The sequence below is a fragment of the Klebsiella sp. 2-CIP_Kleb. genome (assembly GCF_050378715.1).
Classification (GTDB): Bacteria; Pseudomonadota; Gammaproteobacteria; order Enterobacterales; family Enterobacteriaceae; genus Klebsiella; species Klebsiella quasipneumoniae.
This window is the reverse complement of record NZ_JBNRLG010000002.1, coordinates 56,128-112,355: the sequence shown is the minus strand read 5'-3', so window position 1 is coordinate 112,355 and position 56,228 is coordinate 56,128. Positions and strand designations below refer to the sequence as shown.

At 58.4% G+C, this 56,228-nt stretch carries 53 protein-coding genes and 1 tRNA gene (1 of these 54 running past the window's edge); 35 read left to right on the top strand and 19 right to left on the bottom strand.

All coding sequences use genetic code 11. The features are described 5' to 3' along the window. Positions 1-44: 44 nt before the first annotated feature. The 4 genes from ampH to ACQUTP_RS08470 all read left to right on the top strand — a co-directional run bounded on the left by ampH (position 45) and on the right by ACQUTP_RS08470 (position 4,928). Complete coding sequence (gene ampH, locus ACQUTP_RS08485; protein ID WP_004204886.1) at positions 45-1,205, top strand: D-alanyl-D-alanine-carboxypeptidase/endopeptidase AmpH; 1,161 nt, start codon at positions 45-47, stop codon at positions 1,203-1,205. A gap of 106 nt (positions 1,206-1,311) precedes the next feature. Then, complete coding sequence (hemB, locus tag ACQUTP_RS08480) at positions 1,312-2,286, top strand: porphobilinogen synthase (RefSeq protein WP_004204887.1); 975 nt, start codon at positions 1,312-1,314, stop codon at positions 2,284-2,286. Between the two features lie 256 nt (positions 2,287-2,542). Further along, on the top strand, positions 2,543-3,034 hold the full coding sequence (locus tag ACQUTP_RS08475) for an REP-associated tyrosine transposase (RefSeq protein WP_004204888.1): 492 nt from the start codon (positions 2,543-2,545) through the stop codon (positions 3,032-3,034). A gap of 178 nt (positions 3,035-3,212) precedes the next feature. Beyond that, positions 3,213-4,928 carry a lysophospholipid acyltransferase family protein gene (locus ACQUTP_RS08470; RefSeq protein ID WP_032455618.1) on the top strand — a complete coding sequence of 572 codons (1,716 nt, stop codon included), beginning with the start codon at positions 3,213-3,215 and terminating at the stop codon, positions 4,926-4,928. A gap of 70 nt (positions 4,929-4,998) precedes the next feature. On the opposite strand, the gene tauD is transcribed toward ACQUTP_RS08470, so the two are convergent. The 7 genes from tauD to ACQUTP_RS08435 form a co-directional block, all read right to left on the bottom strand. Beyond that, positions 4,999-5,850: a taurine dioxygenase gene (gene tauD / locus ACQUTP_RS08465; RefSeq protein WP_017898949.1), complete on the bottom strand. Its 852-nt coding sequence runs from the start codon at positions 5,848-5,850 to the stop codon at positions 4,999-5,001. Continuing rightward, positions 5,847-6,674 (bottom strand): taurine ABC transporter permease TauC, encoded by an 828-nt coding sequence (gene tauC / locus ACQUTP_RS08460; RefSeq protein WP_004204893.1) that lies wholly within the window; start codon positions 6,672-6,674, stop codon positions 5,847-5,849. Before tauC ends, tauD begins: the two co-directional genes overlap by 4 nt. Then, positions 6,671-7,438, bottom strand: a complete 768-nt coding sequence (gene tauB / locus ACQUTP_RS08455) for a taurine ABC transporter ATP-binding subunit (RefSeq protein WP_004178719.1) — start codon at positions 7,436-7,438, stop codon at positions 6,671-6,673. The genes tauC and tauB overlap by 4 nt, the downstream gene beginning before the upstream one ends. Positions 7,439-7,449: 11 nt before the next feature. Further along, a complete protein-coding gene (tauA, locus tag ACQUTP_RS08450) occupies positions 7,450-8,412 on the bottom strand; it encodes a taurine ABC transporter substrate-binding protein (RefSeq protein ID WP_004204897.1) in 963 nt (320 codons plus the stop codon). Between the two features lie 240 nt (positions 8,413-8,652). Next, positions 8,653-9,585, bottom strand: coding sequence for a homocysteine S-methyltransferase (gene mmuM, locus ACQUTP_RS08445; protein WP_017898951.1), 933 nt, complete (start codon positions 9,583-9,585; stop codon positions 8,653-8,655). Further along, positions 9,572-10,981, bottom strand: a complete 1,410-nt coding sequence (gene mmuP, locus ACQUTP_RS08440) for an S-methylmethionine permease (RefSeq protein WP_004204899.1) — start codon at positions 10,979-10,981, stop codon at positions 9,572-9,574. Before mmuP ends, mmuM begins: the two co-directional genes overlap by 14 nt. 82 nt (positions 10,982-11,063) lie before the next feature. After that, complete coding sequence (locus ACQUTP_RS08435) at positions 11,064-11,192, bottom strand: hypothetical protein (RefSeq protein WP_161992934.1); 129 nt, start codon at positions 11,190-11,192, stop codon at positions 11,064-11,066. 62 nt (positions 11,193-11,254) lie between these two features. Between ACQUTP_RS08435 and eat the strand changes: the two genes are divergently transcribed. From eat to eutC, 3 genes are read left to right on the top strand one after another with little or no spacing between them, the layout of a single operon-like run. After that, entirely contained in the window at positions 11,255-12,634 is a 1,380-nt protein-coding gene (eat, locus tag ACQUTP_RS08430) for an ethanolamine permease (protein ID WP_004204901.1), read from the top strand. Between the two features lie 9 nt (positions 12,635-12,643). Further along, the gene (locus ACQUTP_RS08425; protein WP_004204902.1) at positions 12,644-14,032 is read left to right on the top strand and encodes an ethanolamine ammonia-lyase subunit EutB; all 1,389 of its coding nucleotides are present in this window, start codon (positions 12,644-12,646) and stop codon (positions 14,030-14,032) included. Next, positions 14,029-14,805, top strand: coding sequence for an ethanolamine ammonia-lyase subunit EutC (eutC, locus tag ACQUTP_RS08420; protein WP_004204903.1), 777 nt, complete (start codon positions 14,029-14,031; stop codon positions 14,803-14,805). The genes ACQUTP_RS08425 and eutC overlap by 4 nt, the downstream gene beginning before the upstream one ends. 426 nt (positions 14,806-15,231) lie before the next feature. Here eutC and ACQUTP_RS08415 read toward each other — a convergent pair whose 3' ends face one another. After that, on the bottom strand, positions 15,232-15,375 hold the full coding sequence (locus ACQUTP_RS08415; protein WP_032426080.1) for a hypothetical protein: 144 nt from the start codon (positions 15,373-15,375) through the stop codon (positions 15,232-15,234). Here ACQUTP_RS08415 and ACQUTP_RS08410 point away from each other — a divergent pair. Genes ACQUTP_RS08410 through ACQUTP_RS08390 form a run of 5 tightly spaced genes read left to right on the top strand, consistent with a single transcriptional unit; the run spans position 15,368 to position 19,899 of the window. Next, entirely contained in the window at positions 15,368-16,474 is a 1,107-nt protein-coding gene (locus ACQUTP_RS08410) for an ABC transporter substrate-binding protein (RefSeq protein WP_004147267.1), read from the top strand. The genes ACQUTP_RS08415 and ACQUTP_RS08410 overlap by 8 nt on opposite strands. Positions 16,475-16,493: 19 nt before the next feature. Further along, positions 16,494-17,393, top strand: a complete 900-nt coding sequence (locus tag ACQUTP_RS08405; protein WP_004204905.1) for a branched-chain amino acid ABC transporter permease — start codon at positions 16,494-16,496, stop codon at positions 17,391-17,393. Beyond that, positions 17,393-18,442, top strand: a complete 1,050-nt coding sequence (locus tag ACQUTP_RS08400) for a branched-chain amino acid ABC transporter permease (RefSeq protein ID WP_002890127.1) — start codon at positions 17,393-17,395, stop codon at positions 18,440-18,442. The genes ACQUTP_RS08405 and ACQUTP_RS08400 overlap by 1 nt, the downstream gene beginning before the upstream one ends. After that, positions 18,429-19,211: an ABC transporter ATP-binding protein gene (locus ACQUTP_RS08395; protein WP_017900983.1), complete on the top strand. Its 783-nt coding sequence runs from the start codon at positions 18,429-18,431 to the stop codon at positions 19,209-19,211. The genes ACQUTP_RS08400 and ACQUTP_RS08395 overlap by 14 nt, the downstream gene beginning before the upstream one ends. Continuing rightward, a complete protein-coding gene (locus ACQUTP_RS08390; RefSeq protein WP_100050891.1) occupies positions 19,204-19,899 on the top strand; it encodes an ABC transporter ATP-binding protein in 696 nt (231 codons plus the stop codon). The genes ACQUTP_RS08395 and ACQUTP_RS08390 overlap by 8 nt, the downstream gene beginning before the upstream one ends. Positions 19,900-20,015: 116 nt before the next feature. On the opposite strand, the gene ACQUTP_RS08385 is transcribed toward ACQUTP_RS08390, so the two are convergent. After that, positions 20,016-20,186: a hypothetical protein gene (locus ACQUTP_RS08385; protein WP_002890108.1), complete on the bottom strand. Its 171-nt coding sequence runs from the start codon at positions 20,184-20,186 to the stop codon at positions 20,016-20,018. A 334-nt stretch (positions 20,187-20,520) separates the two neighbouring features. On the opposite strand from ACQUTP_RS08385, the gene ACQUTP_RS08380 reads away from it, so the two are divergent. From ACQUTP_RS08380 to ACQUTP_RS08365, 4 genes are read left to right on the top strand one after another with little or no spacing between them, the layout of a single operon-like run. Further along, positions 20,521-21,330: an ABC transporter substrate-binding protein gene (locus ACQUTP_RS08380; protein WP_002890106.1), complete on the top strand. Its 810-nt coding sequence runs from the start codon at positions 20,521-20,523 to the stop codon at positions 21,328-21,330. 1 nt (position 21,331) lies between these two features. Beyond that, the gene (locus ACQUTP_RS08375; protein ID WP_004204909.1) at positions 21,332-22,150 is read left to right on the top strand and encodes an amino acid ABC transporter ATP-binding protein; all 819 of its coding nucleotides are present in this window, start codon (positions 21,332-21,334) and stop codon (positions 22,148-22,150) included. Beyond that, positions 22,147-22,899, top strand: coding sequence for an amino acid ABC transporter permease (locus tag ACQUTP_RS08370; protein ID WP_065903480.1), 753 nt, complete (start codon positions 22,147-22,149; stop codon positions 22,897-22,899). Before ACQUTP_RS08375 ends, ACQUTP_RS08370 begins: the two co-directional genes overlap by 4 nt. Then, positions 22,889-23,578: an amino acid ABC transporter permease gene (locus tag ACQUTP_RS08365; protein ID WP_017900979.1), complete on the top strand. Its 690-nt coding sequence runs from the start codon at positions 22,889-22,891 to the stop codon at positions 23,576-23,578. The genes ACQUTP_RS08370 and ACQUTP_RS08365 overlap by 11 nt, the downstream gene beginning before the upstream one ends. Before the next feature lie 3 nt (positions 23,579-23,581). Here the strand turns inward: ACQUTP_RS08365 and ACQUTP_RS08360 are convergent, their stop codons facing one another. The 6 genes from ACQUTP_RS08360 to ecpR all read right to left on the bottom strand — a co-directional run bounded on the left by ACQUTP_RS08360 (position 23,582) and on the right by ecpR (position 30,374). Beyond that, positions 23,582-24,292, bottom strand: a complete 711-nt coding sequence (locus ACQUTP_RS08360) for a fimbria/pilus periplasmic chaperone (RefSeq protein WP_017900978.1) — start codon at positions 24,290-24,292, stop codon at positions 23,582-23,584. Beyond that, on the bottom strand, positions 24,261-25,904 hold the full coding sequence (ecpD, locus tag ACQUTP_RS08355; protein ID WP_004204915.1) for a fimbrial adhesin EcpD: 1,644 nt from the start codon (positions 25,902-25,904) through the stop codon (positions 24,261-24,263). The genes ACQUTP_RS08360 and ecpD overlap by 32 nt, the downstream gene beginning before the upstream one ends. Next, a complete protein-coding gene (locus ACQUTP_RS08350; RefSeq protein ID WP_080935954.1) occupies positions 25,894-28,419 on the bottom strand; it encodes a fimbrial biogenesis outer membrane usher protein in 2,526 nt (841 codons plus the stop codon). The genes ecpD and ACQUTP_RS08350 overlap by 11 nt, the downstream gene beginning before the upstream one ends. Positions 28,420-28,444: 25 nt before the next feature. Further along, positions 28,445-29,113 carry a hypothetical protein gene (locus ACQUTP_RS08345; protein WP_017900976.1) on the bottom strand — a complete coding sequence of 223 codons (669 nt, stop codon included), beginning with the start codon at positions 29,111-29,113 and terminating at the stop codon, positions 28,445-28,447. Positions 29,114-29,170: 57 nt separating this feature from the next. Next, positions 29,171-29,758, bottom strand: coding sequence for a common pilus major fimbrillin subunit EcpA (gene ecpA / locus ACQUTP_RS08340; protein WP_004204919.1), 588 nt, complete (start codon positions 29,756-29,758; stop codon positions 29,171-29,173). Between the two features lie 73 nt (positions 29,759-29,831). Then, positions 29,832-30,374 carry an ECP biosynthesis operon DNA-binding transcriptional regulator EcpR gene (ecpR, locus tag ACQUTP_RS08335; protein ID WP_004144585.1) on the bottom strand — a complete coding sequence of 181 codons (543 nt, stop codon included), beginning with the start codon at positions 30,372-30,374 and terminating at the stop codon, positions 29,832-29,834. Positions 30,375-31,211: 837 nt separating this feature from the next. Here ecpR and phnC point away from each other — a divergent pair. The 4 genes from phnC (at position 31,212) to phnE (ACQUTP_RS08315) (ending at position 34,835) form a co-directional block, all read left to right on the top strand. After that, positions 31,212-32,054 (top strand): phosphonate ABC transporter ATP-binding protein, encoded by an 843-nt coding sequence (gene phnC / locus ACQUTP_RS08330; protein WP_004204921.1) that lies wholly within the window; start codon positions 31,212-31,214, stop codon positions 32,052-32,054. 22 nt (positions 32,055-32,076) lie between these two features. Beyond that, positions 32,077-33,015, top strand: a complete 939-nt coding sequence (gene phnD / locus ACQUTP_RS08325) for a phosphonate ABC transporter substrate-binding protein (protein ID WP_032426081.1) — start codon at positions 32,077-32,079, stop codon at positions 33,013-33,015. 66 nt (positions 33,016-33,081) lie between these two features. After that, entirely contained in the window at positions 33,082-33,954 is an 873-nt protein-coding gene (gene phnE, locus ACQUTP_RS08320) for a phosphonate ABC transporter, permease protein PhnE (RefSeq protein WP_428902411.1), read from the top strand. Continuing rightward, positions 33,951-34,835 carry a phosphonate ABC transporter, permease protein PhnE gene (phnE, locus tag ACQUTP_RS08315; protein ID WP_017900973.1) on the top strand — a complete coding sequence of 295 codons (885 nt, stop codon included), beginning with the start codon at positions 33,951-33,953 and terminating at the stop codon, positions 34,833-34,835. Before phnE (ACQUTP_RS08320) ends, phnE (ACQUTP_RS08315) begins: the two co-directional genes overlap by 4 nt. 482 nt (positions 34,836-35,317) lie before the next feature. Here phnE (ACQUTP_RS08315) and ACQUTP_RS08310 read toward each other — a convergent pair whose 3' ends face one another. Then, a complete protein-coding gene (locus ACQUTP_RS08310) occupies positions 35,318-35,983 on the bottom strand; it encodes an HAD family hydrolase (RefSeq protein ID WP_163619205.1) in 666 nt (221 codons plus the stop codon). 95 nt (positions 35,984-36,078) lie between these two features. Continuing rightward, positions 36,079-36,948, bottom strand: coding sequence for a DMT family transporter (locus tag ACQUTP_RS08305; RefSeq protein WP_060656922.1), 870 nt, complete (start codon positions 36,946-36,948; stop codon positions 36,079-36,081). Between the two features lie 411 nt (positions 36,949-37,359). Between ACQUTP_RS08305 and ACQUTP_RS08300 the strand changes: the two genes are divergently transcribed. After that, positions 37,360-37,926, top strand: a complete 567-nt coding sequence (locus ACQUTP_RS08300) for a C40 family peptidase (RefSeq protein WP_096833657.1) — start codon at positions 37,360-37,362, stop codon at positions 37,924-37,926. A 44-nt stretch (positions 37,927-37,970) separates the two neighbouring features. Here ACQUTP_RS08300 and phoE read toward each other — a convergent pair whose 3' ends face one another. After that, the gene (phoE, locus tag ACQUTP_RS08295; RefSeq protein WP_004204700.1) at positions 37,971-39,023 is read right to left on the bottom strand and encodes a phosphoporin PhoE; all 1,053 of its coding nucleotides are present in this window, start codon (positions 39,021-39,023) and stop codon (positions 37,971-37,973) included. A gap of 289 nt (positions 39,024-39,312) precedes the next feature. On the opposite strand from phoE, the gene proB reads away from it, so the two are divergent. From proB to ACQUTP_RS08280, 3 genes are all read left to right on the top strand, one after another. Beyond that, positions 39,313-40,416, top strand: a complete 1,104-nt coding sequence (proB, locus tag ACQUTP_RS08290; protein ID WP_008805306.1) for a glutamate 5-kinase — start codon at positions 39,313-39,315, stop codon at positions 40,414-40,416. A gap of 10 nt (positions 40,417-40,426) precedes the next feature. Next, positions 40,427-41,680 (top strand): glutamate-5-semialdehyde dehydrogenase, encoded by a 1,254-nt coding sequence (proA, locus tag ACQUTP_RS08285; protein ID WP_032732574.1) that lies wholly within the window; start codon positions 40,427-40,429, stop codon positions 41,678-41,680. Positions 41,681-41,793: 113 nt separating this feature from the next. After that, positions 41,794-41,869: transfer RNA gene (locus tag ACQUTP_RS08280), tRNA-Thr, on the top strand. A gap of 242 nt (positions 41,870-42,111) precedes the next feature. On the opposite strand, the gene ACQUTP_RS08275 is transcribed toward ACQUTP_RS08280, so the two are convergent. Next, complete coding sequence (locus ACQUTP_RS08275; protein WP_306738404.1) at positions 42,112-44,877, bottom strand: LuxR C-terminal-related transcriptional regulator; 2,766 nt, start codon at positions 44,875-44,877, stop codon at positions 42,112-42,114. Positions 44,878-45,131: 254 nt separating this feature from the next. On the opposite strand from ACQUTP_RS08275, the gene ACQUTP_RS08270 reads away from it, so the two are divergent. The 11 genes from ACQUTP_RS08270 to ACQUTP_RS08220 form a co-directional block, all read left to right on the top strand. After that, positions 45,132-46,091, top strand: a complete 960-nt coding sequence (locus ACQUTP_RS08270; RefSeq protein ID WP_004178694.1) for a thiamine pyrophosphate-dependent dehydrogenase E1 component subunit alpha — start codon at positions 45,132-45,134, stop codon at positions 46,089-46,091. A gap of 11 nt (positions 46,092-46,102) precedes the next feature. Continuing rightward, positions 46,103-47,122: an alpha-ketoacid dehydrogenase subunit beta gene (locus ACQUTP_RS08265; protein WP_042937976.1), complete on the top strand. Its 1,020-nt coding sequence runs from the start codon at positions 46,103-46,105 to the stop codon at positions 47,120-47,122. A 3-nt stretch (positions 47,123-47,125) separates the two neighbouring features. Then, on the top strand, positions 47,126-48,661 hold the full coding sequence (locus ACQUTP_RS08260) for a 2-oxo acid dehydrogenase subunit E2 (RefSeq protein WP_085846455.1): 1,536 nt from the start codon (positions 47,126-47,128) through the stop codon (positions 48,659-48,661). Next, positions 48,651-50,048: a dihydrolipoyl dehydrogenase gene (lpdA, locus tag ACQUTP_RS08255; RefSeq protein ID WP_065697401.1), complete on the top strand. Its 1,398-nt coding sequence runs from the start codon at positions 48,651-48,653 to the stop codon at positions 50,046-50,048. The genes ACQUTP_RS08260 and lpdA overlap by 11 nt, the downstream gene beginning before the upstream one ends. A gap of 177 nt (positions 50,049-50,225) precedes the next feature. Then, the gene (locus ACQUTP_RS08250; protein ID WP_004204679.1) at positions 50,226-50,477 is read left to right on the top strand and encodes a zinc ribbon domain-containing protein; all 252 of its coding nucleotides are present in this window, start codon (positions 50,226-50,228) and stop codon (positions 50,475-50,477) included. 511 nt (positions 50,478-50,988) lie between these two features. Then, positions 50,989-51,780, top strand: a complete 792-nt coding sequence (locus tag ACQUTP_RS08245) for a class I fructose-bisphosphate aldolase (RefSeq protein WP_285755562.1) — start codon at positions 50,989-50,991, stop codon at positions 51,778-51,780. A gap of 14 nt (positions 51,781-51,794) precedes the next feature. Next, positions 51,795-52,346, top strand: a complete 552-nt coding sequence (locus ACQUTP_RS08240; protein ID WP_002889866.1) for a glycerol-3-phosphate responsive antiterminator — start codon at positions 51,795-51,797, stop codon at positions 52,344-52,346. Between the two features lie 20 nt (positions 52,347-52,366). After that, positions 52,367-53,905 (top strand): FGGY-family carbohydrate kinase, encoded by a 1,539-nt coding sequence (locus tag ACQUTP_RS08235; RefSeq protein WP_004204675.1) that lies wholly within the window; start codon positions 52,367-52,369, stop codon positions 53,903-53,905. Positions 53,906-53,916: 11 nt separating this feature from the next. Beyond that, positions 53,917-54,678: an SDR family NAD(P)-dependent oxidoreductase gene (locus tag ACQUTP_RS08230; RefSeq protein WP_428902412.1), complete on the top strand. Its 762-nt coding sequence runs from the start codon at positions 53,917-53,919 to the stop codon at positions 54,676-54,678. A gap of 16 nt (positions 54,679-54,694) precedes the next feature. Further along, a complete protein-coding gene (locus tag ACQUTP_RS08225; protein ID WP_049115515.1) occupies positions 54,695-55,690 on the top strand; it encodes a 2-hydroxyacid dehydrogenase in 996 nt (331 codons plus the stop codon). Positions 55,691-55,778: 88 nt separating this feature from the next. Further along, positions 55,779-56,228, top strand: partial view of a PTS galactitol transporter subunit IIC gene (locus ACQUTP_RS08220; RefSeq protein WP_004204671.1) — the 5' end (the start) only. 813 nt of this gene lie beyond the right edge of the window; the window shows 450 of its 1,263 coding nt (coding positions 1-450); it begins with the start codon at positions 55,779-55,781; the stop codon falls past the right edge of the window.

The following is a 56,228-nucleotide window of genomic DNA, read 5'->3' as shown; positions in this document are numbered from 1 at the left end:
ATAAATACCCTCTTCTTTTTTATTTATTTAATGGATGATCTCCGTTGAAACGTAGTTTGCTCATTTTTGCTGCGCTGTGCGCGGCGTCGTGGACCTCGGCGCAGGCCGCACAGCCTACCGTTGACCCGGTTTTCGCCTCGGATGTGGTCGATCGTTACGCCAATCATATCTACTACGGCAGCGGCGCCACCGGCATGGCGCTGGTGGTGATCGATGGCAATCAGCGTGTGTTTCGCAGCTTTGGCGAAACCCGCCCGGGGAATAATCAACACCCGCAGCTCGACTCGGTGATCCGTATCGCCTCCCTCAGCAAACTGATGACCAGCGAGATGCTGGTGAAGCTGCTCGACCAGGGGGTGGTGAAACTCAACGATCCGCTGAGCAAATACGCTCCGCCGGGCGCCCGAGTGCCTGACTGGCAGGGAAAACCAATCACTCTGGTGAATCTCGCGACCCATACCAGCGCCCTGCCGCGCGAGCAGCCTGGCGGCGCCGCTCATCGTCCGGTGTTTGTCTGGCCAACCCGCCAGCAGCGCTGGAACTGGCTCTCAACCGCCACCCTGAAGACCGCGCCGGGCTCACAGGCAGCCTACTCCAATCTGGCCTTCGATTTACTGGCGGACGCGCTCTCCACCGCCGCCGGCAAACCTTATCCGCAGCTGTTTGAAGAGCAGATCACCCGGCCGCTGGGGATGAAGGACACTACTTTTACCCCATCGCCGGATCAGTGCCAGCGGCTGATGATCCCGGAGAAAGGCGCCAGCCCGTGTAACAACACTCTGGCGGCGATCGGCAGCGGCGGCGTCTACTCGACGCCGGGGGATATGATGCGCTGGATGCAGCAGTTCCTGTCATCCGATTTCTATACCCGCAGCCAGCAGGCCGACCGGATGCAGACGCTGATTTATCAGCGTAACCAGCTGACTCGGGTGATCGGTATGGACGTGCCTGGCCGCGCCGACGCGCTGGGGCTTGGCTGGGTGTATATGAAGCCGAAGAATGGCCATCCGGGGATTATTCAGAAAACCGGCGGCGGCGGCGGGTTTATCACCTATATGGCGATGAATCCGCAGGCTAACGTCGGCGCTTTTGTGGTGGTGACCCGCTCGCCGTTAACCCGTTTCAACAATATGAGCGATGGCATCAACGATCTGGTCAGCGAGCTGAGCGGCATGCAGCCCAACATGCAGACGGCCAGTCAGTAAGCCCGGGGGAGGTTTCGCCGATGCGACATAACGATCGTTTTGGCGAAACATCCCGCTGCCATTTCAGTTACACTACCCTCTTTCATTTCACAAAATCAGGCAAACCATGACAGATTTAATCACTCGCCCCCGCCGCCTGCGTCAATCCGCTGCGCTGCGCGCCCTGTTTGAAGAGACAACACTGAGTTTGAACGACCTGGTGTTGCCGATCTTTGTTGAAGAAGAAATTGATGATTACAAAGCGATCGAGGCGATGCCCGGGGTGATGCGCATTCCGGAAAAATATCTGGCGCGCGAGATCGAACGCATCGCCAATGCCGGCATTCGCTCGGTGATGACCTTTGGTATTTCTCATCACACCGATGCCACCGGCAGCGATACCTGGAATGAAAATGGTCTGGTGGCGCGTATGTCGCGGATCTGTAAGTCCACGGTGCCGGAGATGATCGTCATGTCCGATACCTGCTTCTGCGAATACACCTCCCACGGCCACTGTGGCGTGCTGTGCGACCACGGGGTGGATAACGACGCGACCCTGGAAAACCTCGGCAAACAGGCCGTTGTCGCTGCCGCCGCCGGCGCGGATTTCATCGCCCCTTCCGCCGCGATGGATGGTCAGGTGCAGGCGATTCGCCGCTCGCTGGACGCCGCCGGCTTCACCAATACGGCGATCATGTCCTATTCGACCAAGTTCGCCTCTTCCTTCTACGGCCCGTTCCGCGAAGCGGCCGGTACCGCGCTGAAGGGCGATCGTAAAACCTATCAGATGAGCCCGATGAACCGCCGGGAAGCCATTCGCGAGTCGCTGCTCGATGAAGCCCAGGGCGCCGACTGCCTGATGGTGAAACCGGCGGGCGCCTACCTGGATATTCTGCGCGATATCCGCGAGCGCAGCGATCTGCCGCTCGGCGCGTATCAGGTCAGCGGGGAGTACGCGATGATCAAATTCGCCGCCCAGGCGGGCGCTATCGATGAAGAGAAAGTGGTTCTGGAAAGCCTCGGCGCTATCAAACGCGCGGGCGCCGATCTGATCTTCAGCTATTTCGCCCTCGACCTGGCCGAGAAAAACATCCTCCGTTAAGCCTCCCTCTCCCCGGTGGCGCTGACGCTTACCGGGGCTACCAAACCTCATCTCCGGTGCGCTGTATTTATCGCGACCACCACACCGTAGCCCGGATAAGGCGCTTGCGCCGCTATCCGGGGACAGGCGCTAAACAATATCTGTAGCTAAAATTTTGCACGCCGCTTTCCATCTTCTGCGCGTTCTTCTTGGCGTACCGGATTTCGCCTTCTAACGTGTTAAACCACATCATAAATACCGAATTCCAGGAGATCCTGTGGTGGCTTATCGACGTTATTACATTAAAGGGGGAACCTGGTTCTTCACCGTTAACCTTAAAGACCGTAGAAGCATGCACCTAACTGAAAACATAGAATTATTGCGCTACTCTGTCGCCGTAGTTAAACAACATCGCCCCTTTATTATTGATGCCTGGGTGGTGTTGCCTGAACATCTGCATTGCATCTGGACACTACCTCATAATGATGACGATTTTTCTTCACGCTGGAGAGATATCAAAGGCTGTTTTACCAGAACGTTAAAACGACACCCCCTCTGGCAACCTCGCTTTTGGGAGCATGCCATACGCGATGAAGATGATTACCGCCGACACGTTGATTACATCCATATCAATCCACTTAAGCATGGCTGGGTCACCCGAGTGATCGATTGGCCATTTTCAACCTTTCATCGCGATGTCCAGCGCGGGCTATATCCCCCAAATTGGGCTGGCGATAGCTTTGATCTTAGCTGCGGTGAACGCCGATAGCCTCTCCCCGGTGGCGCTGACGCTTACCGGGGCTACAAATCGGCGCCAACCGTAGCCCGGATGAGGCGTTAGCCGCTATCCGGGAAACCTCGCTTGCTGCGACCGAATCTTCACCCAACTGTAATCTGAACGACATCTCTACCTTCTACTGTCTGGGCAGGACGGAGGAGGAGCCACTATGTTTAGTCTCGACAACGTACTCGATGACCTGTGGCCTCAGGCGAGGCCCGCCCCCTGGCAAAAGAAACTGTTAAAAAAGCTATTTTATGAGGAAGAGTTTCAACAATTTGCCGACCGTCACCGCCACCTGAAGGGGCTTGATACGGTCGAACAGGTGCTGGAATACCTCAATATCCGCTGCGCCATCCCGGCGCACGATCTCGAACAAATCCCCGAATATGGCCCGCTGGTCATTATCGCCAACCACCCCACCGGCACCCTCGACGGCCTGGCGCTCCTGTATGCGGTATCCCGCGTGCGACGCGACGTCAAAGTGGTCACCAACCGCATGCTCACCCACCTTGAGCCCCTGAGCTCGCTGTTTATCCCGGTGGATAATATTCATGGCCGCACCGCTAAAACGGCGCTGCAGCAGATGGACCAGCAGCTACAGGCCGGTGGGGTACTGATTTTCTTCCCGGCGGGGGAAGTCTCTCGCCTTACCCGTCGCGGCATTCGCGATAAAAAATGGCACTCGGGCTTTATTAAGCTGGCGGCGAAATATCGCGCCCCGCTGCTGCCGGCGTGGATTCATGCCCACAACAGCGCCCTGTTTTACGCCAGCACCCTGGTCTCCGACAACCTGCCGCTGCTCCTGCTGATGCAGCAGATGTTTCGCCGGCGCAACAGCAGCCTGCCGGTGCGTATCGGCCAGCAGATCCCCTGGTCGAGCTGGTTCGATGCCCAGTCCAGCGCTCGCGAACTTACCGGCCGCTGCTATCAGCACCTTGAACAGCTGCGCAAAGGGCTGCCTGGGCAGTTCAAAACTGAAAGCGCCATCGCCCGCCCGGAAGATCGGGCGCGGCTCAAACGCGAACTGCACAAGGCCGAATGCCTGGGCCGCACCGCCGATGGCAAAGTGATTTACCTCTGGCAGCGCAACGGTCAGGAGGAGGCGCCGCTGCTGCGCGAGCTGGGACGCCTGCGGGAAATCGCCTTCCGCGCGGTTGGCGAAGGCAGCGGCAAACGGCGGGATATCGACGGGTATGATGACGACTATTTGCATCTGATCCTGTGGGATGAAGAAGACCTCGAGATCGTCGGCGCTTACCGCTTTATGCCGACGGCCATACAGCTGGCAAAGCGCGGCCTGGAGGGGATCTACAGCTCCAGTCTGTTCCACTACGACGGGCGAATGGACGACATCCTGCAGCACGGCATTGAGCTGGGGCGCAGCTTTATCCAGCCGCGCTACTGGGGTCGACGCGGGCTGGACTACCTGTGGTCCGGCATCGGCGCTTATCTGGCGCGCTACCCGCACTATCGCTATCTGTTTGGCCCGGTATCGATTTCTGGTGGGCTGCCGCCCGCCGCTCGCGATCTGCTGGTGGCGTTCTACCGGCTGTGGTTCCCGGCGACGCACCCGCTGGCGGAGTCCCGTCGCCCTTATCCGGCCTCGCTGCCCGACGTGCTGGCGCAGTTTGGCGGGGAGGATTACAACGACGACCTGGCCCGGCTGAAGTCCCTGCTCGGCAACCTCGGCTGCGCGATCCCGCCGCTGTATAAGCAGTACTCGGAAGTGTGCGAGCCGGGCGGCGTGCAGTTTATCGATTTCGGCAGCGATCCGGATTTCAATAACTGCGTGGATGGTCTGGTGCTGGTGGATTTGACCTATCTGAAAGCGAACCGCTATCAGCGCTATATTGGCGCGCATTTAGCTTTGCAGGCCGGATAGCCGGTTTATCCTGCCATCCGGCCAGGGTGGCGGATGGCAGGGGTAGTTCTGCAGGCAACATTAACCGCGGCTACGACGCCCGGAAATACGGCTTATCGCCGAGGATCGTCGCCCGGTGCATAATGCGCCGCTGCGGCAGATAGTCGGCATTGGCGTAATGCTGCGTCACCCGGTTATCCCAGATAGCGACATCGTTCGGCTGCCAGCGCCAGCGCACCTGAAACTCCGGTTTGGTGATATGGGCAAACAGGAAGCTCAGCAGCGCCGCGCTCTCTTTCTCGGTCACGTCGACAATCCGCGTGGTAAAGCCTTCATTAACGAACAGCGCCTGCTTGCCGGTCACCGGGTGGGTACGCACCACCGGGTGCAGCAGGGGCGGATGCTTCGCCACCGCCTCCTGCCAGCGCCGATGCTCGGCTTCCGTGTGGTTGTACTTATATTCCTGGAACGATTTACGGAAATCGTGTTCCGCATGCAGGCCACTCAGCAGCTGCCGGAAGGGTTCTGACAGCGCTTCCCAGGCGGCAATGCCGCTGGTCCACAGAGTATCCCCGCCGGTCGCCGGCAGCTCTTTCGCCGCCAGAATGGCGCCGGCGGGCGGCGTGTCGATAAAGGTGACATCGGTATGCCAGTTGTCATTATCCGGCGGATTATCGTTGTGGGTATCGAGGACGATAATCTCTTCCACGCCAGGGGCGTGAGGGTAGACCGGATGAATATGCAGGTCGCCAAATCGCAGCGCCAGGTCGCGCTGTTGCGCCGGGGTGATATTCTGTTCGCGCAGGAATACCACCTGATGACGCAGCACCGCGTGATACAGCTGCTCAAACTGGTTGTCGCTCAGCGGACGGGTTAAATCCGCCCCGGTCACCAGCGCGCCAATATACGGCCCCAGCGGGGTAATGCTCAGACGTTCACTCATTGTACTTCTCCATGCCAGGGCGTCAGGCGGCGCTGCAGCGCGCGCAGCCCCAGTTCCAGTAAAAAGGCGATAATGGCAATGACTGCGATCCCCGCCAGCACCACATCGGTGGCGAGAAACTCGCCGGCGGACTGCACCATAAACCCTAACCCACGGGTGGCGGCGATCAGCTCAGCGGCCACCAGCGTTGACCAGCCCACCCCGAGACCAATGCGCAGCCCGGTGAGGATCTCCGGCAGCGCGCCGGGCAGGATCACCAGCCACAGCACCTGCGCCCGGCTGGCGCCCAGCGAACGGGCGGCGCGAATCCGCACCTGCTGCGCGCTTTTCACCCCCGCCAGCGCCGACATCGCTACCGGGGCGAAAATCGCCAGGTAGATCAGCAGGATCTTTGACGTTTCACCAATGCCAAACCAGATCACCATCAGCGGTAAGTAGGCCAGCGGCGGCACCGGACGATAAAGCTCGATCAGCGGATCGAGGATCCCGCGCACCGTCGAGTTGAGCCCCATGGCGATCCCCACCGGTACGCCAATAAGCACTGCCGCCAGCAGGGCGATGACGATCCGCGTCAGGCTCGCCGCCAGATGCTGCCAGAGCGTCGCATCCATAAAGCCCTGCGGCCCGGCGATGGTGATAAGCTTCTGCAGCACCTGTCCCGGCGGCGGCAGAAACAGCGGGCTAATCAGCTGCAGCGCCGCGACCGCCCACCAGACGGTCAGCAGCACCGCCAGGGTCGCCACGCTGAGGGTAAGCTGACGGGAGAGCGGCCAGCGCCATTTCAGCGTCGTCTGACGCGGTTTGTCGTTCAGTACCACGCTCATGAGAAAGCCTCCCGTTGGTCAAACACCCGGCTCAAAATGTATTCCCGCTGTTCAATAAAGCGCGGGTCGGATTTGATGCTGCGGCAGGATTCGCCCGCGACAAAGCGACGGCTGAAATCAAGCGGCAGCCGCTCCACCACCCGTCCCGGCCCCGGCGACAGCAGCACCAGCTCGGTGGCCATAAAGATGGCCTCTTCAATGTCATGAGTGATCAGCAGCACCTGTTTGCCGGTCTCATGCCACAGTTTCAGCAGCAATGTCTGCATCTGCTCGCGGGTAAAGGCGTCAAGCGCGCCGAAGGGCTCATCCAGCAGCAACAGCTGCGGATTCGCCGCCAGCGCCCGGGCGATGCCCACCCGCTGGCGTTGACCGCCGGACAGCTGCCAGATAAAGCGTTTTTCCGCCCCTTCCAGACCCACCTTCTTCAGCATCTGCGCCGCCGCTTGCCGGCGCTGCGCTTTATCCACGCCCGCCAGCTGGAGGCCCAGCGCCACGTTATCCTGCACATTGCGCCACGGCAGCAGACCTTCATTCTGGAAGACCACGCCGCGCTCTGCGCCCGGCCCGGTCACCCGCTGACCTTCGAGGGTGATGCTGCCGTGCTGATAGGGCACGAATCCGGCAATCAGGTTCAGCAGGGTAGTTTTACCGCAGCCCGAAGGCCCCAGCACCACCAACAGCTCCCCACTCTCCAGCGTCAGGTTGATATCCGCCAGCGCCGGTTTACCGCCGTAGTCGGCGGAAAGATGCGAGATTTGCAGCATCGCCGCCTCCTTTACTTCACAAAGCGGTCAGTGACGTACTGACGATAATCGGTTCCCGCCGCAGGCACTTTGCCCTGCTCTTTCAGGAAGCGCGCGGTATCCACGATGGCCTGATTGACCGGCCCGTTCAGCGCCTGCGCCTGCTCAGCGGCGGTGAGATAGGTATTGCCCTTCACCAGCCCCGGGACATCGGCTTCCGGCACCCCGCTCAGGCGCGCCAGCTTGCTGATGTTGTCCGGCTGTTTCAGCCATGCCTCCGGGTTGGCGATGTAGGGCTGCTGGGCGTCGATGGCGCTTTTAGCGAACGCTTTGACAATCTCCGGATGCTGCTCGGCGAAGTCCTTACGGACCACCCAGACGTCGAGGGTCGGCGCGCCCCACTCCCCAACCTGCGCGGAATCGGTCAGCACCTTGCCCTCTTTTTCCAGTTCATTAACCGCTGGCGCCCAGACGTAAGCGCCATCGATATCCCCGCGCTGCCAGGCGGCGATAATCGCCGGCGGCTGCAGGTTAATAATCTGCACCTGGCCCGGCTTGATGCCCCAGTGTTTGAGCGCCGACAGCAGGCTATAGTGGGTGGTGGAGATAAACGGCACGGCGATGCGCTTGCCGATCAGATCTTCCGGTTTGGTGATGCTTTTCTTCACCACCAGCGCTTCGGAGTTGCCGAGCTTTGAGGCAAGCAGGAACACTTCAATCGGCACCTGCTGGCTGGCGGCCACCGCCAGCGGGCTGGAGCCGATATTGCCGATCTGCACATCGCCGGAGGCCAAAGCGCGCACCACGCTGGCGCCGCTGTCAAATTTCCGCCAGTCGACGGTCGCCCCGCTGGTTTTGGCGAAGGTGTTGTCCGCCTGGGCGACTTTCGCCGGCTCAGCGGAGGTTTGATACGCCACGGTCACGTTGACCGCCTGCGCCTGGAAGGCGGCGACGGCCAGCGCCGCCAGAAGAGTAATTCGCGATGTGAATGCCATAATGTCTGCTTCCCCTGAGTTGTTATAGGTGCAGTATTTCCGGCATCAGGATGGAGATGAAGTAATTAAAAATTCTGGCTAATAGCGAATCGTTTTTAGAACAAAAGCGGGAAAGGATAGTTGATTTTGAGCGGTGGGTTGGTGGCAGATGGTTGGCGCCGGGTGGCGGCTGCGCCTTGCCCGGCCTCCGGTTCGCGCAATATGTAGGCCGGGCAAGCGCAGCGCCACCCGGCAAAAAACTCAGCGCTTCGCGTTCAGCTCAGCAATATCCTTCGGCGTGGTGCGGCAGCAGCCGCCGATCAGCTTCGCCCCGGCCGCCAGCCACTGCGGCAGATAATCCGCCAGGCTGGCGCAGGCTTCGCCATGATGGTGCCAGGTCTTGCTCACCGCATCATAATGCTCGCCGGAGTTAGGATAGACCACCAGCGGCAGCGCCGTCAGGCTGTGCAAATGCGCCAGCGCCGCGGGCGTATTTTCCAGCGCGATACAGTTGATCCCCACCGCCACCACCTGCGGGTTATCCGCCAGGGCGGCCATCACCTCGCGTAGCGGCGTGCCGTCGCTCAGATGTTCGGCGTCGCGCAGCGTGAAGGAGTACCAGGCGCGAGCGCGGGGATACTCCTGCAGCAGGGCCGCCAGGGCCTGGATCTCGGCGAATGACGGCAGGGTTTCACAGGCCAGCAGGTCGGCACCCGCATCCAGCAGCGCTTCGACGCGCGGGCGGTGGAAGGCCTGGAACTCTGCCGCGCTGCGCTGATAATCGCCGCGATACTCCGAGCCGTCGGCAAGAAACGCGCCATACGGCCCCACCGAACCGGCGACCAGCAGCGTGCCGGCCTGCGGGTTCTCGGCGAGGTACGCCTCGCGCGCTTTGCGCGCCAGCTCGACGCTTTTGCCGATCAGCGCCCGGGACTGCGCGTCATCCAGCCCGCGTGCGGCAAAACCCGCCGGGGTGGCCTGATAGCTGGCGGTGATCGCCACCTGCGCCCCGGCGCGAAAGTAGTCGAGATGCACATCGCGGATCAGCTGCGGGTTCTCCAGCAGCACTTTCGCCGACCACAGGCTGTCAGCCAGATCGCAGCCGCGGGCCTCCAGCTCGGTGGCCATAGCGCCGTCCAGCAGCACGAAAGGCTGGGCGGCAAGCAGGGCGGTAAACGGATTAGTCTGCGACATGTTGGGGCTCCTGAGTCATTTTCCGTGAACGAGTAAGATACCAGGCACCATAGCACAGGGCCACAAAGGGGATCCCGCACCACAGCGCAATTCTCTGGCTCGGGTCAAAAGCAAGGCCCACGCAGGCCACCAGGCACAGCACAAAGCCCAGAATCGGCACCACTGGATACCAGGGGGCGCGATATTGCAGGTCGCTCAGCGCCTTACCCTGCTGCAGATGGCGGCGGCGGAACATAAAGTGCGAGGCGCAGATGCTCAACCACACCGCCACCACCGCAAAACCGGAGATCGCCGACAGCGCCACAAACACCGTGTCGGGCGCCACCACGCTGGAGAACAGCGCCAGCACGCCGCCCAGCATACTCACTGACAGCGCGGTCACCGGCACGCCCCGTTTATTGACTTTGGCAAAGCAGGCCGGCAGCGTCTTCTCGTTCGACAGCGACCAGAGCATCCGCCCGGAAGCGTACAGGCCGGAGTTGGCCGCCGAGAGGATCGCCGTCAGGATCACGAAGTTGAAAATATCCGCCGCGTAAGGGATACCCACCTTTTCAAACACCAGCACGAAGGGGCTTTTCTCCACCCCCGCCTGCTGCATCGGGATCAGCGCCGCCAGCACAAACACGGTGCCGATAAAGAAAATAATCAGCCGGGCGATGGTGGTGCGGATGGCGACCGGAATAACCTTATGCGGGTTTTCCGTCTCCCCGGCGGCAATGCCGATAAGCTCCGTCCCGGAGAAGGCGAAGTTCACTGCCACCATGGTCATCAGGATCGGCAGGCCGCCGTGCGGGAACCAGCCTTCGGCGGTGATATTGCGCAGGCCCGGCGCCGGGGAGCCATCCTGCATCGGAATGATGCCGAAAATGGCCGCGCCGCCGAGAATAATAAACGCGATGATGGTGATCACTTTCACCAGCGAGAACCAGAACTCGCCTTCGGCGAAGAAGCGGGTCGAAATGATGTTAAGGCCGAAGATCACCGCGCAGAACACCACGCACCAGATCCAGACCGGCACCTGCGGGAACCAGTACTGCATACAGAAGCCGGCGGCGGTAAAGCTCGAACCCAGCGCCACCGTCCACGTCAGCCAGTAGAGCCACGCCACGGTATAGCCCGTCGCCGGGCCAAGGTAACGCGCCGCGTAAACGTGGAAAGCGCCGGTCTCCGGCATCGCTACCGACAGTTCGCCGAGGCACTGCATCACCAGCCAGACCACCAGGGCGCCAATCAGATACGCCAGCAGCGTCCCGGCCGCGCCGGTGGTGGAGATGATATAGCCGGTATTAAAGAACAGGCCGGTGCCAATCACGCCGCCGAGCGACAGCATGATCAGATGACGCGTTTTCATGGTGCGCTTCAGTTGCCCACCTTGTTGTTGTGTTGTGCTTTGCATTTTATTTTCTCACGCCAGCCCGCTTGCCCGGGTCATGATGCGTATAAACGTATAGACATCTAAACATCCAAAAGAAGAAGTGTTATACCGTGCCGCCGCTGAAAAAGCAAAGCCGCTGCACCAGGTCGCGCGCCGACAGCGTGCAGCCTGCCCCATTTTTGCGCAGCGCCGACGGGCGCTCCCCGAACTGGCGCCTCATCGCGACGGACAACGTTCTGGCACTCTCTTTGCAGCCTGTCGTTCAGAACCTTTCTATCTGGCGAGGCAACACGTATGACAGAGCACACCACCACCTTAAAAAGAACGCTCGGCAGTTTTCGTTTATGGGGGATCGCCGTCGGACTGGTGATATCCGGGGAGTACTTCGGCTGGAGCTACGGCTGGTCGCAGGCGGGCACGATGGGGTTTATGGTCGTCGCCCTCGCGGTCGCCGCCATGTACTGCGCCTTTATTTTCAGCTTTACCGAGCTGACCACCGCCATCCCGCACGCTGGCGGCCCTTTCGCCTATGCCTACCGCGCCTTCGGGCCCACCGGCGGCTTTATCGCCGGTTTTGCCACTCTGATTGAATTCGTCTTCGCCCCGCCGGCCATCGCCATGGCCATCGGCGCCTACCTCAACGTGCAGTTTCCGGCGCTGGATCCGAAATGGGTCGCCTGCGGCGCCTACGTGATCTTTATGACGCTCAATATCCTCGGCGTCGGCATCGCCGCCACCTTCGAGCTGATCGTCACCCTGCTGGCCATCTTCGAGCTGCTGGTGTTTATGGGCGTAGTCGCCCCCGGCTTCTCCTGGAGCCATTTCACCACTAACGGCTGGGCGGGCGCGGAAAGCTTTAGCGGCCTGGCGCTGCCGGGGATGTTCGCCGCCATTCCGTTCGCTATCTGGTTCTTCCTCGCCATTGAGGGGGCTTCCATGGCCGCCGAAGAGGCCAAAGATCCGCAGCGCACCATTCCCCGCGCCCTGGGCGGCGGCATTCTGACGCTGACGGTGCTGGCGATTGGGGTGATGGTCTTCGCCGGCGGCGTCGGCGACTGGCGCGCGCTGTCCAATATTAACGATCCGCTGCCCCAGGCGATGAAGACGGTCGTGGGCAACGGCAGCGGCTGGCTGCATATGCTGGTGTGGCTGGGGCTGTTTGGCCTCGTCGCCTCCTTCCACGGCATCATTATGGGCTACTCGCGGCAGATCTACTCCCTCGCCCGCGCCGGCTATCTGCCCGCCGGTCTGGCCACCCTCAATCGCCGCACCCGCACTCCGCATCTGGCGATCCTTGCCGGGGGCGTGGTGGGCATCGCCGCGATCTTCTCCGACTCGCTGATCACCATCAGCGGCATGCCGCTGACCGCCTGCATCGTCACCATGTCGGTATTTGGGGCTATTGTTATGTATATCACTTCCATGGCGGCGCTGTTCAAACTGCGCCGTAGCGAGCCGAAGCTGATCCGTCCATTCCGCGCGCCGCTCTACCCGCTGGCGCCGGCCTTTGCCCTCGGCATGGCGCTGCTCTGCCTGGTGGCGATGGTTTGGTATAACCTGCTGCTGGCGCTGATTTTCGCGGCGATGATGCTCGGCGGCTACCTGTGGTTCCGCAAAACCGCAGCGGCCCGTGAACGGGCGCCAGTGGATCCTCAACTGCGAACGGTCTCCTGAGGAGGCGGCATGTATAAAACCACGCTATCGGGCCAGGTATGGCGCTTTGATAGTCTGAAAACGCTGATGGCGAAAGCGTCGCCGGCCCGCTCCGGCGACGCCCTGGCGGGGGTTATCGCCCACTCAGCCGAAGAGCGGATGGCGGCGAAAATGACCCTCGCCGAGGTGCCGCTGACCGACATCCTCGACAATCCGCTTATCCCTTACGAGCAGGACGAAGTGACCCGCCTGATCATCGACACCCATGATGCGCAGGGCTTTGCCGCCCTGCGTCACCTGACGGTCGGCGATTTCCGCGACTGGCTGCTGGACGATGCCACCGATACCGCCACGCTGCAGCGGGTCGCCCGCGCTATCACCCCGGAGATGGCGGCGGCGGTAAGCAAGCTGATGCGCAATCAGGATCTGATCCTCGCCGCCAGCAAATGTCAGGTGGTGACGCGCTTTCGCAACACCATCGGCCTGCCCGGCCACCTCAGCGTGCGCCTGCAGCCCAACCATCCCACCGATGACCTGAAAGGCATTGCCGCCAGTATGCTCGACGGGCTGCTGTACGGCGCCGGGGACGCGGTGATCGGCATCAACCCGGCCAGCGACAGCTTACCGGTGCTGGCGCAGTTGAACGTGATGCTGGACGATATTATCCAGCGCTTCGCCATTCCCACCCAGTCCTGCATTTTGACCCACGTCACCAATACGCTGCAGCTGATTGAGCGCGGCGCGCCGGTGGATCTGGTGTTTCAGTCGGTGGCGGGAACCGAAGCGGCCAACAGCGGCTTCGGCATCAATCTTGCCATGCTGCAGGAGGCCCGCGAAGCGGCCCTCAGCCTCGGTCGCGGTACCCTCGGCAACAATGTGATGTATTTTGAGACCGGGCAGGGGAGCTGCCTGTCGGCCAACGCCCACCACGGCGTCGACCAACAGACCTGCGAGGCGCGGGCCTACGCCGTCGCCCGCCACTTTGAACCGCTGCTGGTCAATACGGTGGTCGGCTTTATCGGTCCGGAGTATCTCTACGACGGCAAGCAGATTATTCGCGCCGGGCTGGAAGATCACTTCTGCGGCAAGCTGATGGGCCTGCCGATCGGCTGCGACGTCTGCTATACCAACCACGCGGAAGCGGATCAGGATGATATGGACACCCTGCTGACCCTGCTGTGCGCCGCCGGGCTCACCTTCCTGATCGGCGTGCCCGGAGCGGACGATATCATGCTCAATTACCAGAGCACCTCGTTCCATGACGCGCTGTACGCCCGTCGTCTGCTGGGCTTAAAGCATGCCCCGGAGTTCGCCGACTGGCTGGCGAAGATGCAGATTATCGATCCGCACGGCGCGCTGCGGCTCACCGACGCCCGTCATCCACTGTTGTCCGTCCTGCCGCAAGGAGCCTCCGTATGAACCGTCCCGACGCCTGGAACCCGCTGCGTGAATTTACCGATGCGCGGATTGCCCTGGGGCGCAGCGGCGCCAGCCTGCCGACCCGCGAAGTCCTCAACTTTGGTCTGGCCCACGCCAGAGCGCGGGATGCTATTCATCAGCCGTTCGCCAGCCAGCAGCTGGTGGCGCCGCTGGCGGCGCTCGGCCTCGACGCTCTGACGGTGCACAGCGCCGCGCCGGACCGTCACACCTATCTGCGGCGTCCGGATCTCGGAAGGCAGCTTGCCGACGAAAGCCGCGCCGACCTCGCCGCCAGCGGCGTCCGCCCCGCCGACCTGCTGCTGGTGATCGGCGACGGCCTCTCTTCATGGGCGGTAGAGCGCCAGGCGGTGCCGTTGATCCGCGCCCTGCTGCCCTACCTGCAGACGCTGGGTATCGGCCTGGCGCCGGTGGTGCTGGCCCATCAGTCACGGGTGGCGCTGGGGGATGATATTGGCGAAACCCTGAAAGCCCGCGCGGTGGCGATCCTGATTGGCGAACGACCGGGTCTCTCCTCGCCGGACAGCCTCGGCGTCTACCTCACCTGGCAGCCGCATCGGCAGCGGCTGGAGTCGGAGCGTAACTGTATCTCCAATATTCGCCCGGAAGGACTGAGCCATGACGCCGCCGCCTTTAAACTGGCCTGGCTGCTGGAGCAGGCTTTTTTACGACGGCTTACCGGCGTGCGCCTGAAAGATGAAAGCGATAATCCGGCGCTGCATGGGAAAATAAAACCGTTGCCCCCTTTAAAATAATAAGTCACGTGAGCCACAGAATAGATTGTTAATATTACCGGGCGCACCTGAATATTATATTCGGGTGCACGCTGAAATTTCCCGGCGGCGCTTCGCTTGCGCGGGCCGACGAAAACCGTTTAACCGGTATATTGCCTGTTTTCAGGCCGGGGAAGGCGCCTGTCGCCACCCGGCAAAATGCGTTCACCGTATCAAAAACCGTGTGGTCGCCAGCCTTATGCCCTTGCCTGCAGGTAATAAGAATATTGCATGAGTAAAAACGAAACGGACGTTGTAAGGTAATTCAGCGCATTAAAAATACCCGTCATACTTCAAGTTGCATGTGCGTTGGCTGTCAGTCACTTACTTCTGTAAGCGCCTGGGGACTCGCTCACTTGCCGCCTTCATGCGACTCGAATTATTTAGGGTATATATCTCGTTATCTATTCAACATAACAGCCAATAATTCGCCGGATAAGCTGGCGCATTATTCCTCAATGTTATGCAGTCATTGATGGTTAAAGATAAATAATCGACCGACGGAGAAATACCCATGAAATCGTTTTCCGGGAAAGCGTCTTTAATGGCCACGCTGGTTGCCGCGCTGGTCGGCGCCAGCAGCGCGCAGGCAGCGGAAATTAAAATCGGGGTGGTATTACCCCTGAGCGGCGCCCTCAGCGGCTATGGCCAGCCGTCGCAGAAAGGTCTGGACATTATTCAGGCCATCACCCCGACGTTAAAAAATGGCGATACCATCAAGCTTATCGTTATCGATGATAAAAGCGACAAAGTCGAAGCGGCCAACGCCATGCAGCGCCTGGTCTCCAGCGATAAAGTGGATGCCGTGATCGGGGAAGTCACCTCCTCCAACACCCTGGCGATGACCAAAATCGCCGACGACAGCAAAACGCCGCTGGTCTCCTCCACCGCCACCAACGACCGGGTCACCCGCAACCATCCGTACGTCAGCCGGGTCTGCTTCTCGGACAGCTTCCAGGGGGTGGTCGGGGCCAATCTGGCCTCCCGCGATCTGAAAGCCAAAACCGCCGCCATCGTGTTTGACAGCAGCAACGATTACTCCGTCGGCCTGGCGAAAGCGTTCCGCACCCAGTTCCTGAAAAACGGCGGCACCATTCCCATCGAGGTCCAGGCCCCGGGCGGCAGCAAGGACTTTAAAGCCCAGCTGGCGAGCGTCAAGGCGAAGAATGTCGACATGATTTATATGCCGATCTACTACACCGAAGGGGCGCTGATTGCCGTGCAGTCTAAACAGCTGGGGCTCAACAAACCGGTGGTGGGCGGCGATGGTCTGGCCGCGGATCAGGTCTTCTTCGATGTCGGTAAAGACGCGGTCAACGGCTATATGACCACCGATTATTACTCGCCGAACGCCAAAGAGCAGACCCCGGCGGGGGAAACCTTCATCAAAGCCTGGGAAGCCAAATACCAGCAGCCGACCCATACCTGGGGCGCAATGGCGGCGGATGCCTATAACGTCATCGTCAACGCCATGAACCAGTGCAGCGATCCCCACGATCGGGTCTGCGTAAATGAAAAAATCCGCGCCACCAAAGATTTCCAGGGCGTGACCGGCACGCTGACCTTACAGAACGGCGATGCCATTCGCAGCGCGGTCATCAACGAAGTGAAAGATGGCAAGCTGGCGTTTCGTACCGTGGTTAACCCTTAAGTTGTGACGAGGCTACAAAATGGACGGCGCCATTTTTCTCCAGCAAGTGGTCAATGGAATGAGTCTTGGGGGCATGTACGCCCTGATTGCCATCGGTTATACGATGGTTTATGGCGTGCTGCGGCTGATCAACTTCGCCCATGCGGACGTGATGATGGTCGGCGCGTTTAGTACGCTGTTTTTATTTTCTTCGGTTGGGCTACCCTTCGGGGTAGCCGTTTTCCTGACCCTCGGGCTGTGCGGCCTGTTTGGTATGCTAATTGACCGGGTCGCCTATCGTCCGCTGCGTCAGGCCTCGAAAATCTCCATGCTGATCACCGCCATCGGCGTCAGCTTCTTCCTCGAAAACCTGTTTAACGTGCTGTTCGGCGGCAGCTCGCGCTTCTTCTCCGCCCCGGACTTTTTCAACCAGACCCGGGCCTTTGGCAGCGTCATCATTACCAACGTGGCGTGGATTGTGCCGCTGATCACCGTCCTGCTGCTGCTGGCGATCCTCTGGCTGCTGTACCGCACCCGCTATGGGATGGCGATCCGCGCGGTGGCCTTTGACGTCAACACCGTGCGCCTGATGGGCATTGACGCCAACCGGATCATCTCCCTGGTCTTCGCCCTCGGCAGTAGCCTCGCGGCGCTCGGCGGCGTGTTCTACTCCATCAGCTACCCAACGATCGATCCCCTGATGGGCGTGCTTATCGGCCTGAAGGCCTTTGCCGCCGCCGTGCTCGGCGGGATCGGCAGCGTCACCGGCGCGGTGCTGGGCGGCTTTATCCTCGGTTTTACCGAAGTGGTCGCGGTGGCGATCGTCCCCGAACTGGGCGGCTATAAAGATGCTTTCGCCTTCCTGTTCTTGATTCTGGTCCTCTTGTTCCGCCCAGTCGGCATTATGGGCGACGAACGTCTGGAAAGGAGCCGTTTCTGATGCTCAACGCGACGACGACCGCCGGGGCGCAGCTGCGCAACCTGGCCATTATTGTCATCTGTATCGCGCTGCTGGCCGGAATCAACGTGGTTTTCAATGACTACATTGTTCGCGTCATCAGCACCATTTTTATCTTTATGATCCTCGCGGTCAGCTACAACCTGATCAACGGCGTGACCGGCCAGCTGTCGCTGGAGCCGAACGGCTTCGTGGCGGTGGGCGCCTACGTCACCGCCCTGCTGATCCTCTCCAGCGACAGCAAGGTAGACATGTTTGAAATGGCCGCCCCCAGCCCGTGGATCCTCAGCCTGCACGCGGGTTTCCTCCCCGCCCTGCTGATAAGCGGCCTGTGCGCGGCGGCACTGGCGGTGTGCCTCGCCGTGCCGGTCTTCCGGGTGCGGGGCGACTACCTGGCCATCGTCACCCTCGGCTTCGGGTTTATCATCAAGATCCTCGCCATTAACAACCCGCAAATCACCAACGGCGCCATCGGGCTGAACGATATTCCGCAGCAGCCGCATCTTCTGTTCTGGTGCGGGCTGTTCGCCCTGCTGGCCACCGGCATGATCCTTCAACTGGTGTGGTCGAAGTATGGTCGGATGATGAAAGCTATTCGCGACGACGAAGATGCGGCGATCGCCATGGGGGTCAACACCTTCCGCATTAAAACCTGCGCCTTCGCCACCAGCGCCTTCTTCGAAGGGATCGGCGGCGGTCTGCTGGCTTCCCTGCTGACCACCATCTCCCCGGGGCTGTTCGACTTTATGCTCACCTTCCAGCTGCTGATTATTATCGTCCTCGGCGGACTCGGCAGCACCACCGGCGCCCTGCTCGGCACCGTGCTGGTGGTCGGCAGCGGCGAGTGGCTGCGCTTTCTCGACCAGCCGCTGCAGTTCTTCGGTCACGATCTCGGCGCCTATCCGGGCCTGAGAATGGTGGTCTTCTCCCTGCTGCTGCTGATTATCATGCTCTTCGCCCGCGAAGGGCTGCTGGGGAAAAAAGAGATTTGGCAGACCGGAAGAAGGAGCGGCGGCTATGGCGGAAAATAAAATCATCCTGCAGGTGCAGGACGTCACCATGCAGTTTGGCGGCCTGCGGGCCATCGACAACGTCAGCTTCCATGTTGACGAGGCGGAGATCTTTGGCCTTATCGGCCCGAACGGCGCGGGTAAGACCACCCTGTTTAACGTCATCACCGCCAACTATAAGCCCACCAGCGGCAGCGTCACCCTCGCGGGCGCCTCGCTGAAGGGGCTGAAGCCCAACCAGGTGGTGAACGCCGGGATCGCTCGCACCTTCCAGAATATCCGGCTGTTTAACTCTATGACGGTGCTGGAGAATGTGATGGTCGGGCTCGACCGGGCCAGCCGCTATTCGCTGCTGGAGGCGGCCCTGCACATTGGCCGCTACTTTCCGGCCGAGCGGGCGGCGAAGGCCAAAGCGATGGCCATTCTGGAGGATATCGGCATCGCCCACTTCGCCCATATGCAGGCCACGAACCTGAGCTATGGCAACCAGCGCAAAGTGGAGATCGCCCGCGCGCTGGCCACCGCGCCGAAGCTGCTGCTGCTCGATGAGCCGGCTGCCGGGATGAACCCAAAGGAGACCGAGGATCTGGCGGAGCTGATCTTCCGCATGCGCCATGACTATCAGCTCAGCGTCCTGTTAATCGAGCACGATATGCCCTTCGTCAACCGCCTGTGCGAACGGGTGATGGTCCTGGAGTATGGTAAGCCATTGTTCAGCGGCCTGATGGCCGAGGCGATCCAGCATCCGGACGTCATTTCCGCTTATCTGGGAGAAGCCAATTATGCTTAACGCCCGGGAACTGAAGGTTTTTTACGGCGTGATCCAGGGGCTGAAGGGCGTCGATATCGACGTCTATGACCGGGAGATCGTCACCCTGATCGGTAGCAATGGCGCCGGTAAAACCTCCACCCTCAATGGGATCGTCAACCTGGTGCGCTCCAGCGGGCGCGTCAGCTTCCTTAACGACGATATCTCGTGCAGCCAGACCCACCAGATCGTGCGCCGCGGGCTTGCGCTGGTGCCGGAGGGACGCCGGGTCTTTACCAACCTGACCATCGAAGAGAACCTGCGCATGGGCGCTTACAATAATCTCGCCGGCTACACCCGCCTGCGCGATCGCATGTACGCCCTCTTTCCACGGCTCAAGGAGCGGCGCCATCAGATGGCTGGCACCATGAGCGGCGGCGAGCAGCAGATGCTGGCCATCGCCCGGGCGCTGATGAGCGAGCCGGTGTTATTGATGCTGGATGAACCGAGCCTCGGACTGGCGCCGAAAATTGTCGGCGAGCTGTTCGGCATCATTAAGCAACTGCGCGAAGAGAATATGACGGTGCTGCTGGTGGAGCAGAATGCGACGGCCGCGCTGGCGATCGCCGATCGGGCGTATGTCCTGGAGAATGGCCGGATCACCTTGTCAGGCGCGGCGCGGGAGATGCTGACTAATCCGGAAATTAAGCGGATGTATCTGGGGGGATAGGCATGGTCAAAACTGCCTGGGCTGCGGCGGCGCCTCCTGCGAGGCCGCAACCTCAGGCAGTCTCTTGCTACACAAAGCACACCTCGTTCCAGTAGGCTTCTCGCGTCCTGCGTCGCTCAGTATGTCTTATCATGACGGAACCACCGGGTTTCCACGTTGCCAATGTCCACGCCGTAAAGGCTGGCCACCGGCAGGATCGCCTCCATGACGCGTTGGGTATCTTGCTGTCCGGCTTCACCGTTGGACAAAAAAGCCAGCCAGCCCGTTAACCGTTGCCACAATGCCACTTTCGTTTTCTCCTCTGTCGGGAAGCGTATCGCCTGGGTCTATTTCAACCACAGTTGGCCGGGCGCGGGAAATATTAATTCCGAATTTGCAATCCTGGCTGGCGCATATTACCCCCGGTCCTTTTCCCCTCACCCTAACCCTCTCCCTGAGGGAGAGGGAACCGTTCGGCGGTCGTTGTCGCACCGGGAAAACGCCAGCGGCGCATAAAGAATACCCACAGGTTTGTTAAGTTCTTTTTGGTTATAGATAAGAATTTTTTCTTCTTTGCCGCCGATGGGCAATTTATGGGAGCGTGATGTCCACAAAACAAAACAGGGATTCAGGGGAAAAACTATGCGCAACAAAACCACAAAAATCGCACTGGCGCTGGGTATGCTGCTGCTCGCCTCGCAGGCGCAGGCCGACCAGCTGGCTGACATCAAAGCCGCTGGCGTCGTGAAAGTCGCCACCTTTGACGCCAACCCGCCGTTCGGCTCCGTAGACGCCAAAACCCACCATATCGTCGGCTACGACGTCGACTTTGCCCAGGCGCTGGCGAAAGCGCTCGGCGTCAAACTCGAGCTGGTGGCCACTAACCCGGCCAACCGTATTCCGCTGCTGCAGTCCGGCAAAGCCGACCTGATCGTCGCCGACATTACCATCACCCCGGAGCGGGCCCAGGTTATTGATTTCTCAACGCCGTATTTCGTCACCGGCCAGCAGTTCCTCGTGCCGGCCGGTTCTCCGGATAAGCTTGATGAGTACAGCAAAGCGCGCATCGGCGCGGTGAAAGGCACCACCGGCGAACAGGCCCTGCACCAGCGTTTCCCGCAGGCTCGCGTCCTCTCCTATGACGATATTCCGCTGGCCCTGACCGCCCTGCGCAACGGCAACGTCCAGGCCATCACCCAGGACAGCACTATCCTTGCCGGTCTGTTGGCGGAAGCGCCGGATAAAGCCAAGTTTAAAATTCTGCCCGATCTGCTCAGCAAAGAAGAGATTGGCGTGGGCGTGAAGAAAGGCGAACCGGCCCTGCTGAAAGCCGTCAACGATGAGCTGGTGAAGCTGGAGAAAACCGGCGAAGCCGCGAAAATTTACGATGTCTGGTTTGGCCCTGCCACTAAAACGCCGCAGCCGCGCGCCTTTACCATAGAAGCGAAATAATATGTTCTCGGGTTTATTCTCCCACTCCGCGGCCCCGGCCGCGGATTTTTCACGTCTGCAGCGCGCCAGCATAACGTTTCGTGAGGTAGCCAAGCGCTACGGCGATCATCAGGTGCTTAACGCTATCAACCTGCAGGTCGAGCCCGGCGAAGTGGTGGCGATCCTCGGTCCTTCCGGATCGGGAAAATCGACGCTGATCCGCTTGATCAACCAGCTCGAATCCTTAAGCGGCGGCGAGATCCTGATCGACGGTAAACCCACCAGCCGGCTGAGCGGCAGCGCCTTGCGCCAGCTGCGTAGCCGCGTCGGCTTTGTCTTCCAGCAGTTCAACCTTTACGCCCACCTGACGGCGCAGGAGAACATCACGCTGGCGCTGGAGCGCGTCCACGGCTGGGGAAAAAGCGCGGCTCAGGAGCGGGCGCTTGCGCTGCTGCGCCAGGTCGGGCTGGAGGAGAAAGCGCAGCAGATGCCGGCGCAGCTCTCCGGCGGCCAGCAGCAGCGGGTGGCCATCGCCCGCGCTCTGGCCTCCTCGCCGCAGATTATCCTGTTCGACGAGCCCACCTCGGCCCTCGACCCGGAGATGATCGGCGAAGTGCTGCAGGTGATGAAAAACCTCGCCCACAGTGGGATCACCATGCTGGTGGTGACCCACGAGATGCAGTTTGCCCGCGAAATTGCCGACCGGGTGGTGTTTATCGACGGCGGCGACATTCTCGAGGTCGCCCCACCGGCTGAGTTTTTCGCCCATCCGCAGCATGCCCGCGCGCGGCGTTTTCTGCAGAAGGTGCTGGATCCGCTGCACCAGGAGAGCCTCGAGTGACGCCGATGCTTGACTGGCACGGCGTCCTGAGCGGACAGCCGTTGCAATGGATTATCTCTGGTTTTCTCACCACCGTCTGGGTCAGCGTCGCCGGGATCCTGCTCGCCACTGCGCTGGCGGTCCTGCTGCTGGCCCTGCGTCTCGGCGGCGGCCGCGTGGGGCGCGGGCTGGTGGCCGCGTGGGTCTCGCTGTTTCGCAATACTCCGCTGCTGGTCCAGCTGCTGTTCTGGTACTTTGCCGCCTGGAACCTGCTGCCGCTGGCGGTGAAGGACGTGGTAAACGACGAGCACGCCTGGTCCATTCTGCCGGGCAACGTCTGGTGGCTGACGCCGGAGTTCCTCTGCTCGATGTGGGGGCTGGGGGTCTTTACCTCTGCCTTTCTGGTGGAAGAGATCGCCTCCGGACTGCGCGCCGTCAGCCACGGGCAGCGGGAAGCCGCGCTGTCGCAGGGCTTTACCCCGTGGCAGGAGCTGCGCTTTATCCTCCTGCCGCAGGGACTGGCCAACGCCTGGCAGCCGATTGTCGGCCAGTATCTCAACCTGATGAAACTCTCATCGCTGGCCAGCGGCATCGGCTTTGCGGAACTGACTTATCAGGTGCGGCAGATTGAGAGCTATAACGCGCACGCCCTGGAGGCGTTTGCCATCGGCACCGCGCTGTATCTGGCGCTGGGGGTGGCGATGGGCGTGGCGCTAACGCGTCTCGGCCCGGGAAGAAAACTGCAACGGAGCGCCCAACATGAACGCTAATCTGGCGGTGATCGCCGATAACCTTGATTACCTGCTGTGGGGCCGGCTGGCGGAGGGCCAGCCCGGCGGCGTGGCCCTGACCCTGCTGATGGCCATCGGCGCCACCCTGCTGGCGCTGCCGGGAGGCATTGCGCTGGCGGGCCTGGCCTGGCGCTACGGCGGGCTGACGCGACGTCTGCTGTTCCTGTGGGCGGAAATTATCCGCGGCATCCCGCTGATATTTGTCATCTTCTGGCTGTGGTATCTGCTGCCGATGCTGACCGGCGGCGATCTGCCCGGCGCGGTGACCGTGACCCTGGCGCTGGCGTGGTTTACCGCCGCCTCGGTGATGCATTCGGTGCTGGCCGGGCTGCAGTCGCTGCCGAAAGGACAGTATGAGGCGGCGCTGACCCAGGGGTTCGCCCCCGGGCAAACGCTGCGCCTGGTGCTGCTCCCGCAGGCGCTGCGCAACGTTCAGCCGTCGCTGGTGGGGATCTTTATCGGCCTGCTGAAGGACACTTCGCTGGCGTTTATCGTCAACGTCCCGGAGCTGACTACCGTGGCCGGCCAGGTCAACAACCGGGTGCAAATCTATCCCCTGGCGATCTTCGTCTTCACCGGCGCGGTGTACTACCTGCTGTGCTGCGGTCTGAGCCTGCTGGCCAGCCGGCGCTTTACCCGCCGCGCGACCGCCGGATAAGGCTCACTCCGCGGGACGGGGCTTCAGCGGACAGGTATCGCTGATCTTAATAAATTTGTCGTTATAGACCAGATAGTGGTTCCCCGGCTGGCGCAATGCCGGCTGGCGAACCACGTCCCCGGGACGCAGATACCACGCGTCGCCCTCCTCTTCGGTCGAATCGCACCCGGGTTTAATCAGCAGCTTAAACCAGGTATTGCCGGTGTTGCTCACCGTCCCGGCCGCCTTATCGAAAGACCATTTAAACTGTACCTGCCGCGGGCGCACCACCAGAATGGTATCCATCACCACCACTGGCTCCATGCTGACTTCGCCGCCGGTCGGGCTGCGCCTCGTCAGGTTACGGGTGGGAATTTCACGAAACGAGACCCGATAGTAGCGCTCGCGGTTATCCCGCGGCCCATGATAATAAAATTTGAAATATTCGCTCTCCCCGGCCTGCAGCGCCAGCTGGCGGGGGGCGAACAGCAGTTCGCCATCCACCGGCCGGGAGCGCACTTCGCTGCCGCCAGGGCGGTCGATGGCGCTGACAGTGATCCGGTACAGCCGCGCGCTTTTATTGTTATTGACCACCCGTTTGCTGGCGAAATCCGCTTCAGCCGGCAGGGAAAAGGTCAGATTGCCGACCGAGATCGCCTGCGCCAGCGGCGCCGCCAGCAGGCAGCTCAGCGTCAGCAGGGCCTTAGTTAATGTTGCGCCACGTCGCCTGGACATGAATCTCTCCTGAAGCGCTGACTTCGCCAAACCAGCCGTTATCGTCTACCGTCCGCAGCGAAATGGCGTTATCCATCGGAATCGAAAATTTCACCGTGGTCTTATCCATCTGCCCCACTTCGCCGGAGATATCGGTCCACGGCGTGGTCAGCCACAGCGCATCGGTCATATCCCGCCAGCTGTCATCGCACCCGGCGTCGTAGGTCTGCGTCGCGCCGCTGCGGGTGATAAAAGAGAGCGTCGCCGGGAACGGCACTTTCGCCGTACCGTCATCGGAGCTGAAGAGACAGTAGGAGCGCCCACCAATCACCTGCGCCGGTCCGGTCACTTTGATCAGCACTTCGTCGGCGGCCGTTTTACCGCTGGTGGTGACGATGTAGCCGAAATCGAGCGCCGGTTCACCACTGCCGACATACCCCTCCCGCGACGGCGCCGAGGTATATTCGTCAGAGATAATGCTGATGCTGAAATCACGGGGCTTGATAATCAGCGTATTGGAGGTGGAAAACTCATACCAGCCTGACTCCGGCGAGGTGGTGTTCTGGAAGCGAAAGTTGAACAGATCCTTGGTATTGATATCGCTGATCCCGAGATTCACCATCTGCTTAAAGAAGTTACTGGAGAAGAACACATAGATCGCATCTGAGCTCTTCATCTCATTGAAGGTGTAGTAATAGGCGGTATTGCTCACCGGCTTCCATGAGCTGCCGTTGAGGCTGAACTGCATATCATACGCCCCGACGGCCGAGGCCAGCGACGAGTTGGCGATCGCCGGGAAAATATGGATCGACGTATTGCTTAACCCATTGGTCTGCAAGGTATAATTGACCATCTTACAGCTTAATCCTGAACGGCTGCCGATAGTCTGTGTCCGGCAGTCGGCGTTCCCTTCCCCAAGGGTTGGCACGCCATCGCTGTTGATAAACACCTCCGCCAGCGAGTGGGTGTTTATCAACCGCAGGTTCGCGGCTTTGGTGTGGGTGACGTTGCGCACATACCAGTTGCCGGAGGCCTGATCCTTACAGCGCGCGCCGCTGCTGGCGTCGTAGTTCACCGAGGTCTGGCAGGCATTGATGGTCATCGTGAAGCTGCCGCCGACCGGCATCTGTTGCAGATACTGATAAAACGCGTCCGACATCATACCGTGCATCCACTTCGCGCCGCCGCTGGTCACCGTCGCGCCATAGAACCCGCTGGCGTCAGTGGTCTGCGGCAGGATCAGGCTGGTGGCCATATCGCACCCGGCGTACCAGTTGATGCAGCGCAGGCCGGTTAAGGGGTGCGAAACCGGCGAGTTTTCCAGCCACATATCAAACTTCCAGTTGGCATTGAGCCCGGTGTTGTAGCCGTTATCGATATAGCCGAGACTCTGCTGATAGATGGTCCCGGAGCCGGTGTATTTTAAGCCGGTCCAGCGGTTGGCGCCGGTCATGCGCGGATCCAGCGCCCCGCCGGGAGTGACGAAAAAGTTGTCGTCGGAGTTGTTTTCCACAAACACAAACTCGCGCGCCGGCGCATCCGACCAGGTGGTCTTGGTCACCGCCGCCCTGAGCGCAGCCGCCGGCCAGAGCAGCGCGAGGATCGCCAGGGCGATTAATGGGTTAACTTTCATTCTCTTCTCCTGTCTGCTGCACCGCCGCCCACGACGAGAGGCCGCTGCAAACCACATCCCCCACCCACACGGCGCCGCGCGCCTGGCTGAGCTCCAGCGCCACTTCGCAGGTTTTATTGCCGCCGTAGCTGAAATCGATCGTGGGGTATTTCTTATCCACATCCATAACAAACTCGCCGTTTTCATCGGTGCGGGTACGGCCGATATGGTTGTTAATCCGCGCATTCGCCAGCAGCGTGCCGTCTTCCGCCCGAATACGACCGGAGACGGTGACCATCTGCTTCACCTCTGGCTCAATCACCGCCACGTTGCCGGGATAGAGAGTCAGATGACTCTTGCGCCCGCTGACGATGTCGTAACTGTCGAGCGAGTTTTTGCTGTTCTGCAGCTCCACCTCATAGCGGCCATAAGGGGAGAGCGGCAGATAGTTACGCTTACCGCTGAGCGGGAAGATCCGCCCGTTGACCCTGGCGCTGATTTGACCATCGTCCTCCAGCCCGGTGTTGAAGATCACCCCGGCGTTGCCGTCGGTTCGTCCGCTGGCGGCGATATTTTTGCCCTGCCAGCCGACGCTGCCGCTGGCGGTGAGGTTGGTGTTGACGTAGCCGTCCGCTGCGCTGTTGACGTTCAGCGTGCCGCTGGCGTAGCGGGCGTCGAACTGGGCATACGCCCCGCCGCTGAGGGTTTTGTCATCCCCGGTATCGCCGGAGATGGCCCGCGACAGATTGGCGCCGATGGTGCGAATGGTGCCTTCATCAAACTGTTTACGCGCTGAGAGGTTAGCCATGGTGTAGCCGTTCTGATGGGTCATCCCGGCGCTGAACCAGTTGCCCAGCGGCAGCGACAGATCGAGGGCGATATATTTCCCGGTGTTGGCGCTGCTGTCGCCATTGTTATAGCGCTGGATCCCCGCCCGCAGGCCAAGCGAGCCAAAGGCGCCGCTGTAGACCGTCTGATAGTAATCCGCGGTGTAGTAATGGCTGTTGTAGCGGCGATCATCGTTGTAGCTCACGCTGAACGTTCCCAGCTTCGACCACAGCGCGTTCAGGTTGAGGGTGCCGCCGATCGCCCGGTTATCGGCATCGCTGCGCCGCAATTGATCGCCAATGTGGGTTCTCTCCTGGTTGACCCACATTGAACTAAAGCCCCCCGGCAACGTGGCGCTGATGCTGCCGACGCTGCTCCACGAGCTGTCGCTGGCCAGCATGTTTTGCAGGTTAACGTTGATCGCCTCGCCCAGCGGCAGCGTCAGGCGAGTTTCTCCCACCGCCTGGTTGTCGTAGCCATAGCCCGTTGCCGCCCAGCTCAGGGTGCTGAGCGACCCGGAGGCCGAGAGGCCCGCCAGCCAGCTCTCTTTCGCCGGCCGGGTCTTTTTTCCGCTCTCCGACCAGCGATCCATATGAAAACTGCCGCCCCATACCTGCCACGCCAGCGGCGCGCCGGCGCCGCGTCCCCGGCTGAACAGCTTATTGACCCGCTGGGTGCGTTTGCTGACCACCCGCCCGTTGACGATCACCTCCACTTCCACGTCGTAAATACCGTACGGCAGGCCGCGGGTATCCACTTCATGGTTGCCCATGGCGAAGTTCTGGACGCTCAGCAACCGGCCGTCGCGGGTGAGATGCACCTCGCCCGCCGCCGGTAAAAAGGCAATCACCGGCGTGGCGGACTGGCTGTTGTCGAAGACGGTGGAGCTGGCCTGGTTCCCCCAGGAAAGGCCGTAAATCTTGCCCGCCGAAATAGCGGTCATCGGTCCCAGAGACTGCAGGTTCCAGGTGTCAAGCATCCCGCCGGCAAAGCGGTGGCCAGCGAAATCGCGTTCATACATGGCTTTATATAATTCACTGTCCTGCTGACCACTGCCGATGCCGTACAGCGAGCCGTCGAGCACCACGTGATGCTCACGCAGCGCCGTGACGTTGTTCAGCGACAGGTAGCTAGAGGTGTTGCTTCCGCCGTTGCGCATCTGGTTGTTATAGACGCCGAGGTTATAGCTCAGGTTGCTGCTCAGGGCGTTGACGCTCGACTGGCCGATGTCTTCGCTGCGCGAGCGCAGCACGGTGCCCAGCGCCTCGCGCTTGACCACCAGCTGCAGCAGCAGCTGGCGCAGGCTGAGATCCAGCTGCGCGCTGTCGGTCAGAGTAATGGTGAGCGCCTCGCTGAACGGGGCGTTGGCGAGGCCGATCAGCTGCTGTCGGGTCTGTTCACTGACGCTGGCGTTACCCTCATTGTCTTCCAGCCGGATCTGCCGAACGCGCAGCTGGCCGCCGTCCAGCCAGATAAAGGCGCTGCCGATCCGCTGATCGTCCCGGGTGTCCTGGCTGCCGGCAAGATGAATATAAAGAGGAACGCTCATGCCGTCCTGCAGCGCCTGGCTGAAGGCCTGCGGAATAATCACCCCGCCAATCTGCTGCGCGCCTGGGGCCGCCGCACTGGCGTCGGGCTGAACGAACAAAAAAAACATGCCGAAGGCAAGCCGCGTTTTCAGTCCTGGGGAAATCCGTTGTAGAGGCATCGTCGTTATCCATCTGCACAGCTGTCTATTTCACGGGAACAAACTGCTCACCCTGCCAAAGCGCAACCCGTCCTTTTTTGTCCGCCGTGTCCACGCGCGTAAAACGGCGTGATTTACCCGGCATCAGGTAGTAGTTCTCTTTGCACTCCTTACCGTCGGCGGCCTTCAGGCAGGGGCCGTAGGCGAGGATCCGCAGCGTCGCATTCCCGGTGTTGGTCAGGGAGCCGTTGGCATACTGAAAGCGGTAGTTCACCTGCCGGGGCGCCACCACCAGGATGGTGCCGATGCGAGCGGAAGCGGTGGCCACCGCGCTGCGGGTGGCGTTATCGCGCTGGGCATCGCTGAGCGCCTGGTCGAACCAGACAATGCGGTAGTAGCGCTCTTTGTTATCCGCCGGGCCTTTGTAGAAGAAGCGGATCACATCGCTGGCCTGGGCGGGTAGCAGCAGGCTGGCGGGAGTGAGCAGCACCTCATCCGGTTTATCCATCGGGATAACCTGTCCGTCGTCCAGCGGGGAAGAGAGCCTTTCGAGATGGATATTGATCAGGCGGCCGCTGTCGGTGCTGTTCTTGATCGTTTTGCTCAGTGTGCTGCTGCCGCTGTTCATAAACGATGAGATATCGCCGACATCCAGCGCCTGCGCCGGCGATACTCCGGCAAGCAGCAGCCCGAGGGCCAGAAGGTGCTTTTTCATAACAATTCCGTCCGTGAAAAAAGCAGGGGGAGCCCCCCTGCTGGCGCATCACAAGGATCAGCTGGTCCAGGTGGCGTCGAACTGTACGCTGACGTCGCCGCTCCAGATCCCTTCCGGCAGGGTGCTGTAATCGGTCACGGCGGTGGTGCCGTCGGTGGTGCCGCTGATGATCGAGAAGGTGAAACCATCCTGCGCGGTGGTACGGCCGCTGGCGTTGTAGCCGTTAGCCAGCGCGCTGAGGTTGCCGCCCAGAACGTTGTTGGCGGTATCGATCATCACGGTATCACCGGTTTTTTCCACCGCTGCGCCGTTATAATCCACGCCCACGCTCAGCGTGGAGCCGGAGGTATCCAGCTGGGTTAAGGTGTTGGTGATAAGACGCGAGGTCAGCTTAAAGGCGGTCGCCGTTGCGTCACCCTCAATCGCCACGTCAAACAGACCTTTCTGTGAGTTAAAACCTTTCACGCCTTCGGCATACTGGAACGCCAGGCTGCCGAGCGGGGTGACCACCAGCTTGCTGGTGGTGTCTTTTTTGGCGGTCGCAGACCAGGTCGCTACAGCCTGAGCCGTTACGTCAGCAGCCTGCGCCACGCCCATACCGGTAAACGCCGTTACCAGAGCTATTGCCAGAACCTTTTTTTTCATCGCTTTTTCTTCCTGAGTTGAATTAAGGACATGATGTCCCGGTGAACCATTCAAAAATTAACTTACCTGGGTGTTACTGAACTAATTTGTATATTTTGGAATACAGCTTGGCCTCGGCATTGCGCCGATGGGTATATACTGTCTTCACGCTACAATTTTCAATTCTGGCGATCGATTTCGGCTGCATGCCCTGGGCGGTCATGCGGATAATTTTCATTTCCCGGTCTGTAATTTTATCTTTCTTAATATCTTTACGGAGAAACCTGCCATTAATCACATAGGCCAGCTCTTTTCGAATATCGCGACTCAGGCCAACATATACCACGCCGCGAATATCGCTATTGTAATACCAGTAATTCGCTAAGGCTTCTGACTTCCTGGCCGCAATTAATACGACCTGTTTCCCCTTTACCGCGGATAGCCATTCGCTGTCGCGCCTGATAAACTCGTTTAACGAAGCCGTATTGAGATTGATAAACACGAAATCTTTTCTGATTTTCTCTAGCGACAGATAAATTAACTCGTCGATATCTACAATCAGTTCAGACAATCCTTTATAGAAGTAGGAGTCATCGGCAGACCAAATATACTTATCGGAACAGCTTTTATATTCCATATAGTTTTTAACCTCATAGTCCTTGAAGTAATCATTTTTAAAACGTCACTGCTTGCCAGGCCTATAAAGTTTACTGGCGTATTCGATTCCTTTAGTAAATCGCCATTAAATAAGACACGCATTACTTATCAGTATTGAATAAGCGGGGTTAAACTATAATTATTTTCTGCTTGGCGTTGAATTTAAGTTTTTTCCTATGGAGTGTCAACATGCGGGAAGGCAATGAATTTCGCGCCCAGGTCAATATTTACAAAAACTGAAAATATCTCATTTTTGAGCGAAAGAAAAAGGTATTTATTTTCATAAGGTTATTAGCAATATAACCCTCAATTCTTAGCAGAATTTTATATTACCCAGGATCTTCACCCTATTATGTTAGGAATATTCTTAATGAAGGGCAGAATGCAGTTGTCAAATAAACCAAATTTATTCAAAAATAAAGAATATAAGTCTAAAAATCAGCAATAACCAGGATGATTCACCAATGCATAAGACTAATAAATAGATTAACATGCCGCACAAAATAGTTATATATATGTTAATTTTGCGGAATGATGAATGCTAAACAAAGGCAGAAGCATTATCTATTCGATTAAACAGACCTCATTAGCAAGATAAAACGAGTTTTGCCGATGGGTTCCTGCCGCACGGGGACGCCAGCCTCCGCGTTCCCGAAAGCATAGCCGCTTTTCGGCGCTTCGCCAGCGTACCGCGCACGGTGAACCGCTCACCGCCGCCCTTTCCCGCCTGTTCACGGTTTGTTCGCAATACCGTCATCGAAATTTCACATAAAGACCTATTAATAGTGGCCAGTTAATGACGAACCTGGACACTCTTATGAACAGCTCTCTTGCCGCGGTGGCCGAAACTGATTTCCAGCCGTTCACCGAACTCAATGCCGGCCGGCAGCGGAAGGTCTTAAGCGTGCGTAATCTGAGTAAAGCTTATCAAGCCCAGCACAAGGTGCTGGACGGCATCAGTTTTGATCTGCACGCTGGCGAAATGGTTGGCATCATAGGCCGCTCCGGCGCCGGTAAATCGACGCTCCTGCATGTCCTCAACGGCACCCACAGCGCCAGCGGCGGCGAAATTCTTAGTTACCCGGAAGTCGGTACCCCGCACGATGTCTCCCGGCTGAAAGGGCGCGCGCTCAATGCCTGGCGCAGCCACTGCGGGATGATTTTTCAGGACTTCTGCCTGGTGCCCCGTCTCGATGTGCTCACCAACGTCCTGCTGGGCCGCCTCAGCCAGACCTCAACCCTGAAATCGCTGTTTAAAATCTTTCCTGAAGCCGACCGGGCGCGCGCCATTGCGCTGCTCGAGTGGATGAACATGTTGCCGCACGCGCTGCAGCGGGCGGAGAACCTCTCCGGCGGGCAGATGCAGCGGGTGGCGATCTGCCGGGCGCTGATGCAGAACCCCGGCATCCTGCTGGCCGACGAGCCTGTCGCCTCGCTGGATCCGAAAAACACCCAGCGCATCATGGATGTACTGCGCGAGATTAGCGAGCAGGGCATCAGCGTGATGGTAAACCTGCATTCGGTAGAGCTGGTGAAGACCTACTGCACCCGGGTTATCGGCGTCGCCAGCGGCCAGCTTATTTTTGACGATCACCCCTCCCGGCTGACGCAGGATGTGCTGCAGCGGCTGTACGGCGATGAAGTTAGCCAATTGCATTAATTTCACTCACACGGGCAACATAATGAAAAAATCTATGACTGGCGCAGTTCGTTTATCCGCAATGGTCGCGGGCATGATGATGGCATGGCAGGCAGCGGCGGCGCAGCCGAAAGAGCTGAATCTGGGCATTCTCGGCGGCCAGAACGCCACCCAGCAAATCGGCGATAACCAGTGCGTGAAGGCCTTCCTCGATAAAGAGCTGAACGTGGACACCAAACTGCGCAACTCTTCCGACTATTCCGGAGTGATCCAGGGTCTGCTGGGAGGGAAAGTCGACGTGGTGCTGAGCATGTCTCCCTCCTCTTACGCCTCGGTTTATCTTAATAACCCCAAAGCGGTGGATATCGTTGGTATCGCCGTGGACGACAAAGATCAGTCTCGCGGCTACCACTCGGTGGTGATTGTCAAAGCTGACTCCCCGTATAAAACGCTGGACGATTTAAAAGGCAAAGCCTTCGGCTTCGCCGACCCGGACTCCACTTCCGGGTATCTGATCCCTAACCATGCGTTTAAAGAAAAATTTGGCGGTAACGCCGACAACAAATACAACAACACCTTCTCCAGTGTCACCTTCTCCGGTGGCCACGAGCAGGACATCCTCGGCGTGCTGAATGGCCAGTTCGCGGGCGCGGTCACCTGGGCCTCGATGGTGGGCGATTACAACACCGGCTACACCACCGGCGCGTTCAACCGCCTGATTCGCATGGATCATCCGGATCTGATGAAGCAGATCCGCATTATCTGGCAATCACCGCTGATCCCGAACGGCCCGATCCTGGTGAGCAATGCGCTGCCAGCGGACTTTAAAGCGAAGGTCGTGGCGGCGGTGAAAAAACTGGATACTGAGGATCACGCCTGCTTTATCAAAGCGATGGGCGGTACTCAGCACATCGGCCCGGGCAGCGTGGCTGACTTCCAGCAGATTATTGATATGAAACGCGAGCTGGTGAGCGCGCGTTAATCCTGCCTCAACGCCGCCTGCTTGCCCCAGGGTAAGCGGCGGCGCTACGTTGAAGATCCCCGACGCATGAAGACGACCCACACCGAATTTGAACGCTATTACCAGCAGGTACGCTCGCGGCAAAAGCGCGATGCCGTCTGCTGGTCGCTGCTGCTGCTGGCGCTCTATTTTGCCGCCGGCAGCGCCGCGGAATTTAATCTGCTGACTATCTGGCACTCGCTGCCCCATTTCTTTGACTATATGGCAGAGACCATTCCGCCCCTGAGCGCCGGCAACCTGTTCGCCGACGTGCAGACCAAAGGCTCGCTGGCCTGGTGGGGCTATCGCCTGCCGATCCAGCTGCCGCTGATCTGGGAAACTCTGCAGCTGGCGCTGGCCTCAACCCTGGTGGCCGTCGCCATTGCCACGGTTTTCGCGTTTCTTTCCGCCAATAACGCCTGGTCCCCGGCGCCGGTGCGCTTTGCCATTCGCGTGCTGGTGGCGTTTTTGCGCACCATGCCCGAGCTGGCGTGGGCGGTGATCTTTGTGATGGCGTTCGGCATCGGCGCGATTCCGGGCTTTCTGGCGCTCATGCTGCATACCGTCGGCAGCCTGACCAAACTGTTCTACGAGGCGGTGGAAAGCGCGCAAAACAAACCGGTACGCGGCCTGGCGGCCTGCGGCGCATCCCCGCTGCAGAAAATTCGCTTCGCCCTGTGGCCTCAGGTGAAACCTCTGTTTCTCTCCTATGGCTTTATGCGGCTTGAAATCAACTTCCGCTCGTCGACCATTCTCGGGCTGGTGGGCGCGGGCGGCATCGGCCAGGAGCTGATGACCAACATCAAGCTCGACCGCTACGATCAGGTGAGCATCACCCTGCTGCTGATCATTCTGGTGGTGTCGGCGCTGGACATGCTGTCCGGTCGTCTGCGCCTGTGGGTACTGGAGGGTAAGAAATGAGCGTCTGGCACATGCAACCGGATCTCGCCGCCAGCCGGCGGCAGCATAAGCAGCTCTATCAGGTCCAGGGGCGCTACCTGCGCTACGTCGGACTGGTGGCGCTGGCCTGCCTGCTCTATTACGTCTGGTTTTTTCTGCAGTTCGGCATCAGCGGCGAACAGCTGACCACCGGCCTACAGCAGATTGGCCGCTATCTGGCGCGGATGTTCGTCTGGCACGACTTCTGGAACTGGCCGTTCGGCTATTACTTCACGCAAATCGGCATCACTCTGGCTATCGTCTTCGCCGGGACGCTCACCGCCACGGTGCTGGCGCTGCTGCTCTCCTTCTTCGCCGCCCGCAACATCATGCGCGGCGTGGTGCTGGGGACCCTCGCCCTGCTGATGCGCCGCCTGTTTGATGTGCTGCGCGGGATCGACATGGCTATCTGGGGGCTGATTTTCGTGCGCGCGGTAGGCCTCGGGCCGCTGGCCGGGGTGCTGGCGATCATCATGCAGGACACCGGCCTGCTGGGACGGCTGTACGCGGAAGGACACGAAGCGGTGGACCGCTCCCCCGGGCGCGGACTGACCGCCGTGGGCGCGAACGGCCTGCAAAAGCATCGCTTTGGCATTTTTACCCAGTCGTTCCCGACCTTCCTCGCATTGAGCCTGTATCAGATTGAATCCAACACCCGCTCCGCGGCGGTGCTGGGCTTCGTCGGCGCCGGCGGTATTGGGCTTATCTATGCCGAGAATATGCGCCTGTGGAACTGGGATGTGGTGATGTTTATCACCCTGCTGCTGGTGGCGGTGGTGATGATCATGGACACCCTCTCCGCCTGGCTGCGCCGTCGCTATATCGGCGGCGCCGTGGTGCCGCTGTATCAGGACGAACGCTAGCGCACCTTTGTGCCGGGTGGCGGCTACGCCTTACCCGGCCTGCGGGGTCCTCTCACTGGCTGACACATCGTAGGCCCGGTAAGCGCAGCGCCACCGGGCGATGACAGCGGGTACGGAGCTGCTTTTATGCCGGGTGGCGGCTGCGCCTTACCCGGCCTACGGCCCGAGCAACCAGTCATTAATTTACCCACTTGCGCGACTGAAACTGCCGGTGCTGGCCGGAGCCCGGGGGTACAGGGGGCGGCGGCGACTGGCCGCCCCCTGTGCGCTCCAGGCACCATGAGTGACATAGCGCAGAAAAAATATGGGGAGCGCAATCTGCCCGGAAAAAGCCCAGGAGTGGTAGCCCTGCTAAACGCAGGGCGAGCAGGGACATTTCCGGTTGCGCCGATATTCCGCCGGGTGGCGGCTGTGCCTTACCCGGCCTGCAGGGCTTATCCGGTCTGGAACGACTGAACCCGAAGAAACATTTATCCGCTCCGCTATTCCAGCCGCCAGCTCAGCACCGGCCAGCCGTATCCGGCACCGGCCGCCTGCAGCTGCGGACAGGGATTGACCAGCCGCACGCGATCCGCATGCAGGCACAGCGGCAGATCGTTAATGGAATCGGTATAGAACGTCACCTCGCCGTCATACTGCGGATGCGCCTCGCGCCACTGCGCCAGACGCGCCACCTTCCCCTGCTGATAGCTGGGGATCCCGGCAATGACCCCGCTGTAGCCGCCGTCGACCATCGCCACGTCAATGCCCAGCGCCTGATCGATCTCCAGCGCGGCGGCCACCGCCTGCACCAGCAGGCTAACCGAGGCGGAGATAATCAGCATCTGCTCCCCCACGGCCCGCAGACGACGAATGAGCTCCCACGCCTGCGGATAGACCCGGGGCAGGATCGCCTCGCGCACGCAGCGGGCCACCAGCGCATCAACGTCCGATTTCGGTATTCCGGCCAGCGGCGCCTGGATCAGGGCCACATAATCGGCGATATTCATCTCTCCCCGGTCATAATCCGCCATCAGCTGCGCCTCGCGGGCAAGATACCCCTTCTGCGTCGCCAGCCCTTCGCGAACCATAAACTGGCTCCAGACCGTACTGCTATCGCCCTGTATCAGGGTGTTATCGAGATCAAAAATCGTCAGCGTGTTGCCCATGGTACTTTCCCTTACTGGTCAAAATAAGCTGCCGGGAGCATGCGTAAAAAAGATGACAGGAAAATGAACCGGACGCCGCAGTGCCCGGCTCGTCGTCAGCCGGCGCGGACCTTGCCGGTGCGGAACACCAATACGATCCCGCCGACGATCGCCACCATACCGACCATCGCCGCCGCCGGCAGCCGGTTGCCCAGCAGCAGATAATCCAGCAGCGCCGTGATCGCCGGCACCAGATAAAAGAGGCTGGTGACATTGACGATATTTCCCGCGCTCAGCAGACGATACAGCAGCAGCTGGGCGACCACCGAAATCAGCAGCCCGAGAAACAGCACCGGAATAATCAACCCGACGTTAACGGTAAACCGGAAGCCGCTGACCGGGGCGATCAACAGGCACAGCCCCAGACTCACGGCGTACTGCAGCGGCAGGACATCCGCCGGCGACTGACGGCTGCGCTTTTGCCACAGCGCGCCAAAAGTCATCAGCAGCAAAGCCGCCAGCGCAAACAGGATCCCCGCCATCGCCATGGGCGACGCCGCCAGGCTGCGCCATACCAGCAGCACCAGCCCCGCCAGGGCAAGCAGCAGCCCCAGCAGCCGCCGCCCCTGCAGGCGGCGCTCCACCACGCAAAGCGTGAGGATGGGCTGGATCCCCATCATGGTGGCGATAAGTCCCGGCGTCACGCCGTTGGCCATCGCCTCGAAGTAACAGACCGAATAGCCGCCAATCAGCATCAGGCCGGTGGCCGCGGTCTGCAGGCGGGTGCCCGGTGCGGGCAGCCAGCGCCGACGGACGATGGCCAGCGGCGCCAGCGCGACCAGGGCAATCAGAAAACGAAAGACCAGCAGCGCCATCGGCGAGGCATTGTCCAGTCCCCAGCGGGTGAAAATGGCCGCGCTGCCCCACAGCAGCACAAAAATGGCCGTTGTCGCCTGCGAGGCGAGCAGAGAATAGCGAACGTGCATAGCATGCTCCCGAACGTCAAACACAAGGTATCAAGCGTCATACCGGCAGGTAAGCGCCTGGAAAGACGGCGTTAAGCGCCGAAAACAACCCGGTCTGGAGGGGGAGGCGGTGGGCAGAGCGTGGCGAAGCAATGATGAGGCGCAGACGTCATCCACCCCGCGTCGAAAGCGGCGCCGGGTAAAGTCTCGGTGGCGATGGCGTTATGCGTCATGGAATGCCTCGTGAGATGTTGATGACAGAATCCTGGCACAGACTGTTGCGAAGTGACAACTGCCCTTTATGGCTGATCCATCCCATCGTTGTTTATTTTTAATCGTAAATAAACGTAAAGGCGGCATCAGCTTATTTAGCCGTTCTTTTTAATCGGCTATAAAACAAAGCAGTCTGCTTGCTACTTCGAAAATAACGATATGAAGCCAAAACTGAAGCATGCTCTCTTGTTAATTCCTTTTTTGCTGTTGGCAGGATGCTCCTCCTCACCGAAACAGGCAAAGAACACAATATCTCATGCGGATATGACCATTGATAGCGGATCGGACGATCTGATCCCGGTGGTGGCGGCCCTGCATGATCAGATGCACACCTGGCAGGGAACCCCCTATGAATGGGGCGGGACTGAACAAAGCGGCGTCGACTGCTCGGGTTTCGTCTGGCGCACGCTGAAGGATCGCTTTAACCTGCCGATGGAGCGGATCACCACCCGCGAGCTGCTGCACATGGGCGTGCGGGTCAATAAGCGCGATTTACGTCCCGGCGATCTGGTTTTCTTCCGCACCCGGGCCGGCATGCACGTCGGCTTTTACGATACCGATCATAATTTCCTTCACGCCTCGAGCAGCCAGGGCGTGATGCGTTCTTCACTGGACAACCCTTACTGGGAATCGGCGTTCTATCAGGCGCGCCGTCTGCCGAAGGAGTATAACGCGCAGATCACCATGAACAGCGACACCCTCCATCTGGCGAAGAACCGCCGCTAAAAAAAAGCCGCAGCCTGGGCTGCGGCGGGTGGTTCTGAAGTTGATCAGAACTGGTAGGTCATGCCCAGCGCGACGATGTCGTCATCGTTGATGCCGAGTTTGTTATCGCTTTTCAGCTGGTTGATTTTGTAATCCACGAAGGCGTTCATGTTTTTGTTGAAGTAGTAGGTCAGGCCCACGTCAATGTAGTTAACCAGATCTTCGCTCCCCACCCCTTCGATATCCTTCCCTTTCGACAGCACATAGCCGAGGGACGGACGCAGACCGAAGTCGAACTGATACTGGGCCACCGCTTCAAAGTTCTGCGCTTTGTTGGCAAAACCGCCGCTGATCGGGGTCATTTTGCGGGTTTCAGAGTACATGGTCGCCAGGTAGATATTGTTGGCGTCATATTTCAGGCCGGTCGCCCAGGCTTCCGCTTTCGAACCCTGGCCGCGGGCCAGAAGGTTCTGATCGTTGGTACGGTCGGAGCTGGTGTAGGCTGCGCTGACGGCGAAGTCGCTGCCGCCGAAATCATAGCTTAACGAGGTGCCGACGCCGTCGCCGTTCTGTTTCTTCGCTTCACGGCCTTCGTTTTTACCCTGGTACTGCAGGGTCAGATCCAGACCATCCACCAGACCGAAGAAGTCGGTGTTGCGGTAGGTCGCCAGGCCGCTGGCGCGTTTGGTCATAAAGTTATCGGTCTGAGCGGATGAGTCGCCGCCGAATTCCGGGAACATATCGGTCCAGGCTTCCACGTCGTACAGGGCGCCAAGGTTACGGCCGTAGTCGAAAGAACCGTAGTTCTTCAGCTTCACCCCAGCGAACGCCAGACGAGTCTTCTGGCTGGAGTCGCTCTCGGTTTTGTTACCCGAGAATTCAGATTCCCAACGGCCATAGCCGGTCAGGTCTTCGTTAATCTGCGTTTCGCCTTTAATACCGAAACGCACGTAAGTCTGATCGCCATCTTTGCTGTCATAGTCGCTGAAATAGTGCATGGCTTTGATCTTGCCGTACACATCCAGCTTGTTCGCGTTCTTATTATAAACTTCCGCTGCCTGCGTCGCTGTTGAAGCCACAAAGCCCATCATCATTAATGCCAGAGTACTCTTTTTCATTATTCAGTCCTGGTGATTTATTTATACGCGCTATTCAATTGCGGGCGCTCGCCCATCAAAAACTGGAGGTTTTTTAACGCCGGGATATTAAATATTTATGACAAGGTGGAACTTTTTATAAAAAAGCGTATTTAAATGTATCTGACATATTTTTGTCACATATCCTCTCCAGAATGCCCGATCCCGCGCAATAAAATGGCGCGCCCGCCGCCCCGGGTGTTGGCAAGCGGGCCGACTCCTGCTACAACATCAGCTCGATATCGATATTCCTTTTGAACGGCAGAGAATCATGAGTGAAAGCCAGACGCTGGTGGTAAAACTGGGCACCAGTGTTTTAACAGGCGGGTCCCGTCGCCTGAACCGCGCCCATATCGTCGAGCTCGTGCGCCAGTGCGCACAGCTGCACGCCATGGGACACCGTATTGTCATCGTGACCTCCGGGGCCATTGCCGCCGGGCGCGAGCACCTTGGTTACCCGGAACTGCCCGCCACCATCGCCTCCAAGCAGCTGCTGGCGGCGGTGGGACAAAGCCGTCTTATCCAGCTGTGGGAACAGCTGTTTTCTATCTATGGCATTCACGTTGGCCAGATGCTGCTGACCCGCGCCGACATGGAAGACAGAGAACGGTTCCTCAACGCCCGCGACACCCTGCGCGCCCTGCTGGATAACAGCATCGTCCCGGTCATTAACGAAAACGACGCCGTCGCCACCGCGGAAATCAAAGTGGGCGATAACGACAATCTCTCCGCGCTGGCCGCGATCCTCGCCGGGGCAGATAAGCTGCTGCTGTTAACCGACCAGCCAGGCCTGTTCACCGCCGACCCGCGCAGCAACCCGCAGGCGGAGCTGATTAAAGACGTTTACGGCATCGACGACGCGCTGCGCGCCATCGCCGGCGACAGCGTCTCCGGACTCGGCACCGGCGGCATGGGCACCAAGCTGCAGGCCGCGGACGTCGCCTGCCGCGCGGGGATTGATACCATCATCGCCGCCGGCAACCGCCCGGACGTCATCGGCCACGCGATGGAAGGCCTGCCGGTAGGCACCTGCTTCCACGCGCAGGAGTCTCCGCTGGAGAACCGTAAGCGCTGGATCTTCGGCGCGCCGCCGGCCGGTGAACTGACCGTCGATGCGGGCGCGACCCAGGCGATCCTCGAAAGAGGCAGCTCGCTGTTGCCAAAAGGCATCAAAATCGTCAGCGGCAACTTCTCCCGTGGCGAAGTGATCCGCATCCGCAATAGCGAAGGACGCGACATCGCTCACGGCGTCAGCCGCTACAACAGCGATGCGCTGCGCCTTATCGCCGGCCAGCACTCGCAGCAAATCGATGCCATTCTGGGCTATGAATACGGCCCGGTGGCCGTCCACCGCGATGATATGATCATCCGTTAAGGAGCTGAAAATGCTGGAACAAATGGGCATTGCCGCCAAAGCGGCCTCCTGGCAGCTGGCGTTACTCTCCAGCCGGGAAAAGAATCAGGTACTGGAAAAGATCGCCGATTATCTGGAAGCGCAGACCGACGATATTCTGCGCGCCAACGCGGAAGATTTAGCCGAAGCTCGCGCCAATGGCCTGAGTGAAGCGATGCTCGATCGCCTCGCGCTGACCCCGGCGCGTCTGAGCGGTATCGCCAGCGATGTGCGCCAGGTGTGCAATCTGGCCGACCCGGTCGGCCAGGTGATCGACGGCGGGCTGCTGGACAGCGGTCTGCGTATTGAACGTCGCCGCGTCCCGCTGGGGGTGATCGGCGTGATTTATGAAGCGCGTCCCAACGTGACGGTCGACGTCGCCTCCCTGTGCCTGAAAACCGGCAACGCGGCGATCCTGCGCGGCGGGAAAGAGACCTGGCGCACCAACGCCGCCACGGTGAAGGTGATCCAGCAGGCGCTGCAGGAGTGCGGTCTGCCGGCCGCCGCGGTACAGGCCATTGAGAGCCCGGATCGCGCGCTGGTGGGCGAAATGCTGAAGATGGATAAATACATCGATATGCTGATCCCCCGCGGCGGCGCTGGCCTGCACAAGCTGTGCCGTGAGCAGTCAACGATCCCGGTGATCACCGGCGGGATTGGCGTGTGCCATATCTTCGTTGATGAAACCGCCGAGATCGCCCCTGCGCTGAAGATCATCGTCAACGCCAAGACCCAGCGGCCGAGCACCTGCAATACCGTGGAAACGCTGCTGGTGCACCGCAACATCGCCGACACCTTCCTGCCGGCGTTGAGCAAGCAGATGGCCGAGAGCGGCGTCACCCTGCACGCCGCCCCTTCCGCCCTCTCCGCGCTGCAGAACGGCCCGGCGAAGGTCGAGCCGGTGAAAGCGGAGCAGTATGACGACGAGTATCTGTCGCTGGATCTGAACGTCAAAGTGGTGGCTGATATGGATGAGGCTATCGCCCATATCCGCGAGCATGGCACCCAGCACTCCGACGCCATCCTGACCCGCACCTTGCGTAACGCCAACCGCTTTATCAATGAAGTGGACTCTTCCGCCGTCTACGTGAACGCCTCCACGCGCTTCACCGACGGCGGCCAGTTCGGCCTTGGCGCGGAAGTGGCTGTCAGCACCCAGAAGCTACACGCCCGCGGCCCGATGGGGCTGGAAGCGTTAACCACTTATAAGTGGATTGGTTTCGGCGACGATACCATTCGTGCGTAAATGAGAACGGGCGATGCAAAAATAGGCAGTTGATTCCACTGACTATTGACGCATCGCCCGCTAAGTTCTAACCTTTTGCCTCGTGATTCACGCTCGTGAACACCTCTTGCAGGGCCGATATAGCTCAGTTGGTAGAGCAGCGCATTCGTAATGCGAAGGTCGTAGGTTCGACTCCTATTATCGGCACCACTTCAATCAAAACGTTACAGAAAACACTCCCCTAAAGCCTCTCTGGGATGACTTTCCCCTGGCGTCGCCTCCTTAAAACCAATGTTCATATCGCTGAGCCTGGGCATCAAAACTGCCATCACTGTTCAGAGAGCTCCCCATGGACTTACAAGTACTTCACTTATCCATGGCTCATAGCCCGTTAAGAAAGTGGCTCGTTTGAATAATATTTTGTGCCCAGCCCCCCCCCCCTGTTCAAACCGTTAATCCAGTAATTTCATCTCCAGCGCCCGGCTCATCGCTTGAGTGCGACTATTCACTTTAAGCTTCGCGTAGATGTTTTTGATATGCCATTTGACCGTCTCGGCAGAAATAGCGAGGGAGCGAGCGATTTCTTTGTTCATCTGACCTTCAGCGATCAGCTGTAATATCTGCAACTCTCGCTCGCTGAGCTCCCCATGAATATCGGGGCTTCCACTATTAAACGGTGTTCTGTCTGCAGGCGCGCGCTTGTCTGCCCAGGGTCCCTGCACTCCCCCTTTCTCTTTACAAGCCGAAGAGGATTCATTCATACCGGCAAGCAAAGGTTGCAAGGTATCGCCAGCGTCAAGAAAGAGGCCTTTGAGATGCTGTTGTTCAGCCAGCTGCACGACTGGCTGAAATGTCGTGCGCGCTGCCGCAGTTTTGCCGCTGTTCCACAAGGCTAATGACCAGAGCGTACGCAGACGCGCTGCGGTTAACCCGTCCCCCCGGCTCTCCTGATCAGAGACCATCTCAGCCAGTAAAATGCAGGCTTGCGGCGCCAGGCCTCTGGCGAGAAGAAGCCGGCTGCGGCTAAGGGATGCAGACATAACGATAGCGCGTTGGCAGGGATGTTCGGCATCCATTCTGAAGCTGGCGGACATTTGTTCAAGCTGTCGCTGCAGTTGCTCTGCGCCTGTGAAATTGCCGCGCTGCAGTCGCACCCTCACCTGCTCGGCTAACATCATGGCCTGGAGCCGTTGCCAGCCGCGAGACACCGCAAGACGCTGCGCATGCTCCAGCAATCGCTCGGCCTCATACGGCATATCGCCATCCAGAGCCTGACGCGCGAGATAGGTATAGCAACGACTCAGCGCGTCGGGTGGACTGAATCGGTCGATGAATTCGAGCCGGTCGGCTAACAGATGATCGGGCGAGTCACCCCTCTGACATTCATAGGCTATCTCCGCCAGCAGCGGCGCCAGCGTCGCGCCACTGGTCGACTGGGTACCGGTATAACATTCAGCCTGACGCAACGTTTTCTCTGCATACCACCCGGCTTTTCCCAGATCGCCCTGACAAAGATGGCATTGGGCAATAATAAAAGCGCGATAAACCGAGACAAACAGATTATCTAAAGGACTTTCCGGAGAGGGCATATGCTGTTGAACCTCCAGCGCGTCGTGATAGCGCTGGTTAACAACATGGCAATAGCTGAGAATATTGCATATCAGACCATCAACCCAGGTGTCACCGCAGGGCACTTCGGCCAGCAACGGCTGAACAATAGCCAGACTCTCCGGGATGTTTTCCGCAAAGGCTTCGCAAATTGCCCGCACAACGCGCAATTTACACCAGGTGCTGCGGGTTAAATCATCGCGATGATGAAGTACCATCTGATCGAGGTTATCAAGCAGCTGCCTCGACTCATCAAAGTGGAAATAATGCGCCAATGCCCAGGCCAGGTTAATTTGCAGGTCAATGCGCGAAGGATCGGTGCTGGGCGGTAAATGATGCATCCATGAGATCAGGGTATCGATATCCCCTTCTTCCGCCAGTGACTGAGCGCTTGCGCCATCCTGCACGGGGCTATGCACCGGCTTGCCTGCGCTGAGCGCATGGCGTACCGCCTCAGACCACAGCTTCTGTTCGACGAACCAATGACTGGCTAATTCATGTAGCTGTTTGCGATCAATAGCGTTGTTCTGCTGCAGCATAGTCCGAAGATTTTCCTGCAACAGAGGGTGGTAGCGAAACCAGTAGCCTTGTTCGTCAAGGGCTGACAAAAAAAGGTTGTGTCGCTCAATCCATGCCAGCATTGCTTGACTGTCATCTCGTCCAGTCACTGCATTGCATAGTTCGGCATTTAACCGACTGAGGAAGGACGTTTTCACCAGGAAATCGAGAACCTCTTCCGGCAGCGGATCCAGTACCACCTCTTTCAGATAGCGGGCAATGGATCGTGTTCCTCCATGCATATTGCGCAACAGATGCTCGGGATTATTTTGTAATTCTGCCGACAATGAAGCGATCTTCATGCCTGCGATCCAGCCCTCTGTCACGGACTGTAGCCGCTGTGCATGGTGGTTGCTGAGGGGTAGCGCAACCGTGCGGCTAAAATAGTGTTTTGTTTCTTCGAGCGTGAATTGCAGGTCTCGATCATAGATCTCCACCAGTTGGTCCTGGGCCTGCAGCTGGCTCAGCGCAAGATTCGGGTGGAAACGGCTGCCAATGATCAAATGCAAGGCGGCAGGCGCATGCTTGATTAAATACCCCAGCGCTTCATAGACCCCACGATCGTTAATCACGTGGAAGTCGTCGATAATCAGGTACACGTCATGCGGGCAGTAGTGTAGCTGGTTAATGAGCCCGGCCAGCAGTTGCTCGGAGCTGGAGAGCTTCTGTTCTTCCATGTCACGCCAGAAATCGGCGTCCCAGTCAGCATAGAGTGGACGCAATGCTTGCAGCAGATAAGGAATAAACTGCCATACGTCATCATCATCCTCATCGAGGCTCAGCCAGGCGATACGTTCGCCCTGGGCGACCATCTGCTGATGCCATTGCGCCAACAGCGTGGTTTTGCCAAATCCAGCGCCGGCGCAGACGACGCCCAGCCGGCACCGCTGAACGGGACTGAGAAGCTGAAGCAGCCGGGGGCGCTCCAGCAATTGTATCGAGGAGCGAGGCGGGACGAATTTGGTCAGGATTAGCGGCAAGCCTCGCGTCAGCCGCAATGGCCCGGAGACCAGTGAGGGTGATTGGCGACTTTCTAAATCCGATGGCTTCATCCGTGGTTATCTACTCGCTTTGTTTTTTTTCAATTGTACGCCAGCCCCCGGGATGACATGGGACAGCCAAACTTTATTACTACACAAAATTTAGAAAGTTTGACCTCAAGCATGAAAACCCCCACCTACCCCCCCATGAAGGTGGCTTCGCACTCCCTTTAACCGCTCGTAGATTCATTGCATGGGTGTGGCCAGGGTTATCCGCCCTGTCTGTTGGCCCCGCCTGGGTGACCTTTATTGAGGAGAATTAAACGATGCTCAGCAAACAGGCGTTATTGCAGGCTTACCGCAAGATGCGGGAGATCAGGACCTTTGAAGAGCGGTTGCATCAGGAAAATACCAGCGGTGATATTCCGGGCTTCATTCACCTTTACACCGGCGAGGAAGCCATCGCGGTGGGGGTCTGCGAAAATTTAACGAGCGCAGATTTCATTGGTTCAACACACCGTGGACATGGCCACTGTATTGCTAAAGGTTGCGACATTCACGGCATGATGGCCGAAATATTCGGTAAGGACAGCGGGTTATGTCGCGGTAAGGGCGGGTCGATGCACATTGCCGATCTGTCGAAAGGAATGCTGGGAGCGAACGCTATCGTTGGGGGAGCCCCTCCCCTGGCCATCGGCGCCGCGCTAACGGCAAAGACGCTAAAAACCGGCAACGTCGGTGTCTCTTTTACGGGCGATGGGGGTTCTAATCAGGGCCTGGTCTTTGAAGCCATCAATATGGCCGTCGTGCTCCAGCTTCCAGCCGTCTTTATTTTCGAGAACAACGGTTACGGCGAAGGGACCGGTCACGACTACGCCGTGGGCGGGCGTGATATCGCCCGACGCGCCGCTGGCTTCGGCCTGCCGGCAGTGACCGTTGATGGCACCGATTTCTTTGCCGTTTATGAGGCAACCTCAGAGGCGGTCAAGCGTGCGCGAGAAGGCGGTGGCCCAAGCGTCATTGAGGCCAAAGCCTTCCGCTGGCATGGTCATTTTGAGGGCGATCCCGCGCTATACCGCGCGGAAGGTGAAGTGCAACGCCTGCGTGAACAACATGATCCGCTGAAGATTTTTACCGCTAAGGTCAAGCGACAAATCACCCAGGAAGAACTAACGGCGATTGACGAGGAAGTAGAAGCCCTGGTCAACGATGCCGTATTGAAGGCCCGGGCCGCTGCCTACCCGGCTCCGGAAGACCTGCTGACAGACGTGTACGTCTCATACTGAGGGTGATAACTATGACAATAAAAACCTATCGTGAAGCGGTCAAGGAAGCCCTGGCCCAGGAAATGGAACGCGATGAACGCGTGGTGCTCATCGGTGAAGACTTGCGTGGCGGTCATGGCGGAAATGCGCCCGAAGAGGCGAAGATAGAAGCCTTTGGCGGTGTGCTTGGGGTCACTAAAGGGCTGTGGACGCAGTTCGGCTCCAATCGGGTGATCGACACGCCCATTACCGAGTCGGCCATCATCGGTATGGCGGCCGGCGCCGCAGCGACGGGTCTGCGGCCGGTCGCGGAATTGATGTTCATGGATTTTTTTGGCGTGAGTCACGATGCGCTGTACAACCAGGCGGCTAAGTTCCGCTACATGTTTGGTGGCAAAGCCAGGGCCCCGCTGGTGATGCGAGGTATGATCGGCGCGGGGTTTTCCGCCGCGGCCCAGCATTCACAGTCACCCTATAATATCTTTGCCACCACCCCAGGGCTGAAGGTGGTGGTGCCCTCGACGCCTTATGACGTCAAGGGTCTGTTAATCCAGTCCATTCGCGACGACGACCCGGTGGTATTCTGCGAGCATAAAATGCTGTACGACCTCAAGGGCGAGGTGCCGGACGAGAGCTATACCATCCCGCTAGGTGTAGCCAACTATACCCGCGAAGGAGAGGACGTCACCATCATTGCGCTGTCGGCAATGGTGCATAAAGCCAACCAGGTGGCGGACAAGCTGGCCAAAGAGGGGATCTCGGTCGAGGTGGTCGACCCGCGAACCATTTCGCCGCTGGATGAGGAAGGGATTCTGGAATCGGTGGCGTCCACGGGGCGGGTCGTGATTGTCGACGAATCCGCGGCACGCTTCGGTTTTGCTCATGATGTCGCGGCGCTGATTGCGTCCCAGGCATTCCATTTCCTCAAAGCGCCCGTTCTGCTGGTGACGCCGCCACACACGCCGGTCCCGTTCTCCCCTGCTCTCGAAAAACTCTGGATCCCTGGCGTAGAACGTATCGAAGCCGCCGTTCGTCAAGTGCTGGAGGATTAACCTATGAGCGAAATCAAGACGCTTGAAATGCCAAAGTGGGGGCTTTCCATGGAGGAAGGCTTGCTCGCTCGGTGGGCAATCCAGGAGGGTGACAGCTTCACCCCAGGGCAGGAAATCTGTGAGATTGAAACCAGTAAAATCGTTAATGTGCTGGAGGCACCCTTTGCTGGTACGTTACGTCGGATAATCGCCCGCGAGGGTGAGACGCTTCAGGTAGGCGCCGTGCTGGCCCTGGCGGCTGACGCGTCGGTCAGCGATGCTGAACTGGACGAATTTGCTGCCAGCCTGGCTTCGGCGAAACCCGCAGCCCCTGGCCCGGAGTCTGCCGCGCCGGGCGTAGCGGCACAGGCAGGCGCTAAGCCAGCTTCCGTTGTTTCCCCGCCATCCAACAGCCCCGAGCCCCCTGTTGGGCAGACCGATATCCCCGTCAGTCTGCAAGGCGTGACCGATGTGACTCAGGTTAATGCCACGCCCCATGCGTTAAGACAGTCTGCCCGCTGGGGTGTCGACCTGAACAAAGTCCGCGGCAGCGGGCGCGGGGATCGTATCTCTGTTTCTGATCTGGAAAGCGCGATCGTTGCCGCCGGCGGTCGTCTGGCCTCTCCGACGCCTCCCGTTCGTCGCAGCAAAGCGCCCCGCTCGCATGCCGATGATAGCCAGGTATCGGCTACCCCGCTGGCGCGCCGTCTGGCCGGCAAACTGGGTATCAACTTACATGACTGCCGAAGCAGCGGTTCACGCGGTCGGGTGAGTCGCGATGATGTGCTGGCCGCGGCGTTGTTACTCGACGAGCACCCGCAGACCAGCCCTGTGCAGGAGAGTGCCCCGGCACCCTTTGAGAGCATCCCGATGTCCGGTATGCGGCGGGCTATCGCTTCTCGCCTGCAAACGTCCAAGCAACAGTCTCCCCACTTCCGTTTGAACGTCGATCTCGATCTGGAACGACTGTTAGCGTTACGTCAGGACATTAACCGCGAAGTACCCGGCGTCAAGATTTCGGTTAATGACCTGTTGGTGAAGGCCTGCGCCCTGGCTTTGGTGGCCGTGCCTGACGTCAACATCCAGTTTGATGAAGCGACACAAAGTATCCGCCGCTTTGCGGATGCCGACATTTCGGTGGCCGTTGCGCTGCCTGCCGGGCTAATTACCCCTATTGTTCGCTCGGCGAACCGGAAATCGATTAGCGACATATCGAACGAAATTCACTCGCTGGTGACCAGAGCCAAAGCGGGCACGCTGAAGCCGGAAGAGTTCCAGGGCGGGACCTTTAGCGTGTCAAATCTGGGAATGCTCGGCGTCCGGCAGTTTGACGCCATCATCAATCCACCGCAAAGCGCAATCCTCGCCATTGGCGCCGGCGAGCTCCGGGCGGTAGTAAGCGACGGGCAAATCGTCGCGCGCCAGCAAATGACGGTATCGCTATCCTGCGATCACCGGGTCATCGATGGCGCGGCAGGTGCGGCTTTTCTCCGGGAACTCAAGCGACTGATTGAAATCCCGACCTTGATGTTTATCCAGGAGACGAGCTATGCACGATAAATACGATGTGCTGATCATCGGCGGTGGTCCTGGGGGATACGTTGCCGCCATCCGTGCCGGTCAGCTAGGGCTTCGTACCGCATTAGTGGAAAAACAGCATCTGGGCGGCATCTGCCTGAACTGGGGATGCATTCCAACCAAGGCGCTGCTGCATGGCGCTGAGGTTGCGCACACTATCACCCATGCCAGTCAGCTGGGCATCAGCGTGGGCGAGGTGAACGTCGATCTGCAAAAACTGGTGCAATTTAGCCGTACCGTATCGCAACAGCTCACCGCAGGGGTTGCGTACCTGTTGAAGAAAAATGGCGTGCAGGTCATTGATGGCACCGCGCGGCTGCGCGGCAAGGGGCAAATCACGGTCGAGGATGCACGCGGTGAAGCGCGCGATTACCGGGCCGATCACGTGATCCTGGCAACCGGCGCCCGGCCACGCGCATTACCAGGCATCACGCCAGATGGCGAATATATCTGGACCTATTTCGAGGCGCTGCGGCCTAAGCGATTGCCCAAATCGCTCTTAATCATCGGTTCAGGGGCGATTGGCGTCGAGTTCGCCAGCCTTTATAACGATCTGGGCTGTAAAGTAACGCTGGTCGAGCTAGCTTCGCAGATTTTGCCAGTGGAAGATGCCGAGGTGTCTGCAGCAGTGCGTAAGTCATTCGAAAAACGCGGTATTCAGGTCCATACCCAGACCCTGGTGACGCAAGTACAGCTCACCGATACCGGGGTGCGCTGCACACTGAAAAACACCGGCGGCGAATATTCCCAGGATGTCGAACGTGTGCTGCTGGCGGTCGGCGTACAGCCGAATATTGAAGATCTGGGGCTGGAAACGCTGGGCGTTGAGTTAGACCGCGGTTTTATCAAGACGGACGCGGCTTGTCGCACTAACGTATTCGGGCTTTATGCCATCGGCGATGTAGCCGGCCCGCCGTGTCTGGCGCACAAGGCCAGTCACGAAGGCGTGATCTGCGTTGAAACCCTGGCCGGTGTCGAAGGCGCCCATCCGCTTGATCGCGACTATGTGCCCGGTTGCACTTATGCCCGGCCTCAGGTTGCCAGTCTGGGCCTGACGGAATCGACGGCTCTGGCCAGGGGACGGCCCGTCAGGATCGGTAAGTTCTCTTATCAGAGCAATGGTAAGGCGCTGGCCAGCGGCGAGACAGAGGGTTTTGTGAAGACGATTTTCGATGCTGAAACCGGCGAGTTGCTGGGCGCGCATATGGTTGGCGCACAGGTCACGGAACAGATCCAGGGCTTTGGCATCGCCCGTCACCTGGAGGCCACAGACGAAAGTCTCCTGTCGATGATCTTTGCGCATCCGACACTTTCCGAAGCGATGCATGAATCCATACTCGCGGCCTGCGATCAACCGTTGCATCAATAAAAAATAAGGGAGGCGATAGCTGTGCGATACGGAGTAAGTTTCCCGTTATCCCTCCCGCACTCCCCGGCAGAAGATCCCCAACAACGGTTACGGCAGGATCTATTGATCTGAAACGCTAAGCGCCATGCGTAAATTCTGTATGTTTAGTAGACAATCAAACGACAGGAGGAGCGATCTATGACACAGCACGAAAGTTTTTGCCAGGCCTGCGGAATGCCGATGTCCGCACCTGATGCGCAAGGGGCCAGCGATAAATATTGCGCGTATTGCAGCGACAGCGACGGTAATCTGAAATCCTGGGAAGAGGCCGTATCCGGTCTGGCGGCTTTTCTCGACTCCTGGCAAAAGGTGGGCGTAGCGGAATCACGGAAACGGGCAAAACGTTATCTGACGGCGATGCCTGCCTGGGCGCACAAAGCGGACGAGTAATTTGCCCGGGCGGCAGGATGAAATCAGTAAGGACAGATCGCCATGCCGACAACATTGCTATAGCGTTTTTGTACGCCATCCGGACAGGAATAAATGCGCGTTGTAGATGACGACCTGCAGGCATAGGCATGCATGGATGCGATCTTCATGCGGATGAAATAAACGCCTGGCGTTCTCACCCTTGACCGGATGCGTTATTGCCTGGTTTTTAAAGGTTCTGTTTCTGTATTTAACCCGGCACTTCTCATGGAATACAACATATTGATGTGATGAATCTCTCATTTCAACGATACCAACTGGACAATAAGTTATCGCGTGTGTTAGTTATTTAATCACGCAAGAGAACAGATTTAATTTAAAAAAGTTAAACCTTTCTCACTTTGCTAAAAAATTGCATTGATAATGCTTTGGAATCCCGAACCATTATCAAAAGGGTATGTGAACAGAAAGCCCTCAGAGACGCGAGTCTCTGAGGGCTTTTTTTTTGTTTTTTTATCTCAGGAGTAAATAAATGTCTAAAGAACGTCGTCTCGCAAGAATATTCGCAAAAGATGGTAAATCCGTGACCTTAGCGCTGGATGGCTACTATTTTTCCACGAAAACAAATGGTATTGATAATACGATAAATCAGCTCCCTGCTCTGGTGGAACACGGCCTGGATTGTGCGCTCGTCACGTACGGCATGTTGAAGAATTATCGGGAAGCATTAAACAGCGTTCCCGTTGTCTTACGCGTCGACAGCACGGTCAGTATCTTTGACAATACCGTTCCCGATACTACCCCCGTTTTTTCCGTCGAAGATGCGCTTAAAGTCGCTGCCGAAGGCGTGGTCTGCATGACCTTCCCCGGCGCCTTCAATGAAGAAAAAACCCACATTATGGCGATGCAACTCGCGCAGGCAGCGGATCGCTGGAACGTACCGCTGATTGTCGAATCGCTCCCGTATGGTTATCCCGTCACCAGCGATGATTCTAACAATCCGACCATCATCGCTGCATCGGCCCGCGCAGCGGTGGAGCTGGGCGCGGACGTCATCAAAACGCGTTTTACCGGTTCACCAGAGGACCGACTGATCGTTGAAGCTGCTGGCGTGCCGGTGCTTGCCTTAGGAGGGCCAAAAACCGGCATCGACGGTTACTTCAAATTTGTTCAGCACTGTATGCAGATGGGTGCGAAAGGCGTGGCTGTAGGACGAAACATTACCCAGGATCCGCAGCCGGCGAAAGTGGTAGCAGGCCTGAATGCCATCATCCATGAAAACGCAACAGCGGAAGATGCATACAGCCTCTACATGGCTAAATAACATCGGAAATTAATATGATTTCAAATAACACCATCATCCCTTCCATCAGGAAGTATAAATACTTTGAGAAAGCATTATCCTGCCAGTCAGAATATGTACTGCTATCCGAAGCGAATATCGGCAATCTGCAGTCGCTGATTGGCAAATGCCATCAAAGCGGTAAGAAGGTCCTCGTTCACCTTGAATTACTGGGCGGCTTTAAACCGGATCAGGCGGGGATCAATCTGCTGAAAAATTATTACAAGGTTGATGGTGTTATTTCTTCCAATCTCTCCGCGCTACGCTACGCCAAAAAGGAGGGATTGCTGACCGTATATCGGGTTTTACTTATCGATTCGCGATCGCTTGATCAGTCGCTCGATATTGTTAAACACAGTCCACCGGACGCAATTGAAATCTTACCTGCTGAATATGCCTGCCAGTGTCTGGAGTTGATTAGCCGAAATTTGAAAGGCTTTGATGTGGTATTCATCGCCGGAGGCTTTGTTAAGCGCAAATACCTTGTAGATAAAATATTCCATGCCGGATTTAAAGGGATAACCACCAGCGAGCCCGGCTTATGGTAACCAATAAGGAGTCCACGCGAATGAAAGATGAATACGTCATGGGCATCGACAATGGTGGAACCGTCACCAAGGCAGCCATCTATGACCGTAAAGGACAGGTGCTCGCCATCGCCTCAAAATCCACGCAGATGCTGACACCCCGGGAATTCCACACAGAGCGCAGTATCGATGAGCTGTGGGCCGCTAATGTCGAAGTGATTAAAAAAGCGATTGCGCAATCAGGTATCGACGCCAGCCAGATAAAAGGAGTGGCCGTCACCGGTCATGGTAACGGTCTGTATCTGGTCGACGAAGAAGGTCACCCGGTGCGTAACGGCATTATATCCACCGATAGCCGGGCAAAAGAGTACGTTGAGAGATGGCAACGCTCGCCAGAATTCCTTACCGACATTTTGCCAAAAACAATGCAGTCCATCTGGGCCGGACAACCTGTCGCCCTGCTGGCATGGCTGAAGGACTTCGAGCCCGAGACGCTGCAAAAAGCGCGTTATATTTTTATGGTCAAGGACCTGATCCGTTTTTACCTGACCGGAGAGGCTTTTCTTGAGCTGACCGATATCTCAGGGACGAACCTGATCAACGTACGTGACTGCCAGTATGACGATGAACTACTGGCATGGTGGGGACTTGATGAACTGCGGGACAAATTGCCCCCCATCAAACGCTCAACAGAATGCTGCGGAAAAATCACTGACGACGTGGCCCGTCTGACCGGTTTATGCGCAGGTACGCCGGTTTCTGGCGGGGTGTTTGATATCTCGGCCTCTTCCATTGCCTCGGGGATTAACAGTCTCGATAAGATGGCGATCGTCACCGGCACCTGGAGCATAAACGAATACGTTACCGACCACCCGGTTATTGATAAAGATCTGTTTATGACCTCCATTTATCCCATTGAGGGTAAATGGCTCATCACCGAGGCCAGCCCCACCTCCGCGAGCAACCTGGAGTGGTTTATTAACAACTTTATGGAGAGCGATCGGAAAACCTCCGCCGAACAAGGATCGTCGGTCTATGACCTGTGCAATAAGCTGGTTTCATCAACGACGCCGGATGAAAGTCACCTGCTGTTCTTTCCGTTCGTGTTTGGCTCTAACACCATTCCCGACGCCTCGGCCGGCTTTATCGGTGTCAACAGCTTTCATAAAAAAGCCCATTTTCTGCGGGCGATATATGAGGGCGTGGCCTTCAGCCATCTCTACCACACCGAGCGCTTACGCAATATTAACCCGAAGTTAAGCCGCACTATTCGTATTGCTGGCGGCGTCACAAACTCCCCGGTCTGGCTGCAGATATTCGCCGATATCTTCCAGGCCACGCTGGAAATCGTTGACGTCAAAGAGCACGGGACCCTGGGTACCGCGATGACCGCCGCCGTCATGGTGGGCTGGTTTGCGGAGGTATTTGCGGCCTCAAACGACATGGTCCATGTCTCACGCACCGTCTCCCCTAATCCGGAAAACCACCGGGTCTACCAGACCAAATACCAGCTTTATAAAAACCTGTTATCAGAAATGCAGTCGCCGTGGAAAAGCTGCAGCAACTACATCGCGCACTAAGTGAGGAAAAAATGGATCTGAATTTAACGAATCGTACGGCCATCGTGACAGGCGGCGCAACCGGCCTGGGGAAAGAGTTTGTTCTTTCTCTCGCCAAAGAAGGCGTCAATATCTGCTTTACCTATATGCGTGAGGAAGAGCATCCCGAACGGCTGATCGAAACGGTGAAGGCCAGCGCGAACGTAGAGATCATCGCGGTCAAAACCGATCTCTCTGACGAGCAGAGCCGGGAAAATCTGTTTGCCACCTGTATCGACAGACTGGGCAAAGCCGACATTCTGGTGAATAACGCCGGGATCTGGCTGAGCGGCTACGTCACCGAGATCAGCCCGCAGGACTGGGATTTGGTGATGAATGTCAATCTGAAAGTCATCTTCCATCTCAGTCAGCTGTTTGTAAATCACTGCCTGCAGCATGACCAGATGGGCAGCATTCTGAATATTACCTCGCAGGCCGCGTTCCACGGCTCCACGACGGGACATGCGCACTACGCGGCAAGTAAGGCCGGCCTGGTCGCCTTTGCTATCTCTCTGGCGCGGGAAGTCGCCAAACAAAAAATCAATGTGAACAATATCGCCGTCGGGATCATGGATACTGCGATGATCCGTAAGAACATTGAGCAAAACCCTGACTATTACGTCAGTCGTATTCCGGTGGGCCGCGTGGCCCAGCCGCAAGAAATTGCCGACATCGGAGTCTTCATGGTTTCTCCTAAGACCAGCTATATGACGGGAGCAACTCTGGACGTTACCGGCGGTATGTTGATGCGTTAATCTAGGGAGAATCATTATGAAATGTCTGGCAATTGCCGATCTGTTTATCAATGCAGCGATGATGGAATCAGGACTGAAAGCGCTCAGGGATAAGGGAATTGAAGTAGAAATACGCGAGTGGTCACATGACTCCGTTGAGAAACTTCAGGAAGATAATCTGCGGGTTGAACAGGAAGGAGCAGAAGCCGTGGCCTTACCGGAAGCGCTGCTTCAGGGAACGGATGATATTGACATCCTGATCACTCAGTTTGCCCCCGTCAATACTGCGGTGTTCGATAAACTACCAAAGCTGAAATATGTAGGCGTGCTCCGCGGTGGCGTGGAAAACGTGAATCTTCAGGTGGCGAACGCCCGGGGCGTTGAGGTGATAAACACACCGGGGCGTAACGCTCGCAGCGTCGCCGAATTCACGGTCGGCATGATCCTGACGGAAATGCGCAATATCGCCCGTTCACACGATGCCCTGCGTGACAAATACTGGCGTAAAGACAGTCCGAACCATCAGGCGATCCCGGAGCTTGGCGGAAAAGTCGTGGGGCTGGTTGGCCTCGGTCATATTGCCCAACTGGTCGCGGGATTTCTCAGTGGCTTTGGCACGGAGATTATCTTTTACGATAAGTACGTTGCAGACCATGAACGTTATGAGAAAGTCGATTCTCTGGACGAACTGGTACAACGCGCCGACGTTATCTCGTTACATGCTCGCCTGACGCCGGAAACCGAAAATCTGATTAACGCACACCATTTCGCGCTAATGAAGCGCAGTGCCATCATTGTTAACACGGCACGCTCCGGGTTAATCAATGAAAAAGAGATGATTGATGCGCTCAGATCCGGGCAAATCATGGGCGCCGCGCTTGATACCTTTGATGACGAGCCACTCCCTGACGACAGTGCATTCTATACACTGAATAACGTGACCATTACGCCGCATATTGCCGGGAGTACCATTGACGCATTCAGTAATTCGCCCAAACTCTTCGCTGAGATCCTTTTAAAGAAACTCAGTTAAATACTAAAAGAACCACTAAAGGTATTAACAGGGCCCAATGGGCACGGGTTAACTCGTGCCCAATTCGCCCGCCTTTTAAGGAATCATTATGGATATTATCAACAGCATTATTAGTCTGGGGGCATCAGTAATGATGCCAGTAATATTCTTTATTATCGCGCTTTGCTTTGGCGTTAAAATCGGTACGGCATTTAAAGCAGGAATGCTGGTAGGCATTGGTTTTGAAGGGGTGGGGCTGGTGATTGGCCTGCTGCTGACAAATCTGGGCCCCGCATCGCAGGCGATGGTTGAGCGTATCGGCCTGCAGTTAACGGTCGTTGATACCGGTTGGCCTACCGCATCGACCATTGGCTGGGGTTCGCCGCTGATGCTGCCCGTCGTGGTGGGCTTTATCGTCATCAACCTGGCTATGCTTCTGTTGAAATTAACCAAAACGGTGAATATCGATATTTTTAACTACTGGATTTTCCTGATCATGGGGTCTGTGGTCTATGCCGGAACGGGAAATTACTGGCTTTCGGTCGGTATTACATTCGCT

What these genes read in the sequence shown, in the direction of transcription:
- phnD (WP_032426081.1), top strand. Translation starts at nt 32,077, where the DNA reads ATGAAAAAATCTATGACTGGCGCAGTTCGTTTATCCGCAATGGTCGCG.
- ACQUTP_RS08265 (WP_042937976.1), top strand. Translation starts at nt 46,103, where the DNA reads ATGACAATAAAAACCTATCGTGAAGCGGTCAAGGAAGCCCTGGCCCAG.
- ACQUTP_RS08365 (WP_017900979.1), top strand. Translation starts at nt 22,889, where the DNA reads ATGAACGCTAATCTGGCGGTGATCGCCGATAACCTTGATTACCTGCTG.
- phnC (WP_004204921.1), top strand. Translation starts at nt 31,212, where the DNA reads ATGAACAGCTCTCTTGCCGCGGTGGCCGAAACTGATTTCCAGCCGTTC.
- ACQUTP_RS08225 (WP_049115515.1), top strand. Translation starts at nt 54,695, where the DNA reads ATGAAATGTCTGGCAATTGCCGATCTGTTTATCAATGCAGCGATGATG.
- tauB (WP_004178719.1), bottom strand. Translation starts at nt 7,438, where the DNA reads ATGCTGCAAATCTCGCATCTTTCCGCCGACTACGGCGGTAAACCGGCG.
- lpdA (WP_065697401.1), top strand. Translation starts at nt 48,651, where the DNA reads ATGCACGATAAATACGATGTGCTGATCATCGGCGGTGGTCCTGGGGGA.
- ecpR (WP_004144585.1), bottom strand. Translation starts at nt 30,374, where the DNA reads ATGGAATATAAAAGCTGTTCCGATAAGTATATTTGGTCTGCCGATGAC.
- tauC (WP_004204893.1), bottom strand. Translation starts at nt 6,674, where the DNA reads ATGAGCGTGGTACTGAACGACAAACCGCGTCAGACGACGCTGAAATGG.
- ACQUTP_RS08300 (WP_096833657.1), top strand. Translation starts at nt 37,360, where the DNA reads ATGAAGCCAAAACTGAAGCATGCTCTCTTGTTAATTCCTTTTTTGCTG.
- ACQUTP_RS08380 (WP_002890106.1), top strand. Translation starts at nt 20,521, where the DNA reads ATGCGCAACAAAACCACAAAAATCGCACTGGCGCTGGGTATGCTGCTG.
- ACQUTP_RS08425 (WP_004204902.1), top strand. Translation starts at nt 12,644, where the DNA reads ATGTATAAAACCACGCTATCGGGCCAGGTATGGCGCTTTGATAGTCTG.
- ACQUTP_RS08360 (WP_017900978.1), bottom strand. Translation starts at nt 24,292, where the DNA reads ATGTCCAGGCGACGTGGCGCAACATTAACTAAGGCCCTGCTGACGCTG.
- eutC (WP_004204903.1), top strand. Translation starts at nt 14,029, where the DNA reads ATGAACCGTCCCGACGCCTGGAACCCGCTGCGTGAATTTACCGATGCG.
- proA (WP_032732574.1), top strand. Translation starts at nt 40,427, where the DNA reads ATGCTGGAACAAATGGGCATTGCCGCCAAAGCGGCCTCCTGGCAGCTG.
- ecpD (WP_004204915.1), bottom strand. Translation starts at nt 25,904, where the DNA reads ATGAAAGTTAACCCATTAATCGCCCTGGCGATCCTCGCGCTGCTCTGG.
- ACQUTP_RS08350 (WP_080935954.1), bottom strand. Translation starts at nt 28,419, where the DNA reads ATGCCTCTACAACGGATTTCCCCAGGACTGAAAACGCGGCTTGCCTTC.
- ACQUTP_RS08310 (WP_163619205.1), bottom strand. Translation starts at nt 35,983, where the DNA reads ATGGGCAACACGCTGACGATTTTTGATCTCGATAACACCCTGATACAG.
- ACQUTP_RS08410 (WP_004147267.1), top strand. Translation starts at nt 15,368, where the DNA reads ATGGCCACGCTGGTTGCCGCGCTGGTCGGCGCCAGCAGCGCGCAGGCA.
- ACQUTP_RS08305 (WP_060656922.1), bottom strand. Translation starts at nt 36,948, where the DNA reads ATGCACGTTCGCTATTCTCTGCTCGCCTCGCAGGCGACAACGGCCATT.
- proB (WP_008805306.1), top strand. Translation starts at nt 39,313, where the DNA reads ATGAGTGAAAGCCAGACGCTGGTGGTAAAACTGGGCACCAGTGTTTTA.
- ACQUTP_RS08470 (WP_032455618.1), top strand. Translation starts at nt 3,213, where the DNA reads ATGTTTAGTCTCGACAACGTACTCGATGACCTGTGGCCTCAGGCGAGG.
- phoE (WP_004204700.1), bottom strand. Translation starts at nt 39,023, where the DNA reads ATGAAAAAGAGTACTCTGGCATTAATGATGATGGGCTTTGTGGCTTCA.
- tauA (WP_004204897.1), bottom strand. Translation starts at nt 8,412, where the DNA reads ATGGCATTCACATCGCGAATTACTCTTCTGGCGGCGCTGGCCGTCGCC.
- tauD (WP_017898949.1), bottom strand. Translation starts at nt 5,850, where the DNA reads ATGAGTGAACGTCTGAGCATTACCCCGCTGGGGCCGTATATTGGCGCG.
- ACQUTP_RS08390 (WP_100050891.1), top strand. Translation starts at nt 19,204, where the DNA reads ATGCTTAACGCCCGGGAACTGAAGGTTTTTTACGGCGTGATCCAGGGG.
- ACQUTP_RS08250 (WP_004204679.1), top strand. Translation starts at nt 50,226, where the DNA reads ATGACACAGCACGAAAGTTTTTGCCAGGCCTGCGGAATGCCGATGTCC.
- ACQUTP_RS08235 (WP_004204675.1), top strand. Translation starts at nt 52,367, where the DNA reads ATGAAAGATGAATACGTCATGGGCATCGACAATGGTGGAACCGTCACC.
- ACQUTP_RS08260 (WP_085846455.1), top strand. Translation starts at nt 47,126, where the DNA reads ATGAGCGAAATCAAGACGCTTGAAATGCCAAAGTGGGGGCTTTCCATG.
- ACQUTP_RS08395 (WP_017900983.1), top strand. Translation starts at nt 18,429, where the DNA reads ATGGCGGAAAATAAAATCATCCTGCAGGTGCAGGACGTCACCATGCAG.
- ACQUTP_RS08245 (WP_285755562.1), top strand. Translation starts at nt 50,989, where the DNA reads ATGTCTAAAGAACGTCGTCTCGCAAGAATATTCGCAAAAGATGGTAAA.
- ACQUTP_RS08230 (WP_428902412.1), top strand. Translation starts at nt 53,917, where the DNA reads ATGGATCTGAATTTAACGAATCGTACGGCCATCGTGACAGGCGGCGCA.
- ACQUTP_RS08375 (WP_004204909.1), top strand. Translation starts at nt 21,332, where the DNA reads ATGTTCTCGGGTTTATTCTCCCACTCCGCGGCCCCGGCCGCGGATTTT.
- ecpA (WP_004204919.1), bottom strand. Translation starts at nt 29,758, where the DNA reads ATGAAAAAAAAGGTTCTGGCAATAGCTCTGGTAACGGCGTTTACCGGT.
- eat (WP_004204901.1), top strand. Translation starts at nt 11,255, where the DNA reads ATGACAGAGCACACCACCACCTTAAAAAGAACGCTCGGCAGTTTTCGT.
- ACQUTP_RS08345 (WP_017900976.1), bottom strand. Translation starts at nt 29,113, where the DNA reads ATGAAAAAGCACCTTCTGGCCCTCGGGCTGCTGCTTGCCGGAGTATCG.
- mmuP (WP_004204899.1), bottom strand. Translation starts at nt 10,981, where the DNA reads ATGCAAAGCACAACACAACAACAAGGTGGGCAACTGAAGCGCACCATG.
- ACQUTP_RS08275 (WP_306738404.1), bottom strand. Translation starts at nt 44,877, where the DNA reads ATGAAGCCATCGGATTTAGAAAGTCGCCAATCACCCTCACTGGTCTCC.
- phnE (WP_428902411.1), top strand. Translation starts at nt 33,082, where the DNA reads ATGAAGACGACCCACACCGAATTTGAACGCTATTACCAGCAGGTACGC.
- mmuM (WP_017898951.1), bottom strand. Translation starts at nt 9,585, where the DNA reads ATGTCGCAGACTAATCCGTTTACCGCCCTGCTTGCCGCCCAGCCTTTC.
- ACQUTP_RS08405 (WP_004204905.1), top strand. Translation starts at nt 16,494, where the DNA reads ATGGACGGCGCCATTTTTCTCCAGCAAGTGGTCAATGGAATGAGTCTT.
- ACQUTP_RS08270 (WP_004178694.1), top strand. Translation starts at nt 45,132, where the DNA reads ATGCTCAGCAAACAGGCGTTATTGCAGGCTTACCGCAAGATGCGGGAG.
- ACQUTP_RS08240 (WP_002889866.1), top strand. Translation starts at nt 51,795, where the DNA reads ATGATTTCAAATAACACCATCATCCCTTCCATCAGGAAGTATAAATAC.
- phnE (WP_017900973.1), top strand. Translation starts at nt 33,951, where the DNA reads ATGAGCGTCTGGCACATGCAACCGGATCTCGCCGCCAGCCGGCGGCAG.
- hemB (WP_004204887.1), top strand. Translation starts at nt 1,312, where the DNA reads ATGACAGATTTAATCACTCGCCCCCGCCGCCTGCGTCAATCCGCTGCG.
- ACQUTP_RS08400 (WP_002890127.1), top strand. Translation starts at nt 17,393, where the DNA reads ATGCTCAACGCGACGACGACCGCCGGGGCGCAGCTGCGCAACCTGGCC.